This window comes from Niveispirillum sp. SYP-B3756 (genome assembly GCF_009495745.1).
Lineage (GTDB): Bacteria > Pseudomonadota > Alphaproteobacteria > Azospirillales > Azospirillaceae > Niveispirillum.
In genome coordinates this window covers 785180-841268 of the sequence record NZ_WIDQ01000001.1, presented here as the reverse complement: position 1 = coordinate 841268, position 56089 = coordinate 785180, and the positions used below count along the sequence as shown (strand labels likewise).

The window sequence follows — 56089 nt, the reverse complement described above, 5'->3', positions numbered from 1 at the left end:
GCCGATCACCGCAGCCGAACTGACGGACCATTGCCGGCAATTCCTCTCCACTATCTTCGGCCCTGATGGGGTGGCGGCCATGCTGAGCCATCCGTTCATGCGGGCGTCCATCCTGGCCGTGCGCGGGCGGGGGCCGGTGCAACCCGGCAGCCGGCTGGGAATGGGCCTGGGGCTGGGGGCAGCAGGGCTGGCCAATGCCGTCAGCCGGCAGGCACTGGGCCTGTTCTTTGAGCGCACCGTTCTGCATGACCGGCGCAGCCCGCCGCCTTTCAGCCTGACCACACCCTTCCCCACCCAGGCGGTGGCCTTGACGGCGGACAATCTGCTGCCGGGGCTGCTGGCTTCGTCCGCCGTCCCCTTTGTCTTTGACGGGGTAGCCGATCTGGCGGGGGCCAAGCCGGGGCTTTATCTGGATGGCGGCATCATCGATTACCATCTGGATATCGCCTGGACGGCGCCGGGGCTGGTGCTCTACCCGCATTTTGGGGCACGGCTGGTGCCCGGCTGGTTCGACAAGGCATTGCGCTGGCGCCGGCCGGGTGCCGCCAACCTGTCCCGCACCCTGTTGATCTGCCCATCGGATGATTTCATCGGCCGTCTGCCTTACGGCAAAATCCCCGACCGGGGCGATTTCACCCGCCTGCCCACGGCAGAGCGCCAGCGATATTGGCGCCACGTCGTAGCGGAAACCGACCGGCTGGTCGATGCCTGGGCGGACATGCTGGCCAAAGGAAATGCGGCGGACCGGCTGGAAGGGTTAAGCAAGACAGCATGAAGGCGGTGCCCGGTGCCGGGGGAACAGGCAAGTACCCGTTCATGATCCATGGCTGTCGGCAAGGGCCCCGCCCCCCACAGCATCGGCCCGCACCCGGGCCAGATCAGCCACCAGCCGGGCCAGCCAGCGGTCGCGCCGACAGTGACGTCCCGTCAACATGGCACGCCGGCGCGCCACCGCCAGACGCGCCTTGGCACATTGATCCCTCAACAGACGCTGCCGGGCATCCGCCCTGATGGTTTCCAGCAGGGCGGGCCCGCCGGCCACCATCTCCTGCCGGGCCCGCCATGGGGGGGCACCATCATAGCGACAGTGCAAATCCCCCAGCAGATCAACCATCTGCGAGCATCCAGGCGACATGGCATCCCCCATCTGTTCATGTCAGTACCGACATGAACAGGCTTACCGGGGACGAGACCGATTGTAAAGGATTTTTATCCTAGGACTTTCCGATCTGATTGCAGAATACCTACCTCTGTGTGCATTCAGCCGAACATTATTGACTAGCCCAGATGATACGGGCGATCCAGGCAACCTCACCCATGGCCAGGCTGCGGTCAGGATGCGCCTTGTTCAGGGATACCAGATCGATGCGGTTGGCGGTCTGGCGCAGCAACTGCTTCGCCATCACCTCCCCCTCCCGCGTGCGCACCACCACTCGGTCGCCGCGCCGCAGCGTTTCAGCCGGGGAGATGATGATGATATCGCCGTCCCGATAGACCGGCTCCATGCTGTCGCCGGAAATTTCCAGCGCATAGGCCCGTTCATCGGCGACATGGGGGAATTCCAGCTCGTCCCAACCATTGCCGACCGGATAGCCGGCATCATCGAAATAACCCTGGTTGCCTGCCTGGGCATAACCGATCACCGGGATGCGCCGCAGCACCGGCGCCGGCAGCGTGCCAGACGCGCCGGCATTGTCGGCCATCCCGACAAAATCGGTGAAGCTGCTGCCTGTGGCTTCCAGAACCTTGGCGATGCTTTCCGTCGACGGCCAGCGCAGCTTGCCATCCGGCGTCGTGCGCTTGGACTTGTTGAAGGTTGTCGGGTCCAGACCGCCACGCTTAGCCAGCCCGGACGCCGAAAGGCCGTGCCGTTGTGCCAACTGGTCAATGGCCTGCCATATGTCTGAATGCTTGAGCATGGGAGAAATATCCCATAATCCGCCGCCGTCGTCCCTAGGATGATCTTCATATTTTTCTTGACGACAAGATCATCCAATGAGATTAGAGGATAAAATTCCTTAAATCAGGTGACGATATGACCCTTGCCTCCTCCCCCGCCGCTCGGCATCGTCGGCTGAACGATGCTCTACCGCATATCATCCCCTTCACCGACGTGACAGAGGTCTGGTTTTGGACCATGCAGGCCCATAAGGCCCTGCTGGAGGGCGCACGGGTGCGCGCCGGCCAGGCGCTGCTGCCCCGCCCCTGTGAACCGGGGGACATCCTGAAGGTGGTGGAACGGCTCTACCGGCAGGGTCGGCTGCGGCATGAGCATGTACAGGTGCTGGCCCGCTACGGCCGGCAAATGCTGGCCCCAGAACGTGACCGGGCACAAGAGACCGCCGACTGGCTGTTGTGGCAAGAGGCGCTGGGTCGGATGGAACCGATCCTGCGCGACAAAGGCATCATCTTATGACCGCCCCACCGTTCCCACCCGCGATACCCGCCCTGGTAGTGTTCTGCGGCGACAGCGAACTGCCCTTGCTGCGCCTGTTGCGGCCGGGATTCCGGCATGTCTTCGCCCTGCTGCCCATCCCGGCTGCGGGGCCGGAACCGGGTGGCTGGATCAGCGCCGACCCGCTGATCGACCGGATGGAACTGGCCCGGCACCCGCCCTGCCCCGCGGCGGAGCTGGCCGACTGGTTCCGCCGCCAGGGGCTGATCACCCTGAATTTTTTCCCAGTACCCCTGCCGCAACGGCACGCCATCCCCTGGTTCCCGCCGCTTGCCCCCTTCACCTGTGTGGAGGTGGTGAAACGCCTGCTGGGCCTGCGCGCACCCTGGGTGCTGACCCCCTATCAGCTTTACCGCCATCTGGGCGGCTGGCTGCCGCCCCGCCCCCTGTCCCGGAGCATGGAAATGGCCCGAATCGTCTCTTCCGGCAAATCTGCCGCCACGCCTGCCCCCGTCACCCTGCCCACCAGCCCCGCCCCGCTGCAGCCCGCCGCCCCGACCCCCGCCAATCCAGGCCCCACAGGGGCGGAAGCGGGGCCGACGGCGGCAGAAACCAGCCTGCTGCGACGCAGCGCCGGGCGGGCGGGCACCATTGTCACCGGCTGGCGTGGCCTTCTGCTGCCCAGCGGCCTGGGCCCCGCCCGCAAGAACCTGCTGGGGGAATGACCCATGCACCTGGATGAAAAGGAAGCGGGTCCGGCCCTGGTGGCGCGGATCCTGCTGGACCGCCATGCCCGCGCGTTGGAACGCCGTGCGGGCTGGGAAAGCCTGTGGCGGGATTGCTATGACCATGCCCTGCCGCACAGCGCCGCCTTCAGCCAGGGGGCCAGCCCCGGCCAACGCCGGGGGGAACGGCTGTTTGATGGCACCGCCGCCGATGCGGTGGACCAGTTGGCCGCCGCCCTGCTGGGTCAATTGACGCCGCCCTGGTCCCGTTGGGCCGGTCTGGAACCCGGCCCGGCGCTGGATGCCGGCCTGCGCGACCGCATCGCCCCGCTGCTGGACCAGATGACCGCCGGCCTGCAGGGCCAGATCGACCGCTCCAACTTTGCGGTGGAGGCACATCAGGCCTTTCTGGATGTGGTGACCGGCGGCACCGGCTGCCTGTTGGTGGAAGAAGCCCCGCCGGGTACCCCCGCTGCGCTGCGCTTCACCGCCGTGCCGCTGTGCGATCTGGCGTTGGAGGAGGGGGAGGAGGGGCGGCTGGACCGGCTGTTCCGCCAGGTACCGCTGACGCTGGACGGGCTGATCAGCCGCTTCGGCCCCGATGCCCTGCCCGCATGGCTGCGGCAAGCCGGCTTGGAAAACCCGCAACGCCGTTTCACCTGCGTGGAACTGGTGGAGCCGGATGCCGCCGGCGGCTGGCGCTGGCGGGTGGTGATGGAGGGCGATGACGGGCCGCTGCTGCTGTCCGACGGCCATTTCACCGACATGCCCTTCATCGCCTTCCGTTGGCTGAAGGCACCCGGCGAAACCTATGGCCGCGGCCCGGTGATGAAGGCCCTGCCCGATATCAAGACCGCCAACAAGGTGGTGGAGCTGGTGCTGAAAAATGCCAGCATCGCCGTCACCGGCATCTGGCAGGCGGATGATGACGGGGTGTTGAATCCGGCGGCCGTGCGGCTGGTGCCCGGTGCCATCATTCCCAAGGCGGTGGGGTCGGCCGGGTTGACGCCGCTGGCCAGCCCCGGCCGGTTCGACATCAGCCAGTTGGTGCTGGATGATCTGCGCGCCCGCATCCGCCATGCCCTGTTGGCCGACCGGCTGGCCCCGCTCAACTCTCCCCGTATGACGGCGACGGAGGTGCTGGAGCGCAGTGCGGAGATGACCCGTCTGCTGGGGGCCACCTTCGGCCGGCTGCAATCGGAACTGCTGGTACCGCTGGTGCGGCGCTGTCTGGCCATTCTGCGGCGGCGCGGGCTGGTGCCCGATATTGCCGTGGATGGGCGCACTGTCTCTATCCGCATCCTCTCTCCCCTGGCCCGCGCCCAGGCCCAGCGCGACGCAGAGGTCACCCTGCGCTGGCTGGAAAGCATCAACGCCTTGGGGGCCGATGCCCTGGCCACCGCCGATCTGGCCGCCTGTGCCCGCTTTCTGGCCGATGCCGCCGGGGTGCCGCCGGGCCTGTTGCGCACAAACTCACCGCCCGAACCGGCACCAAACCCGGAGATGCATGATGCCTGAGCATGATTGGCCCTGGCCGGGGGAGAACCCGGCCCCCACCCCCATGGCCAGCCTGGAAAAAGCCTGTGCCCGGCTGTTCGCCAGCCCGGATGGCCAGTTGCTGCTGACCCATCTGCGCCGCCTGACCCAAGCCGTGGCCCTGGGGCCAGAGGCCAGTGAGGCCCGCCTGCGCCATCTGGAGGGCCAGCGCGCCCTGGTGCTGTCGCTGGAAGCGCTGGCCCGGCGCGGTGCCCGCAATCCCCTTTCCCCCTGAACCAGAGAGATTATCCCATGGAAAACACCATCGAGACCCCCGTCCTCCCGCCGCGCCCGGAACAGGTGCCGGCCAAATTCTGGGATGAGGCGACGGGTACCATCCGCGTGGATGCCTTGCTGAAATCCTATCTGGCGCTGGAAAAGCGCCTGTCCGCCGGGGTCGGCCCCGCGCCCGATCGGCCGGACACGCCGGAGGATTATTGCATCGACTGCGCCCATGGCCTGTTCCAGCCCGATCCCGCCATCAACCAACGCCTGCATGGCGCCGGTTTCAGCAAGCAGCAGGCCCAGCTGCTCTATGATCTGGCGGCGGAACGGATGCTGCCGCTGCTGGGCGACATGGTCGGGGAATTCCAGGCCGAACGGGAGATGCAGCAGCTGCTGGGCCATTTTGGCGGGGCCGAGCAATGGCAGGAACAGGCAGGCCAGATCCGCGCCTGGGCCGAACGCAACCTGCCACCCGCCCTGCTGCAGGCCCTGGCCGCCACGGCGGACGGGGTAAAGGCCCTGCACCGGATGATGCGCGATGGCGGGGCGGAACCCAAATTGCTGCGCGATGGCAGCGGCAGCGCCGGCATCGACAGCACCACCCTGAACCGCATGGTCGCCGATCCGCGTTACTGGCGCGAACGCGACCCCGCCTTCATCGCCCAGGTGACGGAAGGGTTCCGCCGGCTCTATGCGGGGTGATGCCAACCCCCAAACCACGGGTCATGTCCATGACCCGTGGAGGCCCGCGACTGCTGGCCCGCGGGCGCGTGCCCGCGTGAGCCAAGGCGGCGGATGCCGCCGCCCGGCGCCTGAGGGAGATTGGTATCAGAACCGATAAGTGGCGCTGACCGTATAGTTACGTGGCTTGCCGTAACGGTACTGCGAATAAAAACCGGTCTGGCTGTAATAGGTCTTGTCGAACAGGTTCTCCACATTGAGCTGGAGCTGCACATCCTCGGTCAGGGCATAGCGGGCCATCAGATCGACCAGCACATAGCCATCCTGCTGGAACCGGTGCGCCAGACCGGTCACCGGGTTGGTGCCATCGGAATAGACCCTGCTGCGATAATTGATGCCGCCACCCAGCGTCAGCGCCTCCAGCCCGCCCGACAGCCGGTAGGTGGTGAACAGCTTGAACAGTTTGCGCGGCTGATTGGTGATCACCGCCACCCCTTGGGCATTTTCGGCGATGAACTGGCTGTAGCCGACGCTGATATTCCAGCCCTCCAGCGGCTGGCCGGAAGCCTCCAGTTCAAACCCGCGGCCGACGGTGCCTTTGGCGGCCTTGTAGGTCTGCTGCGGCAGGCCGCCGCCCGGCGGCACCAGCATGATGTCGGGCTCGGCCAGATTATCCTGCTCGATGCGGAACAAGGCCACGGAGGTCTGCAGCGCCTCATCCAGGAAGGCGCTTTTCATGCCGATCTCATAGGATTGGCCCTGCAACGGGTCCAACTGGGCCAGGGTGCGGTCCCGTTCCGGCTGCGGCCGGAAAATCTCCGTGAAGCTGGCATAGACCCGGTGCTGCGGCGTCAGATCATAGAGGGCGCCGGCATAGGGGATGAAGACATTCTTATCGCCGTAGTCGCCTTGCACCTGATAGCTGACGCCCTTCTTCTTCCAGGTGGACAGCCGGCCGCCGCCGATCAGCTTCAGATCATCGCTGATATTCAGGCGCAGCGCCCCGTAATAGCCGGTCTGCTCCGTCTGTTCCTTTACATCCAGGTTGGCGGTATTGCTGAAACCCGGATCGGGATAGGCCGCTCCGTTCCAATGTTCAAAATCCTTGCCCGGCGGATAGCTCAGAGCCGCGAAACTATAGGTATGGCGCTTCTGCTGGCTGTGCAGCGCGCCCAGCACCAGTTCATGGTCGCGGCCAAACAGCGGCACCTGCCCCTTGAGCTGGGCGTCATAGCTGTTCTGGATGCTCTGCCCGTCATCCTTGTAGGGATAGCTGAACTGGATATCGCCCGTCGCCTTGTCGACCAGGCCGGAGAGATAGAGCAGCTTGCTCTTCTCCGCATTGCGCATCCGGTTGTAATTGGCGACCAGGCTCCAGCGGTCACTGAATTCATGTTTCAGGGAGACGAACAGATTCTCGTTCGTCGTGTCCCAATAGCTCCAGCTTGCCGAGGCGCTTTTGGAGCGTGGCCAGTCGGTCAGCGTGCCATCGGCATAGAAGGTAGGCAAAGCGCCCCAGGAGGGAGCGTTTGGCTCCCCTTTCTGGCGGCTGAACCCCACGCGCAGCAATGTTGCTTCCGTCACATCCACATCGGCCGTGCCATAAAGGGCCAGCTTGCGATTCTCATAGAGATCGACATTGCTCTCCCCTTCCTCGTACCGGACAACGCCGCGCACCCGCACGCGGCCATTTTCGCTGACGGCACCGCCAATATCGCCCGACAGGTTCCAGCTGTTCCAGCTGCCATAGCCGGCGGCGGCATAGCCCGTCCAATCCTTGCTGTCGGCATGTTTGCGCACCAGATTGACGGAGGCCGAGGGCTCCCCGGCCCCGGTCAGCAGGCCGGTGGCGCCGCGCACAATCTCCACCCGCTCATAGAGGGAGACATCGGCGATGGTCTCCCCGGCGCCGCCGCCCAGCGTCCAGGCCAGCGGCACCCCATCAACCTGATAGTTCCGGATCTCAAACCCACGGGCATAGAATTCATTGCGGACATCATCGGTTTCCAGCGCCGAGACGCCGGCGGCACGGTCGATCACATCGGCGATGCTGACCAGATTCTGGTCAAGGATGCGCTGTGCGGTGATGATGCTGACCGATTGCGGCGTCTCCCGCATGGTCAGCCCCAGGCCGGTGGCCGTGTCGATCTTGTCTGGCATTGTGTAGGTGCCGATGACGACAATCTCTTCCACCTTGTCGCCGTCGCGGGCCTGCTGCGCCCCCGCAACATTGCCATAGGCGGCAAAGGCACCGCCCAGTACCAACGCGATCTTCCACTTCATGTCCAGCCCCCACAGCGTTCAACATGCCATGGCGAGCATTGATAATTTAACTAATAATCATTATTAATGGCGCCTGTGAGAGGTCTGAAATGCACTGGCCTCTCAAGAAGGGTGCGCCGCCCCTTAGAGTCCGTCCGGAAAGTTTCACGTTATCTCAACGTCTTACACGTCTTATCTTCAAACGCTACCGTCACCCCGGCGAAGGCCGGGGTCCAGAATAATAGGCGCTTTGCTCTACGAAACTGGACCCCGGCCTTCGCCGGGGTGACGGGATTAAAACATTAACATGTTGAGAAAGAAGGAAAAATTTTCAGACAGACTCTTACAGCAGGGGCGGCGCCGAGAGATCCGAACCGTTACCGCGTCGGGCGCGGGGTGGGGCCGGAATAATCGTAGAAGCCGCGCCCGACCTTGCGGCCCAGCCAGCCAGCCTCAACATATTTCACCAGCAGCGGGCAGGGGCGATACTTGCTGTCCGCCAGGCCCTCGTACAGCACCTGCATGATGGACAGGCAGGTATCCAGACCGATGAAATCCGCCAGTTCCAGCGGCCCCATCGGGTGGTTGGCGCCCAGCTTCAAGGCCGTGTCGATGGCCTCCACCGATCCCACACCCTCATAGAGCGTATAGACGGCTTCGTTGATCATCGGCAGCAGGATGCGGTTGACGATGAAGGCGGGGAAATCCTCGGCAATGGCCGCCGTCTTGCCCAACTTCAGCGTCAGCGCCTTGATGGCCTGGAACGTATCATCATCGGTGGCAATGCCGCGGATCAGCTCCACCAGCTGCATCACCGGCACCGGGTTCATGAAATGCATCCCCATGAACTTGCCGGGCCGGTCGGTGGAAGCCGCCAGCCGGGTGATGGAGATGGAGGACGTGTTGGTGGCGATGATGGCCGAGGGCTTCAGGTTCGGCACCAGCATCTTCAGGATCTGGCGCTTCACATCCTCGCTCTCCGTCGCCGCTTCGATCACCAGATCGCTATCGGCGAAGATGGCGTGGCTGGTGCCGGTTTCGATCCGGGCCAGGGCAGCATCCTTATCCTCTGCTGACAGCTTACCCTTGGTCACCTGCCGGTCCAGATTCTTGCCGATGCCTGCCACGGCCTTGGCCAACTGATCGGCGGAGATATCGGATATCTTTACCGTCAGGCCTGCGACGGCGCAGACCTGCGCAATGCCGCTGCCCATCTGACCCGCACCGATAACGCCAATTTTCTCGATCATCACCTATTCCCCCGCGCCGGGTTGGAAACCTATGGCGGCTATTCTGCCACGGATGGGGGCGATATGGCCCCGCGACAAATGTCCAATATGTAAGTGCGCCGCTGCACCTTGCCCCTTGGGGTCGGGTGCAGCGGCCACAGCCCTTTACTTCGCCAGTGCGGCGGTCAGTTCCGGGACGATCTTGAACAGATCGCCGACGATGCCGTAATCGGCCACCTGGAACATCGGCGCCTCTTCATCCTTGTTGATGGCGACGATGACCTTGCTGTCTTTCATGCCGGCCAGATGCTGGATGGCACCGGAGATACCGACGGCGATATAGAGTTCCGGGGCCACGATCTTGCCGGTCTGGCCGACCTGATAGTCGTTGGGCACGAAACCGGCATCCACCGCCGCGCGGCTGGCGCCCACGGCCGCCCCCAGCTTGTCGGCCAGCGCGTCCAGCAGCGGGAAATTCTCGCCCGACTGCATCCCGCGACCGCCCGAGACAATCACCCGCGCCGCCGTCAGTTCCGGCCGTTCCGACTTGGTCAGTTCAGCGCCGACAAAGCTGGACAGGCCGGCATCACCCGTGGCGGCCAGGGCCTCCACCACGCCAGCGCCACCGGTCTCCGCCGCCGCCTCAAACGCCGTGCCGCGCACGGTGATCACCTTGATGGCATCGGTTGACTTCACCGTGGCGATGGCATTGCCGGCATAGATCGGGCGTTCGAACGTGTCGGGTGACACCACGCCGCTGATCTCGCTGATCTGCTGCACATCCAGCAGGGCCGCCACGCGCGGGGCCAAATTCTTGCCGAAGGTGGTGGCGGGGAACAGCACATGGCCGTAGCCACCGGCCTTCACGGCGGCCACCACCAGCGGGGCGAAGTTCTCGGCCAGCGGGTTGGCATATTCGGCGGCATCCGCCACCAGCGCCTTGGCCACACCGGCCGCCTTGGCGGCGGCCGCACCGGCATCGGCCACGCCCTGGCCGGCCACCAGCACATGCGTCTCACCACCGATTTTCGCCGCCGCCCCCAGGGCGGTCAGCGTCGGCTTTTTCACAGCGCCGGTCGTGGGTTCGGCGATTACCAGAATGCTCATGATGGGTGTCTCCTCAATCGGGGGAGCGGCTTTGCGGTGGTAGTCGTGGCCTTTTGGGCTTTCGTTCCCCCTCTCTCTCAACCGTCACCCCGGCGAAGGCCGGGGTCCAGAATCACAGGCGCATCGCTCTACGAAGCTGGACCCCGGCCTGCGCCGGGGTGACGGGAGAGATTTTGAAAACCGGGGTGGAACCCTCTACAGCCAGAAACAACCGCCCACAAAGCCGTCGGCGTTACAGCAGGCTCAGATCACGCGCGCGTCATCGCGCAGCTTGGCAACCAGCTCGTCCACGCTGGCGACCTTGATGCCGCCCTTGCGCTTGGGCGGTTCGGTCACTTTCAGCGTGGTCAGGCGCGGGGTGATGTCCACGCCGAGCGCGTCCGGCGCCAGCACCTCGATCGGCTTCTTCTTCGCCTTCATGATGTTGGGCAGGGAGGCATAGCGCGGCTCGTTCAGGCGCAGGTCGGTGGTCACCACCGCCGGCAGCTTCAGTTCCACCGTCTCCAGGCCGCCATCGATCTCACGCGTTACCGAAACCTTGCCATCGGCCGGCGCCACCTTGGATGCAAACGTCCCCTGGCCCCAGCCCAGCAGGGCCGCCAGCGCCTGACCGGTCTGGTTGGCGTCATCGTCAATGGCCTGCTTGCCCAGGATCACCAGGTCGGGCGCTTCCTTGGCCACCACCGCCTTCAGCAGCTTGGCGACGGCCAGCGGCTGCACCTCTGCGTCGGTCTGCACCAGAATGCCGCGATCGCCACCCATGGCCAGACCGGTGCGGATGGTTTCCTGCGCCGCCGTCGGCCCGATGGAGACAACCACGATCTCCGTCGCCTTGCCGGCTTCCTTCAGACGAACCGCTTCTTCAACCGCGATCTCGTCGAACGGGTTCATCGACATCTTTACATTCGCCAGCTCGACACCGCTCTCGTCGGGCTTCACGCGGACCTTCACGTTGTAATCAACAACGCGCTTTACGGCGACCAGGAGTTTCATTCGGCGATCCCCTTGCTTCATGTCTGGCCGGGAAGGACAGGCATCCCGGCCGTTTAACAGGCATTCAGCCTTATGTTCGGGGGCATAAGATTGGGCATTTGTCGCCTGCCGTCCAGCCCGTATAAACGGGCCGAAAGATAGGATTGCTGCGACGCACCTGTCAATAGAATGCGCCAATTGCTGCTAGATTGTAATTTTATATCCAATCCAGCAACAAGCATCCCGTCCAGGCCGGCAAACCCTGCCATCTTACGCACCTTCCATTCCGCCCACCATGTTGCATCGCAACATTTCAGCCGGTGCATTACGTTTACGTAATAGGAAGATATTAGCGAAAACCGTTTCAAATGCAAGGGTGCAATGCACTGCGATCGCGGCTTCACTCCCCGCGCGTCAAGCCCGGCACCCACAGCACATCGCCAGCACCCTTATCGTTCAGATAGCGGCCCAGCACGAACAGATGGTCGGAGAGGCGGTTGATATATTTCAGCGCCGGTGCCCCCACCGCTTCATGCAGCGCCAATTCGGTCATCTCCCGCTCGGCCCGGCGCACGATGGTGCGGCCGAGATGCAGGAAGGCGGCAGCCGGGCTGCCGCCGGGCAGGATGAAGCTGTTCAGCGGGGAGAGTTGTTCATTCATGCGGTCAATCTCCGCCTCCAACCGGTTGACCTGCCGGTCGATGATGCGCAGCGGCGGATAGGGCGGATTTTCCTGTTCCGGGGTACAGAGATCGGCCCCCAGATCGAACAGATCATTCTGGATACGGCCCAGCATGGCATCGGCATCGACCAGCAGCGCCTCATCGGGCCGCCCGCCAGTATGCAGCCGGGCCAGGCCCAGGGCGGCATTGGCCTCATCCACCGTGCCATAGGCCACCACGCGCAGATCATGTTTGGGCACGCGGCTGCCATCGCCCAGCGAGGTCTGGCCCTTGTCCCCGCCACGGGTATAGATGCGCGTCAGCCTGACCATGGGAAACCCCGCCGGAATGAACTGCCAATGAACTGTTACCGCAGGAGATAGAGGGCGGGGCAGCCCCGATCAAGACGCGATGAAGACCAGCGCGAACAGAACCAGCGCCAGCACCTGCAGGCGCACACGCCACCACATCAGGCGGTTGCCATATTTGGCGTTGAAATCGCCGCCCCGCGCCATGCCGAACAGGCCGACGATCAGAACGGCCAGGGTGGCGATCATGGCCAGGACCATGAGGAAGATAAGTATCGCGCTCATGCGATCTGATATAGCGCGGCGAGAGGCTGGCGCACAGGCCCAAAATCCAAAAAAGCGGTGGCTGCGGCTTGGGTCTGCCTCTGCTATCAAGGCGCACCCTCGCCCGCCTGGATTGCCCCCCCATGTCGCATAGAAAGCCTGCCCGTCAGGCCGGCATTCCCTTCATTCTGGTCACCATCTTCCTGGATGTGCTGACCTTTGGTCTGGTCATTCCCGTGGTGCCATCGCTGGTCCGGCATTTCAGTGCCGATGATGCCCATGCCGCCTGGTGGATGGGGATGATGGTGGCCAGCTTCTCCATCATGCAATTCCTCTTCGCCCCGGTGCTGGGGGCTTTGTCTGACCGGTTTGGGCGGCGGCCGGTCATCCTGGCCTCGGTCGCCGGGGCCGCCATCGACCAGCTCTTCATGGTCTTTGCCCCCGGCCTGGTTTGGCTGCTGGCGGCGCGGCTGATCGCCGGGGTGACAGCGGCCAATATCACCGCCGCCAATGCCTATATTGCCGATATCTCCACCGCCGAGAATCGGGCAAAGAATTTCGGGCTGGTCGGGGCGGCCTTCGGGCTGGGCTTCATTGCCGGGCCGGCCCTGGGCGGGTTGCTGGGGGAAATCCATCTGCGCCTGCCCTTCATGGTGGCCGCCGGGCTGGCGGGGCTGAATTTCCTCTATGGCCTGTTCGTGCTGCCCGAATCGCTGGCCCCCGCCAACCGCCGGCCCTTCAGCTGGCGCCGCGCCAACCCGGTGGGCAGCTTGGCGGCGCTGTTCAAGCACCCGGCCGTGCTGGGGCTGGCGGCCACGCGCACCTGTTCGGTGCTGGCCATGGGTATGCTGCAAACCATCTGGGTGCTGTACACCACCAAGCTGTTCAAATGGGGGGAGCTGGAAAACGGCCTGTCCCTGGCCGCCTTGGGCCTTGCCACGGCCGTGGTGCAGGGCGTTTTGATCAGCCGCATCGTTCGCCGACTGGGAGAGGCGCGCACAGTCCTGCTGGGCCTGACTGTCGAGGCCTTGGCCTATCTGGGCTATGGCATGGCGGGCAGCGGGGCGCTGTTCGTGGGGGCCATCCTCATCCATGCCCTGGCCGGCATCAGTTCGCCGGCGATTCAGAGCGTGGTGACCCGCTCGGTCGGGGCCAATGAACAAGGGGCGGTGCAGGGTGCCTTTGCCAGCGTGCAGAGCGTGACCTTCATCTTTGCCCCCCTGATCGGGGCGGAACTGTACGGCCTGTTCACAGCGGGCGAGAGCAGCCACAGCCTGAAGGCCGGCATCCCCTTCTTTTTTGGGGCGGGCTGTCTGCTGCTGGCGGGGCTGATCGCCATCTGGGCCTTGCGGCGGGCCGCCCCCTCCCCCATCATCGCCCGCACCGGCGAAACAGCCTGAGAAAAGCCAGAACCATGCCCAGCGGCTTCCTGCGCCATATCAAACGCTGCAACAGTCACGATATGGCGGGTTTTCGCCCCTTTCGGGTGGAAAGCCATCTGGTTGGGTGGATACGCCCGGCATTTCGTGATCGGTTACTGTCCTTTCCTGATGTTTTTCGACCAGAGGGGGAGGGGGTGGGCCTGTCCCCTGCGCTGGACCAGCCGGATCAGCGCAGCGAGGCTGTCGGTTCGGTGTTGAAACATCTGGTGGTGGATGGGGTCATCCCCCGCTTGCGCCGGGAAATGTATGGGGTGCAGACGGGCTGGGGGACGGCACCGCTGCTGGCCATGGACCGTGCCGCCATCCCGTTTTTCGGTGTCACCGCCTATGGCGTTCATATTAACGGCTTTGTCCGCCGGGCCGATGGCATTCACCTGTGGGTCGGCAAGCGGGCCATGGATCGCGGCGTGGCCCCGGGCCAATATGATAATCTGGTCGCCGGTGGCCAGCCGCTGGGCCTGAGCTTGCAGGAAAATCTGCTGAAGGAAGCACGGGAGGAAGCCGACCTGCCGCCAGACCTGGCCCTGCAGGCCCGGCCGGTGGGGGCCATCACCTATGTCATGGAACAGAAAAAGGGCCTGAAGCCGGATGTTCTGTTCATCTATGATCTGGAACTGCCGGCCGATTTCATCCCCCGCAATACCGATGGGGAGGTGGAGCGGTTCGAGCTATGGCCGCTGGAGAAGGTGGCTGCCAGCATCGCCCAGACGGATGACTGGAAATTCAACGTCAATCTGGTGGTGATCGACTTCCTGGTCCGCCATGGCTGGCTGGGGCCGGACCATCCGGAATATCTGGATCTATGCCGGGGTTTGCGGCGGTAAAACCAAGTTGTGATGAGTTCTGCGCATCGCAACTTGGTACGGCGGCGCCGGCCGGCGATTGAGGGCCGTGATAAGAACCGACCGGTTCTTATCACGGCAACAGCGTACAATTCCGTGACCGGTTACGGCTAATCAAGCAATGCCTTGATCCAGGCCCGACTGCCGGCCTCCACCAGATCCAGCACCTCTCCGAAATGCCGGCCCTCCCCGTAATAGGGGTCGGGGACGTCGCGGTTGGTCAGAGGTGGTGGGGCTTCGGCCATGAACAGGGCCAGCCGCGCCGTCGATCCCGGCGGCTGCTTGCGCCGCATGATCTCCAGATGCCCGCGATCCATGGCCAGCAGCAGGTCAAACCGGTCATAATCGGCTGGTACCAGCACGCGCGCCCGCAGGTCCGACAGGTCATAGCCGCGCCGGGCGGCGGCGGCGATGGAACGATGATCCGGGCTTTCCCCCACATGATAGGCATGGGTGCCGGCACTGTCGACCGACAGCCGGTCGGACAGGCCTTCCCTGTCCACCAGATGGCGGAACACGCCCTCCGCGGTGGGGGAGCGACAGATATTGCCCGTGCAAACGAACAGGATATTGATCATTTTATCGTGACCGGTGACGTTATTTCTGAGGGTTCAGGTTGATTTCCGCCGGGTTCAGCATGGCATCGATCCGTTCCAGCCCACCAACCCCCGCCCCGGTGCTGCTGGCCTCCAGCCCGCGATAAAGCGTGACCAGTTCGCGCCCCCAATCGGTCAGTGCTGTGCCGCCGCCGCCACTGCCGCCGGTCTGGCCAGCGACGGCGGGTTGGGTGAAGGCGCGGTTGATTTCATCCAGCAGCAGCCAGGCCCGGCGATAGGACATGCCCAGCGCCCGCCCGGCGGCAGAGATGGAACCATGTTCGTCAATCGCTTCCAGCAGCCGCACCTTGCCGGGGCCCAGCCGGTGACCATTGGCGAAATCCAGACGCAGGGTAAGGCGGATCGGCATGGGGAACCGGCGGTGATGGGACAAAGAAAAGGGGGCGGCCGGACGCCGCCCCCTTCACATAGCACAGGATAGGCGAAGGGTCAGTGGCCCGCCGCTCCTTCCTTGCGCCGGCGGCGCTTGGACGCTGCCAGATTGAGCATTTCCACCGCCACCGAGAAGGCGATGGCGAAGTAGAGATAGCCCTTGGGAATGTGGAAATGCAGCCCGTCGGCGATCAGCGCCACGCCGACCAGGATCAGGAAGCTGAGCGCCAGCATCTTCACCGTCGGGTGATTCTGCACGAAACGGCTGGTGGGGCCGGCGGCGAACAGCATCACGCCCACGGCAATGATGACAGCGGTGATCATCACCGGCAATTGGCTGGCCATGCCGACCGCGGTAATCACGCTGTCCAGCGAGAAGACGATATCCAGCACCATGATCTGCATGATCACGCCGCCAAAGGTGGCCGCCGCCCGCGACGGCCCACCATCTTCGGCATGGCCTTCCATCGTATGGTGGATTTCCGCCGTGCCCTTATAGAGCAGGAACAGACCGCCGAAGAGCAGGATCAGGTCGCGGACCGAAATGCCCAGATCGAACACGGTAAAGATCGGGTCGGTCAGCTTGACGATCCAGGCGATGGAGGCCAGCAGCGCCAACCGGCTGATCAGGGCCAGCGCCAGACCGAACTGGCGCGCCTTGGCCTGCTGATGTTCCGGCAGCCGGTTGGCCATGATGGAGATGAAAATAATATTGTCGATGCCCAGCACGATCTCCAACGCGGTCAGCGTCAACAGGCTGGCCCAGGCGTTGGGATCGGACAACCATTCGAACATGATATTTCCTGCCAAGGATAGGGAGGGGATTAAGCGGTTGGTTGTGCTGGAGCTTAGCATAATGCGCAATTTTGTCGCGGGCTCCGTTGTGCAATGCCGAATGCGCCCTTTCGGCAACCATATCGTTGCGCAAGACCACGGTTGCGCTTAGCGTTTCACGCAATCGCCCCCAAGAGAGAGGCCAAGATGCAGCATTCCGTTTCCCGCCGTTCCTTTCTGGCAAGCAGCGCCCTGACCCTGGCGCTGGCCGGCACCGTCCCCCCCGTTTTCGCCGCTGACGGCAAGGTGCTGCGCCGGGGCACCGGCCCCGCCCCCGATACGCTGGACCCTGGCAAGGCGGAACTGCATAATTCCTCCCTCGTCATCTACGATCTTTATGAAGGGCTGCTGACCCCCGGCCCCGATGGGGAGCCCAAGGCGGGTGCGGCGGAAAACTGGGAGGTCTCGCCCGATGGCAAGACCTATATTTTCCACTTGCGCGCCAATGGTAAATGGTCGGATGGCAGTGCTGTGACGGCGGGCGATTTCGTCTATGCCTGGCGCCGGCTGGCCGACCCGAAAACCGCCTCCCCCTATGGCTATTTCGTCTGGGTGCTGGAAAATGGTGCCGACGTGTCCGCCGGGCGCAAACCGCTGGAGGCGCTGGGCGTCACCGCGCTGGATGACCGCACCTTGAAGGTCAGTCTGAAGGAGCCGGCCGCCTATTTCCTGGGGCAATTGTCGCACCAGTCGCTGTCGCCGGTGAAGCCAGGGCCAGAGGGGGCCAAGCCCATCTCCAACGGTGCCTATCAACTGGCGGAAATGATCCCGCAGACCCATTACAAGCTGGTGCGCAATCCGCATTATTATGATGCGGCGGCGGTGAAGATCGACACCGTCTATCATTTCGTGACGGAAAATCTGGATACGGAACTGAAGCGCTTCCGCGCCGGGGAGTTGGACACCACCTATAACCTGCCCGTGACCCAGGTGAACTGGGCCCGCACGGAGGCGAAGGACGCCTATACGCCAACGCCGACCTATTCCACCTTCTATCTGGCCTTTAACCTGACGCATGAGCCCTGGAAGTCGAACCCCAAGCTACGCGCCGCCCTGTCGCTGGCCATCGACCGGGAGGTGATCACCGAGAAGGTGATGAATGGCGATCTGCTGCCGGCCTACAGCTTCACGCCCAGCGGCAAGGTGGCGGGATATGAGCCGCCGCAGCCGGAATGGCGGGCCAAAACCCAGGCCGACCGCAATGCCATGGCCAAGAAGCTGTTTGCCGAAGCTGGGTACGGCCCCGGCGGCAAGGTGCTGCCGGAGATTGAGATCCTGCATTCTACCAGCGAGAATTCCAAACGCATCATGGTGGCGGTTTCCGCCATGTGGAAGCAGGTGCTGGGCGTACAGACCCAGTTGAACAATCAGGAATTCCGGGTGGTGGCCAGCATCGGCAACCAGAAAAGCTATAAGGATGTGATCTATTATGGCTGGGTCGGCGATTTCCCCGACCCGATCAACTTCCTGAAATTGCTGCGCAGCGATGTGGAGCAGCAGAATCTCTCCGCCTACAAAAACCCGGCTTACGACCAGAAGCTGGACGAGGCCAATGCCAGCCTGGACCCCGCCCGCCGCGCCGCCCTGCTGGGCGAGGCGGAGCGGATGTATCAGGCGGATTTCCCGGTTGCCCCGATCATCCATAATAACCGCCGCCGGCTGGTATCGCCCAAGGTGAAGGGCTGGCAGCCGACCCCGTTGGACCAGAACCCGTCCCGCTGGCTGGATATCGGCTGAAGCAGCCCTTCCGACAAGATCGACCCCGGCGGCCAAGCCGGGGCCCAAGACGACAGTGGCAGTTGTCTCTCCGTCCCCAGAAAGTATCGAGCCATCCATGCCCATGAAACGGACAATCCTTGCCGCTGTCGGCCTTGCCGGCATCCTGCTGACCCAGCCGGCGGCGGCTGAGATGATCTATCGCCGTGGCACCGCCGCCGCCCCCGACACGCTGGACCCCACCAAGTCGGAGCTGCAACCCGCCGCCTTCATCATCTATGACCTGTTCGAGGGGCTGTTCTCCCTGGACGCCAAGGGCCAGCGCCGCAACGGTGTCGCCGCCAGCTATGAACTGAGCCCCGATGGCAAGGTCTATACGTTCAAGCTGCGCAGCGATGCCAAATGGTCAGACGGCAGCCCGGTGACGGCGGCAGATTTCGTCTATGCCTGGCGGCGGCTGGCCAACCCGAAGACGGCGTCGCCCTATGCCTATTTCGTCTGGCCCATGGTGAATGGGCAGGACATCACCAGCGGCAAGAAGCCGCCGGAAAGCCTGGGCGTGGAAGCGGTGGACGATCATACGCTGAAGGTGACGCTGACCAAGCCCACCGGCTATTTCCTGGCATCATTGCAGCATGTGGCCCTGTTCCCACTCAACCGGGCCAGCCTGGAAAAGTACGGGGAGAGCTTTACCGCCCCCGGCCATCTGGTCAGCAATGGCGCCTATATGCTGGCCGAGAATGTGCCGCAGAGCCATATCAAGGAAGTGAAGAACCCCTATTATTACGATGCGGCCAAGGTGAAGATCGACACCGTCTTCTCCTACCCCATCGATAACCAGGAAACGGAATTCAAGAAATTCCGCGCTGGCGAGTTGGACAGCACGGCCACCCTGCCCAATGCCCAGATCAAATGGGCGCAGGAAAACCTGAAAGATGCCTATATCGCCGGCCCGACCTATTCCACCTACTACCTCTCGTTCAACCTGACGCATGAGCCGTGGAAATCAAACCCCAAGCTGCGCGCCGCCCTGGCGCTGGCCATCGACCGGGAGGTGATTGCCCAAAAGGTGATCGGTGGCGGGGAATTGCCGGCCTGGAGCTTCACGCCCCCCGGCAATGTTGGCGGGTATGAGCCGCCGCGCCTGCCCTGGACCCGGCAGACCCAGGCCGAACGCGATGCCATGGCGAAAAAGCTGTTTGCCGAAGCCGGTTACGGCCCCGGCGGCAAAGTGCTGCCGGAAGTGGAGATATTGCATTATACCAGCGACAATACCCGCAAGGTGAATGTCGCCGTGGCCGCCATGTGGAAGCAGAAGCTGGGCGTGCAGACCAACCTGAACAACCAGGAATTCCGCGTCGTTGCCAATATCGGCAATGAGAAGGCCTATAAGGATGTGCTCTATTACGCCTGGATCGGTGACTATCCGGACGCCAATTCCTTCCTGCAATTGTTCCGCAGCGACGTGGAACAGCAGAACCTGCCCGGCTATAAAAGTGCGGATTTCGACAAGCTGCTGGATGAAGCCAATATTCAGACCGACCCGGTCAAGCGCGCCGAACTGCTGGCCAAGGCCGAAACGCTGGCCCTGGAAAGCAACAGCATCATCACCCTGCACCATAATACCCGCCGCCGGTTGGTGAGCCCCAAGCTGAAGGGCTGGGTGCCCAACCCGACGGACTTTAACCTGTCGCAATATCTGGAACTGACGCCGTAAGGGTGGGGAAAGGTTGACCATTGGGTCAAGAGTGTGGGGGCTCGCCTCCTTGCCCTTGACCCGTTCTGGCCCCATCAGCATCCACCTTCTACCACCGTCGCCCCGGCGCAGGCCGGGGTCCAGTTTCGTAGAGCAAAGCGCTCGTGGCCCCTGGACCCCGGCCTGCGCCGGGGCGACGGTGGTGAAATGGCCAATGTCGTCGGTCAACCCCAATACTTGGCGCAAAAAACGGCGGCGCCAGTGGAAACGCCCACCCCCAACTCCCCCTAAAACATTGAACCAAGCCTCAAACCCCCGTCGCCCCCAGCGCCCTGCCCAGCCGTTCCAGCGCCTCGCGCAATTCCGGGTCTTCCACCGCTGCCGTGCTGTCATGCAGCTTGGCCTCCGCCACCGGGGAAAGCCGGCGGACCGGCGCGATACTGTAGCTTTTGGTCTTGAGAACCGGGCCCCCATGCACCAGTTTCAACCGCGCCACCGCCCGCCAGCCCATGAAGGCGTTGATCTTTTCGATGATCAGCGGTTCTTCATGCTGGACCAGCAGGGCGGCGGGGCCGGTGACGCGCAGATGCAGGGTGGCATTTTCCCGCTGCGCTGCCGGGAAGACCAGTTTCATCGGTGACGTCTGGTCCGCCAGACGGGAACCGACGATGCTGGGCCAATCGGTCAGCAATGCGCCAAAGGCAAGCCCGTTTTTGCCCAGCGCCTTGCCGGCCACATCCTTCAAGGTGCGGCCCAGCCGCACCGGTGCATTGCGGTAGGTTTGATTCATGGTCGTCGCATCCAAGCCCAAGGCCACCATCAAAGCAAAGCCAGCGGCCCTTGACCAGGGGCAAGGTGGGGATGGTGCCCTGCCGCCGCCGCTGCTGGCTTGGTATGACCGGCACCGCCGTGTGTTGCCCTGGCGCTTTCTGGCGGGGGAGGTGGCGGACCCGTACCGGGTCTGGCTGTCAGAAATTATGCTGCAGCAGACGACGGTGGCCACGGTCGGCCCCTATTTCCAGGATTTCCTGACCCGCTGGCCCCGCGTCACCGATCTGGCCGCCGCCGATCTGGATGATGTGCTGCGCGCTTGGGCCGGGCTTGGCTATTATGCCCGCGCCCGCAACCTGCATAAATGCGCCCAGGTGGTGGCGACGGAGCATGGCGGGCACTTCCCGATGGCGGAGGAGGCACTATTGGCCCTGCCCGGCATCGGCGCCTATACGGCCGCCGCCATCCGCGCCATCGCCTTTGACCAGCCGGCCACCGCCATGGATGGCAATGTGGAACGGGTGATGGCGCGGTTATACGCCGTTACCGATCCGCTGCCGGGATCAAAGCCGATTCTGAAGGCCCATGCCGCCGCGCTGGTGCCCGCCCGGCGGCCCGGTGATTATACCCAAGCCCTGTTCGATCTGGGGGCCACCATCTGCACCCCGCGCAAGCCGCGCTGCATCCTCTGCCCCTGGGCGGAACCGTGCCAGGCCCGCGCCCTGGGCATTGCCGACGAACTGCCGGCCAAACAGGCCAAGGAAGCCAAACCGGTGCGCCGGGCCGTGGCCTTTGTCCTGAGCGACGCGCAAGGCCATATCGCCCTGCGCCGGCGGGAGGAACGCGGGCTGCTGGGCGGCATGATGGAGGTGCCATCGACCCCGTGGGAGGCTGCCCCCATGCCGGGAAATACCCAGGCCCTGCCCCATGCTCCGGTGGCGGGGGTGGCATGGCAGCCGCTGCCCGGTCTGGTGCGTCATACTTTTACCCATTTCGAGTTCGAGATTGCCGTCATGGCCGGCCGCATCAAGACCAGCCCGCCCGCAACGGATTTGCGCTGGGTCGCGCCCGATGCGCTGGGGGAAGAGGCATTACCGACCGTGATGCGGAAAATTCTGCGCCACGCCCTGGCCAAGGGCGGCGCCTGACCCCAGGGGAAGCCATCTTGGCCCCGACAAGACGCGCGTTTTTGACCTCCCTGGCGCTTGCCCCGGCGGCTCTGTCGCTGGCAGTGCCGGCCCGTGCCCAGGATCGCAGCCTGGGAAGGGTGGATGTGGCGCTGATGCTGGCGGTCGATGCCTCCGCCAGCATTGATCCGCGCCTGCTGGATTTCCAGTTGCGCGGCCATGCCACCGCCTTTCGTGACCCGGCTGTGGCCGGTGCCGTGGGCGATGGGCGCAACCACGCCATCGGGGTGATGCTGGCCCAGTTCGCCGGGCCGGAGACGCTGACCACCCTGGTGCCCTGGCGTCGGCTGCACAGCCCGCAGGATTGCAGCGATTTTGCCGCCGCCATTGATGCCGTGCCCGGTGTCGCCATGGGCGGCTCCACAGCATTGGGCGATGCGGTGGTGCAGGCCGTGGCCCTGCTGGACAAGGCTCCGTTTGAAACGGACAAGCGCACGCTGGATGTCGTTTCCAACGGTTTCAGCAATGCCGGCATCGATCCGCGTTCGGCCCGCGGCTATGCGGCGGCGGCCAATGTCGGCGTCAATGCGCTGGCCATTCTCAATGAATATGACTGGCTGGAGGATTATTATACCGACCAGCTCATTACCGGTCACGGTGCCTTTGTGCGCAGCGCCGATAGGCTGGAATCCTTCGCCGCCTCTTTCCTGGGCAAGCTGGTGACGGAGATCGCCTGAGAGTTCGTCTATGAGTTTCTTACAATTTTACAGTCATTTAACCGTCATTCCCGCGAAGGCGGGAATCCATACGACAGCGCGGATTTTGGATTCCCGCCTTCGCGGGAATGACGGTGTGAGGTCGCAAGGCATCGGAAAACACAGTCGTTTTCCGAGCAAACACTGAAACCGGGCCTCACCCCTTGGCATCCCCCAGCAACCCGCGCAGCCGGTAAAGTTCCTCCAGCGCCTGACGCGGTGTCAGTTCATCCGGGTTCACGGCGCGCAGGGCCTCTTCCACCCTTGATGGTTCGGCCGCAGTGATCACCGGGGCCGGTGCGGGGCGCATGTTGAGGGCGGCAAACAATGGCAGATCATCAGCCAGCCGGGCCGCCGCACTGGCCTGATCCCCCTTCTCCAGGATTTTCAGCACCTGTTCAGCCCGCTGGATCACCGCCGGGGGCAGGCCGGCCAGCCGGGCGACATGGATGCCATAGGAACGGTCGGCGGCACCGGCCGCCACCTCATGCAGGAACACCACCTCGCCGCGCCATTCCTTGATCCGCATCGTGTGGCAGGAAAGCTCGGCCAGCTTGGCGGCCAGCGCCGTCAATTCGTGATAATGGGTGGCGAACAGGCCCCGGCAGCGCGCCACCTCATGCAGATGTTCCACACAGGCCCAGGCGATGGAAAGCCCGTCAAAGGTGGCCGTGCCGCGCCCGATCTCATCCAAAATCACCAGCGATCGGCGGGTCGCCTGGTTCAGGATGGTGGCCGTCTCCACCATTTCCACCATGAAGGTGGAGCGGCCGCGCGCCAGATCGTCCGCCGCCCCCACACGGCTGAACAGCTTGTCCACCACGCCGATATGGGCGCTGGCAGCGGGCACATAGGCCCCCATCTGCGCCAGCACGGCGATCAGCGCATTCTGGCGCAGGAAGGTGGATTTACCGGCCATATTGGGACCGGTCAGCAGCCATAGGCGCTGGCCGGGCGACAGGCCGCAATCATTGGCGACAAAGGCCCCGCCGCCCTGTTCGGCCAGCGCCTCTTCCACCACTGGATGCCGGCCGCCGCTGATCTCAAAGGTCAGGTCATCGGTCAGGTGCGGGCGACACCAGTTTCGGTCCACCGCCAGCTCGGCCAGGGCTGCCGTCACATCCAGCGTGGCGAGCGCGCGGGCGGTGGCGGCGATGAAATCGGCCTTGGCCACCACCTCGGCCACCAGCTTGGCGAACAGCTCCAGTTCCAGCGCCAGCGCCCGATCACCGGCCTCCGCCACCTTGCGTTCCAGTTCCGACAGGGCCACGGTGGTGAAGCGTACCGCCCCCGCCATGGTCTGGCGGTGGATGAAATCGGCCCGGTGCTTTTCCGACATCAGCTTGTCGGCATGGGTGGCCGTGACCTCGATATAATAGCCCAGCACGTTATTGTGCCGAATCTTCAGGGACTGGATGCCCGTCTGGTCGGCATATTGCGCCTGCAGCCCGGCAATATGCCGGCGGCTGTCGTCGCGCAGCCCCTTCAATTCATCCAGCGGGGCGGAATATCCCGCCGCGATGAAACCGCCGTCGCGGGCCAGCAGTGGCAGTTCCGGCCCCAATGCCTGGGACAGCAGGTCGATCAGCGCTTCATGATCGGCCCCGGTTCCCCCCAACAGCCCATCGGCGACGCGGGCCAGACCTTCCGGCAGCGGCCCGGCATCGCCATAGGCCAGCCGCCCCCGGATGGCCACGGCGCGGGCCAGACCGTCACGGATATTGGCCAGATCGCGCGGGCTGCCACGATCCAGCGTCAGGCGTGACAGGGCACGCTCCATATCGGGTGTCTGGCCCAGTTCGGCGCGGATATCCAGGCGAAGATGCGATTGTTCGACCAGCAGCGTCACCATGTCCAACCGGCGGGCGATGCGTGCCGGATCTGTCAACGGCGCTGAAAGCCGGGCAGAAAGCAGGCGTGCACCGGAACCGGTCACGGTTCGGTCGATGGCAGCCAGCAGGCTGCCGCGCCGATCGCCGGTCATGGTGCGGGTCAGTTCCAGGTTGCGGCGGGTGGCGGGATCGATTTCCAGCACCTGGCCCGCCCCCTGGCGACGCGGCGTGTCAAAGCGCGGCAGCCGGCCCTTCTGGGTCAGTTCGACATAATCGACCAGGGCGCCGGCGGCGGCCACCTCCGCCCGGCTGAAGGCGCCAAACGCATCCAGCGTGCCGACGCCATAGAGCGACAGCAGGCGCTGGCGGCCATTCTCACTGTCGAACCGTGCATTGGGCTGGATGGTCAGCCGGTTGCGCCATTCCGCCCAGACGGGTTCCAGTTCGTCCGCCTGGAACAGCCGTTCGGGCAGCAGCACCTCCCCCGGTGCCAGCCTTGCCAGGGCGGCCCCCAGCCCGGCGCGTTCCACCGGGGCCAGGGTCAGTTCCCCTGTGGACAGGTCCAGCCAGGCCAGCCCGGCTTCGCCACCGGCCTCGGCCAGGGCGGCCAGATAATTGTTGGACCGGGCATCCAGCAAGCCATCCTCGGTGATGGTGCCGGGGGTGACGACGCGCACCACCTCCCGCCGGACGACGGATTTGGAGCCGCGCTTCTTCGCCTCTGCCGGGTCTTCCGTCTGTTCACAGATGGCGACGCGGAAACCCTGGCGGATCAGCCGCAGCAGATATTGTTCATGGGAATGCACTGGCACGCCGCACATGGGGATTTCCTCCCCCTGATGTTGGCCGCGCTTGGTGAGCGTGATGTCGAGCGCCGCCGATGCCTGCACGGCATCGTCAAAGAACAGTTCGTAAAAATCGCCCATGCGATAGAAGAGCAGCGAACCCGGATGCTGCCCCTTGATGTCCAGATACTGGACCATCATCGGGGAAACGGGGCTGGCGGCGGGGGCGGCTTGGCTGGTCTGTCGCACTTGGGGTCTGGGTCCGTCGGATGCCGGGGCGGAAAGGCGCCAACCTAGCACCGCAGACGGGCCCGCTTCAAACCTCCAGGCGGTGGGCGCTGAATTCCACCAGGGTAGGCGGCGCCATGCCCACCCGCCGCCCCGCACCGGGAAGCGGCAGACCGCCCAAGGCGACGCAACCGCAGATGAGCTTGTCGATATGGTCGCCATCGCCAGACAAGGGCAGCATCACGCCCTGCAGCACCAACCGGGTGCGCGGGCCAGCCAGCGTGGCCTGCACCAGCATCGGCGCCCGCTGGTCGCATGACTGGCGTAGCCAGGAAAACAGGGTCAGTTCCAGCGGATGGGCGGATTCATGGTCCAGCACAAGGCCGGTGAGGGTGCGGCCACAGATACCCTCCAGCCCGGTTCCGGCTAATCTTGTATGGAATCCGTGATCGGTTACATCAAAAATTGCCAACCATGGCAAAAGGTCCGGAATATCCACCGGGTCCAACGCAGCGCGCGGCGGGGCCATACGCTCGCCCCGCCGCGCGCGCCAATAATCCACGAGCTGGCGCAGCCGGCTGTCCGGCAGGTCGGCCAAGGCCGTATCCGTTCTCTGCACCATTGCCGCCAAACCCAAGATGAAACCCCGCGCCATCGCCGCCCCGCGGCCTTCCTGGGGACAGTCTGGAACGGCATCCGTAAAGAATTGCTTAGCCGAACCTAACCTTTTGCATAAGGCAGCCCGAATAGGGGGCGCAGCACAGGCACATGGCGGATGATTTCATAGCCACCCAGGCAGGCGGCCAGGGTCAGCGCCACCAGGGCCGCGAATTCCCAACCCGCCGGAAGCCCCAGCTTTTTCAGGCCGTGGCCGGCACAGACGATCACCGTCTGGTGCAGGATGTAAAAGGGGAAGACCCCGCGTGATAAATAAGGGAGAATCGGTGGCCGGTGGTTCAGGTGCCGCCGGGCAAAGCCCAGGATGGCCAGGATGAAGCCCCATTGCTGGGCGGCATAGGTGCAGCGCATGGCGATGCGCAGCGCTTCCGGTGGCTCGCTGTCGGCATAGGCCGTGTAATAGAGCTGCAACCCGGCATAGGCGGCCAAACCAAGAACCAGGGCGGCCCAGCGCAGCCGTTCAGCATTCGCCCAGACCTTCATCCGACGGGCGAGGACAAAGCCAAACATAAAGGCCGAGAATGACAGGGCATGGTTGTACCAATCATCAATCAGCGCATGGGTGACCGGGAAATGGGGTGCCAGCCCCACACGCAGCCCCGCCAGCACCAGCCAGGGCAGAACCAACAGCCCCGCCCCATTCATCCAGCGGAACAGCGATATTGAACGTGACCAGTCACGGTTAATCATTAATGACATGCTGAGGATCAGCGTATAGACCAGCAGATAGGCCACGAACCAGAGATGGTTCCAGGTGGGTAGGGTCAGGCAATCGCCATCCCGGCAGAAGCCCTGATAGAAACTCAAATATTGTCCCCAGAACTGCCAATAGCTGCCGGGATAGGCGATCTTCTCCACCACCTCGACATAGGATTGCGGTGGCACCACCACGGCCATCCCGAACAGCAGCGGGATACCCAGCCGTATCAAACGTGACCGGGCCAGAATTCCAGGCGGCAGTCGGTCGGCCATGAAGCGGGTGGCGATGCCGGAGACCAGAAACAGCAGGGTCAGGCGCCAGGGGCTGGACAGCATCATCAGCGGCTCGGCCCAGGGGCTGGCATGGTCGCTTTTGGCGTGCCAGTCCCAGCTCACATAGAACATGCCGATATGGTAGAAGATCAACAGACCGAAGGCCCCCACCCGGACCCAATCCAGGAAATCCAGCCGGGTGGGGGTGCCATCAGGAACGGGGGCGGGTGAAGGTGCGGTTGCCATGGTCATCGCAGAGATCAGGTTTGGTTGCCGATGGCCCTGACTGGCGCGGCAACGCCCCCGCCGGCAAGGCTGACGGGATGGCGGGCACTGCGGCGGTGATGGCGGGGACAGGCGGCACCCGCTGGGGGACGGGCGGCAACCCGTTCCGCCCCCGCCCCTATCTGCTGCTGGCCCTTCTGGTCCTGCTCTCCAACAGCTTCAACGTGATGACGGCGGTGCAGGAAGGGGAATGGGCCGGCAAGCCGCTTTCCTGGTGGTTCATCGCCATGCTGGAAGGCAGCAGCGGCATCATGATTCTGGCCACCAGCATCCTGCCGGCCCTGGCACTGGCGCGGGCACCGCTGTCAGCGCCCTGGGGCCGGCAGGCGCTGGCCCATCTGCCGGCCTTGCTGCTGTTCTCCACCCTGCATGTGGTGGGAATGGCGGGTTTGCGGGAACTTTGTTCCTGGCTGTTCGACCTGAATTACCATTTCCGCCTGTCGCCTGACGTGATGCTCTATGAATTCCGCAAGGATGCCATCACCTATATCGTCCTCGCGGCGATCTTCGTGGCGACAGGTTTGGGACGTGTCAGGCCAGAAAATGATACGGGAATGCCGTCACCGGTCACGACAAACATGCCCACTCCTATAGCACCAGCTCAATTTGACATCCGTGACGGGGCGCGGTTGTGGCGGGTGTCGGTGGCCGATATTCTGGCCGTGCGGTCGGCCGGCAATTATGCAGAATTTCTGCTGGCCGATGGCCGCGCCCTGCTGATGCGGGCCACCCTGACCCAGCTTCTGGCCGATCTGTCGCCCCATGGCCTGGTACGGCCGCACCGGTCCTGGCTGGTGAACCCGGCCCATGTACGGGCGCTGCTGCCGGATGGTTCCGGCGACTACAGCCTCACCCTCTCCGACAGCCGCACCATTCCCGCCTCCCGCCGCTACCCCACAGCACTCGCAACGCTGCGGGGAGGATGAAAAACGGCGCCGGCTGTGCAGGCCGGCGCCATCTCATTTCAGGCAATCATCCCTTGCCCAGCAATCAGCCCAGGCCGCGCTCAACAAAGCTGGCCATGCGGCGGGCAAACGCCACCGGGTCGGGCAAGGTTTCGCCCTCCACGATGCGGGCCTGATCCATCAACAGATAGGCTGCATCTTCCAGCGCGTCGGCGGCACCCTCCTGCCCGGCCTTTTCCGCCAGACGGCGGATCAGCGGGTGGCTGGGGTTCAGCTCCAGCACGCGCTTGGCGTCGGCATCCGCCCCCAACTGGCCATGTTGCTTCAACAGGCGCTGCAGGTGGATATCCATATCGCCATCATCGGCCACCAGACAGACGGCACTGTCGGTCAGCCGTTCCGACCGGCGGACATCCTTCACCGCGTCACCCAGCGTCAGTTTCAGCAGGGCGATCAGGGAAGAAAGATCACCTTCCGCCGGCTTCTCGGCCTCGTCCTTCCTTTCCTCGCCGTCCGTGCCTTTGATCTTGGACAGGTCGGCCCCGCCACGGGTGACGGACTTGAAGCTCTTGCCCTGGGCCTCCCGCACGGAGCCCAGCCAGAATTCATCCACCGGGTCGGTCAGCAGCATCACCTCTACGCCCTTGGCGCGGAAGCCTTCGATCTGCGGGCTCTTGGCGAGGGCGGCGGCATCCTCACCGGTAATGTAGTAGATCGTGTCCTGGCCTTCCTTCATCCGCCCGATATAGGTTTCCAGGCTCACCAGCTCGCCATTGCTGGCGGTGGTGCGGAAGCGCAGCAGCTTCAGCAGATCGTCGCGGTGGGTGAAGTCCTCATACAGGCCTTCCTTCAGCACCGGGCCGAAGGCATCCCAGAAACGGGCATAATCGGCGGCCTGGTCGGGATCGGCGGCCTTCTTGTTCAGGTCGCCCAGCACGCGCTTGACGATGCCGGCCTTCAGCTTGGCCAGCACCGGGTTGTGCTGCAGCATCTCGCGGCTGACATTCAGCGGCAGGTCTTCGCTGTCCACCACGCCGCGCAGGAAGCGCAGATAGGGGGGCACCAGCCCTTCCGCTTCGTCGGTGATGAAGACGCGGCGGACATAGAGCTTCACATGATGGGCGCGGCGCGGGTCGAACAGGTCGAACGGGCGCTGCTGCGGCACGAACAGCAGGCCGGTATATTCGATCACCCCTTCGGCGCGCCAATGCAGGGTCAGCCACGGATCATCGAAGCTGTGCCCGACATGGTGATAGAATTCCTTGTACTGTTCCTCGCTGATCTCCGACTTCGACCGGGTCCAGAGCGCGCTGGCGGCATTGACCGATTCCGTCTCCTCCCCCAGCAGGATGGGCACGGCGATATGGTCGGAATATTTCTTCACCACCGACCGCAGCCGGAGTTCGTCCAGGAAATCCTTCTCGTCCGCCTTCACATGCAGCACGATGCGGGTGCCACGGGCCGGCGCATCGGCGCTCTCGGCCACGGTGAAGCTGCCCTTGCCGTCGCTGCTCCACAGCCAGCCATGCTTTTCACCGGCGCGGGTGGAATAGACATCCACCTTGTCGGCGATCATGAAGGCAGAATAGAAGCCGACGCCGAACTGGCCGATCAGGCTGACATCCTTCTTGTCATCACCCGACAGGTTCTTGACGAAGGCGGACGTGCCGGACCGGGCAATGGTGCCCAGATTATCCACCAGATCCTGCCGGTTCATGCCGATGCCGTTATCGGTCACGGTCAGCGTGCCGGCATCCTTGTCAATCACCAGCCGGATCTTGAAATCCGGGTCGCCTTCCATCAGCACCGCATCGGTCTGTGCCGCATAGCGCAGCTTGTCGCAGGCGTCCGATGCGTTGGAGATCAATTCCCGCAGGAAGACTTCCTTGTCCGAGTAGAGGCTGTGGGCCACCATGTCCAGCAGGCGGCTGACCTCGGCCTGGAAACTAAGCCGTTCCTCGCTCATCGCTTCTCGTCTCTCATCATGTGGTCATGCAACAGGCGGCCGGAATGGGCCGCAGCCGGCTGTCGATATGGGACAGAAGGGGGTGCGGCGCAAGGGGGGAAGCGCAACCGTTGGGGCTATTTAGCGCGGGAAACCTTGATCAGCGCCTTGATGCCTTCGACCCGCAGGTTATAGCTGCCCAGGATGGCTTTCTCGACCGTCACCTTGCGGCCGGGCTTCACACCGTAGAGGGTCTGCGTCACCACCTGCTGCCAGACTTGGCCATTATCCAGGGTGAAGACCCAGCGGCCGGGACTGCGTTCATAGGCATCCTTCAGGGTGGCGGTGATGGTCTCCACATCCTCCGCCATGGCGGCCGGCTTGTCTGCCTTGTTCAGCCGTTCAGCGCCGAAACGCTGTTCGGGCGGCACGGGCGGGGCAGGGGGCTTCGGGGCCTGGACGGCCGAGGACAGCGCCGGCGGCAGGGCACGCAAGGCGGGAACGGTGCGGTCATAACAGGCCAGCCGGGCTGCATCTTCCTTCACCTCCGTGCATTTCAGCACATCGGCAGGCGTGGCATGGGCAAGGCTGCCCAGCAGCAGCGTGGCAAGCGACAGCGGAGCAATGACGGCAGCGCGCATGAAACCCCATCCTTGTAATGGCAGGCCGGCACCCCGGCATCGGCCCTTTAACCATCGTCTCTACGCTGAAGCGGCCGCTTTCTCAATCTCATCGACACTGAAATGGAAAAGGCGCGTCCAGCCGGTGCCAGACGCGCCCCTTATCACGTGCTTCCCGCCGACCAGGGCCGGCTTGGGAAATCAGCCCACCAGCTCGACCGAATAATTCTCGATCACGGTGTTGGCCAGCAGCTTGCGGCACATTTCCTCAATCTGGGCCTTGGCCTTGGCCGGGTCGGTCTCGGCCACTTCCAGTTCGATCAGCTTGCCCTGGCGAACCTCGCCCACGCCCTCGAAACCCAGATTGGTCAGCGCATGGCCAATGGCCTTGCCCTGGGGGTCCAGCACGCCGTTCTTCAGGGTGACGATGACTTTGGCCTTCATGGGGGCACCCGCTGTCTTGAGGCAGAAATCGATGGCGGTGGGATAGCAAAAACCAGTCAGCTTGGCGACCTGGAAAGATAGCGCCGCAACGCAGGGAAGCCTTGCCCCAGATGGAGAAGGGCCAGTGCCGTGCCGGCGGCATAGATCACCGGGCAGGCGATTTTCACACCCTCCCCCCAGGGGACGGACAGGCGGATGGCGGCAAAAAAGCCGATGATGGCCAAAGCATAGAGCGCCAGAGCCCGCAGGTGCCGCGCCAGATGCCCCTTGGCCCCCGCCGCCGGCCATATCGCCATGGCCAGCCAGCAAAAGGGCGGAGGCACCAGCAGCCAGGCCCGCCCATCGGTCAGGATATTCAGCGTCCAGTCGGTGGCCGGCAAATGCAAAAGGGCCGGAACGGCAAAAGCCAGTTCCAGCCCCAGCATCAACACAAAATCAGCGTAAGCCAGCAACAAAGGCAGGGGCCGCAACCGGTCCATGCCCTGTCGCCTGTCCCTTACTGCACCAGCTTGGGTGCGGTATGGTCGCCGGGGCCGGCTTCCGGCAGAATGCCCAGACGGCGGGCCACTTCCTGATAGGCCTCGGCAACATTGCCCAGATCCTGGCGGAAGCGGTCCTTGTCCAACTTCTCGTTGGTCTTGGCGTCCCACAGACGGCAATTATCCGGGCTGATCTCGTCCGCCAGGATGATGCGCATCTCTTCATTCTCAAACAGGCGGCCGAATTCCACCTTGAAATCAACCAGCTTCAGGCCGATGCCCAGGAACAGACCGTTGAGATAATCATTGATGCGCAGCGCCAGCGACAGCATGTCGTCCAGATCCTGCGGGGCGGCCCAGCCGAAGGCAGTGATATGCTCTTCGGAGACCATCGGGTCGCCCAGCTCGTCGTTCTTGAAGTAATATTCGACGATGGAACGGGGCAGCGGCGTGCCTTCCGGGATGCCGAACCGCTTGGTCAGGCTGCCGGCGGCGATATTGCGGACCACCACCTCGATCGGGATGATCTCCACTTCGCGCACCAGCTGCTCACGCATGTTCAGGCGGCGCACGAAATGGTTGGGGATGCCGATTTCGCCCAACTTCTGCATCAGATATTCGCTGATGCGGTTGTTCAGCACGCCCTTCCCGGTGATCGTGCCCTTTTTCTGGGCATTGAACGCCGTGGCGTCGTCCTTGAAGTACTGGACCAGGGTACCCGGCTCGGGGCCCTCATACAGAATCTTCGCCTTGCCTTCGTAGATGCGCCGGCGTCGGGTCATGGGTTGGTGTCCAGCAATCGTTCCAGCAAAAAGGGGAACGGACCCGTCAGGCGGGTGCCACCGGGTCCGATGTCATTCCCTATAGCAAGCCGGGGGCTTTTATACAATGCACCCAGCGATGCGGGCGGGTCAGTGCAGGGTATCGTCCCCTATAGGGTCAGCGGCGCGAAGGGCGTGCGGTCGGGCCGACCGGGGGCAAAACGGAAGATGGGTGGCACGCCCGAACGGCCCATGGCGGGCAGAGCGATGCTGGCCGAGCTGCCGGTTTCGAACCCGATGGGGGTGACGACGCACATGGCCCCGCGCGGGCCGATATCACCATCCCAGATGCGGCTGCCCAGCAACTCCTCCCAGGCTTTCCAGTCGTCTTTATCCGGGTCTGGGACCGCAGCCGCCTGGAACAGCGGGCGATAGAATTTCTGCCGGGCGGAACTGTCATCATTCAGGTCGGATGCTGTCAGCATGGACAGGCCGACCGGAATCGGTTTCACCCGCACCCGCCCGCCATCCGCCGGCAGCGACAGCCAGAAGGCATCGCGGTTATCGGCAATCACCAGATTGAAGGGGCGATAGGCGCGGCCATCCAGATCGGCCAGCGCCTCGGCGGCGTCCTTGGCGTCGGCATGGTCCAGCGCATCCAGCACCAACTCCCCCCGCGACCTTTTGCCCGGGGCTGGCCCCAGCGTGTCCTTGCGGTTCAAAATCACGGCGACGACGCCATGATCATTCAGCCCCAGCCAGGAACCGCCCGCCGTCTCGTCCAGCCCGGCCACCACTTCGGGCCGGTCGGGCCAATGGCGGGCCGGCGGCTTCCAGGGGCGGTTCACCATCTCATCCCGGTTGCCGGCCAGGATCAGCGGCCAATCATGGCCGGGGCGGCGCAAAAGGATGATGCTGCACATGATCTCTCCCGAGAAAACGTTCCGGTTGCCAAACAAATTTTCCAGCCGCTGTGATGCAGGTCAATGCCTGACCAACGGGTCATGCCGCAAGCATGGCGCATGGCACAGGTCCGGTATATAAGCGGATTATCCCAGAGGGGCGTTTACGCCCGGCTTACAGAGGAAGTGGATATGACCACGTTCGATGATCGCGAGCAGGCATTCGAAAACAAGTTCAAGCACGATCAGGAACTGCAGTTCCGCGTCTATGCCCGCCGCGCCAAGCTGATCGGGCTGTGGGCCGCCGAGCAGATGGGCATCACCGGCGAGGATGCCGAAGCCTATGGCAAGCTGATGGTGAATGTGGATTTCGAGGAGCCGGGCCACAAGGATATCGTTCGCAAGCTGCTGGCCGATTTCCAGGCCAAGGGCGTCGATATCTCCGAACACCGGATCGAAAAGGAAATGGATGTGCTGCTGGAAAAGGCCAGGCAGCAGCTGCAGGCTGAGTAATGCCACTCTGCTAGAAGGTCTCCTTCAGGCGGAGTGGAGGCCGGCGACTGCCGGCCCGCACCTCGTGGCGCGTAAGCCAAGGCGGCGGATGCCGCCGCCCGGCGCATGAGGGAACACGAAATCTTCCTTGATCGATTACGATCAAGGAAGATTGGGGTAAGATAAAGGGGCCGTCCGTCTGATGTCGGGCGGCCCTTTCTCTTCACCTTTTACTTCTTCAGCCCGATTTCGCGCAGGCGCTGGTCCAGGAATTCGCCCGCCGTCAGTTCCGCCGACAGGCGGACATTGGCGCGCGGATGCAGGAACATCGGCATCGAATAGCGCGAGACATTATGTTCGGGCGGCGGGTTCACCACCCGGTGCGGCGTGGCCGGGATGTAATTGCCCGAAGCCAGCTTCAACATGTCGCCACCATTGACGGCAATCATCCCGGCATCGCACGGCACATCATGCCAGTTGCCGGCCGTATCCTGTGCCTGCAGGCCGGGTTCCGACCCGGTGACCAGCAGGGTGATCAGGTTGATATCCTCATGCGCGGCCGCGCGCACGGCGCCGGGCTCATAGCCTTCCCCGATGGGCGGGTAATGCAGGATGCGGAACAGCGAGCGGTCTGACCCTTCCATCATATGGGGCAGCGGCTCGAAAAAGCTGTCGCGCACGGCGGCCGGCACTTGATCCTGAATCCAGCCCAGCAGCCGGTCGCCCAGGCCCCGCAGATCGTCGTACATGCGGTGCGTGGCATCCTCCACCCCCGGCGGCAGCCGGCGGGCGGGATAGACATGGTAGAATTCCTTCAAATCCTTGACCGCGCTGTCCTTGGCATTTTCCGACTTGAAGGGGAAATAGCCATCCTGGAACTGCGGGTCGAACGTGTATTCATGCTTGCCATCCCAAGCGAAGAAATCGGCCCAGACCTTGTACAGGTCGCCGATCAGGCCGGTATCGATGGGGTGGTTGCGCAGCACGGCAAAGCCGGTTTCATGCATGGAACGCACGAACTGTTCGGCGGCATCGGGCGCCTGAAAATCCACGGTGGCGATGTTGAACATGGGGGTCCGCCCTCGGTGTCCATATTGTCGGGGAAGGTTGGGCGCACTATCACCATGGGGCGGCGGGTGGCGTCAATAGGCGCGGCCCGACCCATTGAGAGCGGCAGAAAGGTCGAAATGGCGATGGCCGGAAATGGCACCCATCTCGGGCTTTCCGGAACCAGCGGCTGAGAACAAAAGGGGGGTGGTGCGAACGGCGGGACTCGAACCCGCACTCCCATACAGGAAGCAGATTTTCATACCACTTCGACTTTCGCCGCCGCCAGATGGCGTTCGTGGTCTGGACTATCCCTTCACCATGGCCTTTCGGCGTTAGGTGCCCCCCGTCTAGTCTCTACACCTTCCAGCCCGGAGGCTGGCTTGGCTCGGGATTGGCTTAGGCGGTGAGGCCGTTAGCGTTCCCCGAATTTGGGCGGTTCTACTCCCCGCGTTTCCACGGGGGCACTCCAATTAAAGTCTGCGGCGTCTACCGATTCCGCCACGTTCGCGCCTTTAACTGCGGCTTTCGAATAGCCCATCTCGCGCAGAAAGGGAATAGCTGGATTATGCCTCATTCCGAAAAGCTTGTCCTTCGGTCTTCTCCCTTGTTTTTCCATCGCATCCACCATCCCAGCAGAGTAGATGAAGCATCGGCCTGTAACCGGGGAGTCCGAACACCATGTTGATCCGTGATGCCACCCCGGCGGATGCCGGGGCGATTGCCGCCATCTATAATGATGCCGTGGCCCATACCACCGCCATCTGGAATGAAACATTGGTGGATGCGGCCAATCGCGTGGCCTGGATGGCAGACCGGCGGCGGCTGGGCTATCCGGTGCTGGTGGCGGTGGATGACACGGATGGCGTCGTTCTGGGCTATGCCTCCTTCGGGGATTGGCGGGCCTTTGATGGCTATCGCCACACGGTGGAACATTCTGTCTATGTGCGCGGCGACCGGCGGCGTGGCGGCATCGGCCGGGCCCTGATGCTGGCCCTGATCGGGCGGGCGCGGGATCTGGGCAAACATGTGATGGTGGCGGGGATTGAGGCGGGCAATGCCGCCTCCATCCGCCTGCATGTGGAATTGGGCTTCCGCCAGGTGGGGCTGATGCCGCAGGTAGGGGCCAAGTTCGGCCGCTGGCTGGACCTGGCCTTCCTGCAATTGCTGCTGGATGAGAATCCGCAGCCGCCGTTGCGGGAACAGCTCAGCTGAGGGCGACCGTTTCAGCCCCACTGGTCTTGGCAGGGCCGATGGCGGCCAGGCCCAGCTCGGCCTTGCGGAAAATGGCATCGGCTGCCTGCTGAATCTCTTCCTTGTTCTGCGTCGCCATGTCGTCGTCCGGCTTGCCCAGGGCCTTGCCTTTCCGGCGCGTCTGCTCCTTGGCCTCTGCCTGTTCGGTCTGATTTTCCTCTTTGGCGGCGGCGGTGACGCCGCTGGCGCGCTTACGGTTGGTCAGGCGCAGGGTTTCACGCCACATCTTCTCATCATCCGACGGCGGGGCGGCGTCGGCCTGCATCAGCTTGGCCCCCATGCCCTCCACATCCAGGCTCAAGCCCTCATCGCCGAGCGTGAAGCCCTTGGCGGCGTCAATCTGATTGGCTGCCGCGATCAGATTCTTGTTGGCCTGTTCGCCCGAGGTGCCGGCATTTACTTGGCTGTACCAGCCCTGCACAGCGTAGCCATGTTCCATCAACTGGGCGTCGGAAACCAGCTTGTTCAGCCGCTGTTTCAGCTCCGGCTGATTGTCCAGCGCCTTGCGGATGTCGCCGGCGCGCGGGTCGCTGTCAGAGACGGTGACATTGCCGCTCGGGTCGGTCGAAAATTCAATGGGCGGGGTGGTCTTGATGCCGGCAATGGCCAGCGTCATGCTCAACTCATCCCCCAGCTGCTTTTTATCGGCGGCGACACTGTCGGCGGAGGGCATGGCCAGGGTCGTCAAGGGCCCCAGCGTACTGCCACCGGTGCCGGTCAGGCCCCCCTTCTGGCCCGTCTTGCTGGTGTCGCCGCTCACACTGCTGGTGCTGCTGGCGCCCGTACTGGCGTCGGTATCCGCCACCCCCTGGCTGGCCTTGGTGGCGGCGGTTTCCGTTGCGGGTTGCCAGCGCGTGCGGCTGGCGAGCAAGGACCGGATATCCATGGTCACTTCCTGCTGCTGCCGGGCAAAATTTGCCCATCACCAGGGGGCAGGCTTTGCCGACCTCACTCTGGCAGGGAAGGGGGAGAATTCAGCTGATCCGGCGGCTTCCCCCATAAAGACCTTGTCCCGGACCCCCGTTCTGACGGGGAGGATATCCGGATCTAAGCAACTCTTATGCCGTAGAATGACGAGGAACAGGGGGCAGCCCGTCTTGATGTGGGGCAGGGGGCACCCCACATCGGCGGTCATGACAGAAAATCAGCTGCTCGCCCTTGTCTCTTCCGTGATGGTGCTGGCCTTCCTGCTGTTCAGGAACGGACGCAGCTTCCCGCGTGAGGGATTATTGTGGAAGATCGCCCTCTGGCTGGCGATCTTCCTGGGCGTCGGCCTGTTCTATCAGCTGTTCGGGCCGTTTTAGAGCCGGGTGCGTTTAAACGGAAACGCACCCGGCTCTAAGTCCTTGTTCTGCGAGCGGATTCACGCTCCAAAGCGATTCCGCTTTTCCGCGATCCGCTCTAAGGTATCAGCCCTCCGCCACCGGGGCCGGCTTGGCACCGGGGCGACGGCGGCGGTTGCGCCAGCGCTTCAGCAATTCCTCAAACGGTTCCAGCAGGCGGGCCTGCAAACCGGGATCGCCTTCCAGCTTGCCGAAGACAAAGGCCCCGGCCTCCAGGGTGGAGACGCTTTCGCGGCGCGGCTCCTTGCGCACGGTGCCATAGGCGGAACGGAAATCCGGGTGGATGACGATGCGCCGCAGCTTCAGCAGCCAGGCATTGCGCCACCACAGGGTTTTGGCCTGGCTCCAGGTACCGTCAATCAGCACAATGCCTTCCAGATCAGCCAGGATCAGGTCGCTGTCCGGCGACACGTCCTTGCGACCAAACACGGCGACGCCGCCGCGTGCCACCTTGGCCACCTCTTCCTTGCTGCCCATATGCAGCACGCCCCAGCGTTTGGGCTCCACCTGCCGGCCCAGCACCTTGGACAGGGAGGGCCAGGAGAGGCCGACCTTCACCACCGAGCCTTCAATCTGCCCGGACAGCAGGCGGGCCGTACCCAGCTCCACATCCTGTTCCTGCGGGTGTTGCAGGATCAGAAGCTGCAGGCGGGTCTTCTCCGGCTCCAGCTCGGCGCACAGGCAAAGATCTTCCGGCTTGCCGCAGATGCGGCAGGGTTCCGGCGGGGGGGGCGGGGGCGGCAGGATCAGGTCGTCGGTCATGATGGGGCAAACCATAGCGCAGGTGCCGGCCGGTTTCATTGAAAATGGTCCTGCCTTGGCTGCTGCCCGGCCCTGCGCCCGACCGCATGGCGCCTCCCGCCCTGGCGGGGGTTGGACGCGGTGGCGTGGGGCGTGTAAGGTCAAGGCCAGAGAGGGTCCGACCGCAGCGGACCGGTTTCAGGTAAAGCAGAGAGCAAGCAGACGTGATGACCGACAGCGATATCGCCGACGATTATGAAGAGCGGCGCCCCATCAAGATCCACAAGCCGGAGGATTTCGAAGGGATGCGCCGCGCCGGCCGTCTGGCGGCGGCGACGTTGGATTACATCACCCCCTTCGTCGTGCCCGGTGCGGTGACGGAGGAGCTGGACGACCGTATCCTGCAATATGTCATCGATAATGGCGGCACGTCCGCCACCGTCGGCTATAAGGGCTATACCAAGGCCTCCTGCATCTCCATCAACCATGTCGTCTGCCACGGCATTCCAGGGCCCAAGCGGCTGGTCACTGGCGATATCACCAATATCGACGTCACCGTCATCGTGGATGGCTGGTTCGGCGATACCAGCCGCATGTATCTGGTGGGCGATGTGGCGCTGAAGGCGCGCCGGCTGGTTGATGTCACCTATGATGCCATGATGCGCGGCATTTCCGTGGTGAAGCCGGGGGCCACGCTGGGCGATATCGGTTTCGCCATCCAATCCTATGCCGAGAGCTTCCGGTATTCGGTGGTGCGGGATTTCTGCGGCCATGGGCTGGGCCGCGTCTTCCATGATGCGCCGTCGGTGCTGCATTACGGCCAGAAGGGCCGGGGGGCAGTGCTGGAAGAAGGCATGTTCTTCACCATCGAGCCGATGATCAATGCTGGCGGCTATGCCGTGAAGGTGCTGTCGGACGGCTGGACGGCCGTGACGCGGGACAAGAGCCTGTCGGCCCAGTTCGAACATTCCATCGGCGTCACCAAGGACGGGTTTGAGATTTTCACCCTGTCGCCCGCCGGTTACACCAAGCCGCCCTACACCAATCAGCCTTGATCGGGGTCTCTCCATAGATTTCTCAGGCTTTTCGAGTTGTTAGCCGTCATTCCCGCGCAGGCGGGAATCCATACAACAGCGCGGATTTTGGATTCCCGCCTGCGCGGGAATGACGGTAGTGAGAAGCTGAGGTTTCAGAAGAACGACAACGGCTCGAACAGGCCTCAAGGCTGATTGATCCTGCCCACTCAGACACCCTTGCTGATCAGGCACTACACCTCCGCCGGGTAACCGGCGCAGTTTTTACACCTGCCCCCTTGCCCGCCTTCGCCGACACTTGTAATCAAGTATGCAGCGGGGCGGGCAAGCTGGGGTTTTGCGCATGACGGGCAAACAGGGTGCGCTGGGCGAGGCGATGGCCGCGTCGGTGGAAGCAGACGATGATCTGCTGGCCCGCATGTTGGCCGGCGGCGGCGATGCCCCCGCCCGCCGCAAGGCCAAACCCACCAAACCCGCCCCCGCCACCGAAGCGACAGCAGAACCGGCAAGCGAAGCGGAAAAGCCGCATTATCACGGCCACCGCGACCGGCTGCGGGAACGGTTCCTGTCTGCCGGGCCGGATGCGCTGCAGGATTATGAATTGCTGGAACTGCTGCTGTTCCAGGCCATTCCCCGCCGCGATGTGAAGCCGCTGGCCAAGGAACTGCTGGCGGCGTTCGGCAGCCTGTGGGCCGTCACCCAGGCCAGCCCGGAACAGTTGAAGGCCCGCTTCGGCTTTTCCGATGGCATCATCGCCGCCTTGCGGGTGGTGGGGGCCATCGGGTTGCGCATGGCGCGCCAACAGGTGATCGGCCAGCCCATCCTGTCATCCTGGCAGAAGCTGCTGGATTACTGCGCCGGGGCCATGGCGCATGAACCGGTGGAACAGTTCCGCCTGCTGTTCCTGGACCGCAAGAACACCCTGATCGCGGACGAGGTGCAGCAGCGCGGCACGGTGGACCATACGCCGGTATATCCGCGAGAGGTGGTGCGCCGGGCGCTGGAACTCAGCGCCTCTGCGGTGATTCTGGTGCATAACCACCCCAGCGGCGACCCCACGCCCAGCCGGGCGGATATTGAGATGACCAAACAGATCATGGCCGCCGCCACCGCCCTGGGCGTGGTGGTGCATGACCATGTGATCATCGGCAAGGGTGGCCGCTATGTCAGCTTCAAAAGCGCCGGCCTGATGTAACGCCGGGGCCGCCGCTGCGGCAGGGAAGGGTGATTTTTTGACAGTTTCACCCTTTCGTCCCCCGCCGAATGACGCTATATCGTCCCCCGTGGTTTGCGTCCGTAGCTCATCAGGATAGAGCGCCGGTTTCCTAAACTGGAGGCAGCAGGTTCGAGTCCTGCCGGGCGCACCACGATTTTTCCGGTGATGGCTGGTTGGATGCGGGCGTTTTTTTGCCTGACGGATGGGAGTGTCCATGCTGAAAGGAATAGGGATCGCCGCGCCGTTCGGACCTCTAGATTAGTTTCATCACCCCTAAAAGCAGATATCAGCAGGATCGAACTGATTGTCACTTTCAAGATTCATTTTCTGCATAATGTGAAATAAAAACTTTACGATTCTCTGTTTGTTTGACGTAATTTAATATTTATATTATATAGATTGAGTTAAAAATCGAAAATTAATTAGAAATATTTTTGATTTATTTGATTTGATTTATTTTAATTGTGTTTGGTATATTTTTTATTGTTGATCGAGGTCAGAGAACTCATATTCATCATCCACTATGATTGTGCGCCATAGATGACCTTCATGTTCAAGTTGCTCATTAATCCACGCAATGGGCACCACTTCGCGATCCCACCACACTTTGTCCAACGGAAAACCTTTATGGGTAAAGTATTTTTTCTTAATCTGCTCGACGATTAGCCGCCGGGCCTTGTATTGCGGGGTATCGGGAGCATCGCCACCCCGTCCCGGTTCAGTTATAGGCTCGTAATAAGGCCAACGCATATGACTTTTTTGTTCAATACCGAAGCGTTTCGCGAACTCATCAGACATGAATGCCCGCCCACCTCGACCACCACGGCCATCAGGCTGCATTGCTTCACCACCTTGGCCGCCGGCCGAGAATGAATCATTGCCAACGACGTACCCGTCCCCACCTCGACCACCTTCCTCTCCATTCTGGCCACCTCGCGCTAACGCGATAATTTTGCCATTGATGGTTATGTATGTGTCATTTGGTCTAACTACCAAGTGGCCGGGTTCATCTTCGCTAAAGCAATCTTCTAACAAGGTCCCATCGGGAAAGACATGTGCGTCACCACCCTTTCCGCCTGGACCAATGCCTCCGCGTCCGCCTTTCCCCCCAATAGCATGACTTCTATCTGCTGCCGCTGTAGCGTTCCCGCCATCACCACCATTGCCTATAACGGCGTTTCCCCCTGAGCCGCCTTCTGCAATACTGTCTTCTCCATATGCATTGGCGTTACCGCCATGCCCACCACTGCCCTTTCGTGTCATTTACTCCCCCCTTACTGTCGAAAGTCGTTCCTATGGATGAGAATCAGGTTGTCAATGGCCTGTCGCTTAAACTGTGGCAAGCGATTTTTAGGCCCGGTATGCCGGAGTTCGCAGCGACAACATTTTACTTTACGCCGGAGTCCAAGGACTTTGTTCGAATCGCGTTTGGAAATAGCGGACCTGCGGTTAGCCCCGATGGGCGGCGAGACCCCGTATTTACTCATGCTGTAACGCTCACACCTGAACTTGCAGTGGATTTGGCTGGTCTATTGCTCAAATTTTATGGGCAGCCAGAGGGTAGACGCAGTTCTTCCAGCGCAGATCTCTAACCTTTGCCACCGTTTCCACCTTTAGCGAGGGATCGTTTTCCCTCTGCTTTTGCCGCCCCACCGCTGCCACCGCCCCCCAATCCTGCATCGCCGCCTTGTCCGCCTATTGCCTCGCTTTCCTCACCGAGGGCAGAGGCGGAGCCGCCTGCCCCTCCGGGGAGCCGCTCTGGTTGGTTCTTTTGATAAGCGAGGCGAACAGCCCAGGCTACGAGCGCCATCGCAATTAAAGTTCCAACGCCCGAAGCCCATTTGGGGAGTTCTTCCCAGTATTTTGCGAGCGTGATCCCCATCAATACGCTAGCTAAACCGAGAATAAGCGGTATCCAGATAGTTGCGTTTCTATTTGAGTTCATTTATATTTCTCCTGTATTTAAAAATACATCGACTGCACACAGTTCATTTATTGGAGTGTATTGCAGAACTGCTATGTTCAGGTGCTTAGGATTAACCTCCGCCCACTACATTCCCCCCCTCACCCCCCATTAAACCGGTTCAGCAACCGGTCAATATAATCCCGCTCCTGCTTCGGCCGGTTCTGTTCCCCCGCCCGCCGACGCAGTTCTTCCAGGATTTCGCGGGCGCGCTGTACATCGCCCTGGGTGGGGATTTTCACGTCTTCGCCGCCCATATTGCCATTGCCGGGCAGCGGGCGGCCCAGCGGGTCGCGGCCTTGCTGGCGGCCGGTCTGGGTGCGCTGGCCGCCGGATTGGCCCTGCTGGTTGGCCATCTGCTGCTGCATGGCTTGCAGGGTTTCCTGCAATTGCTGCAGGGCCTGATTCTGTGACGGGATGGCCTGGGCGGCATTGCCCTGGCCCAAGGCCTGCTGGGCGTCGCGCATCGCGCGTTCGGCATCGCCCAGCGATTGGGGGATCTGGCCGTTGCCCATCTCCCCCAACTGGCGCATCACCTCGCCCAGTTGCTGGCGCAGGGCCTGCTGCCGGGCGGCGGCATCGCCGGTTCCCTGGCCCTGGCCTTGCGCCCCCTGGCCGGGTGGCTGGCCACCGGGCTGGCCCTGCTCCCCCTGCTGCGGGCTGGGGCGGCGGCCCTGGCGGTTGGGCAGGCCGAAGCCCGGCATCTGCATATTCTGTTCTGGCGGGGCGGCTTCCTGCGCCTGCCGGAATGTCTCATCCAGCAATTCGCGCTGCTGGCGCTGGACGTCCTGCAGCTTCTGCGACAATTGTTGCATGGCCTGCTGGCGGGCCGCATCTTCCGCCGTCTGCGGCGGGGGCGGGGCACCGTTTTGCAGGTTTTCCATCATCTGCTGCAATTGCGACAGCATTTCCCGCGCCGCATCGCGCCCGCCGGCGCGTGCCATGTCGCGCATCTGCTGCACCATCCGTTCCACATCCTCCCGGCTCATCACCTGGGTGTTGGGATCGGCGGGGGCCTGGGCTTGCGGCGGGGGCTGGCCGTTGCGGGCCTGTTCCAGCGCCTGGCGTTCCAGCGCATCCATGAATTGCTGCATCGCCTGTTCCAGGCGCTGCATGGCCTGTTCCACCTCTGCGTCAGAGGCGTTGCGGTCCAGTGCCTCCATCAATTCCTGCTGGGCGCTGCGCAGGTCGCGCTCACTGAGCGCCACGCCGCCATCTTCAATCCTGAGCGCCACATCCCACAGCAGGGCCACCGTGCTGGGCAGCGCGCCGGGCGACTGGTTCAGCATCAGCCGGGCAATGGCGGCGCGCAGCCCCATGAAGGCGACCGGATCGCCATTATAGGCACCGGGGCGGGCAGAAATCTCGTTCAGCTCCCGCGCTGCCATGGGGCGGGCGGCGTCGCCGGCCTGGATCAGCGCCTTGCGCTGGTCAATGATGGCGCGGGCCACCGGGTGGTTGAACACCCGTTCCGGCAGCACCAGCTTGCGCTCACTGCTCTGCCCCGTCTGCCCGGCGCCATCCTGGGCGCGCAGGCGGATTTGCACCGGCAGCCCGGCCCAGGGATGGCCGGTCAAATCCTCATACCCCACGCCGGTCACTTCCCGCTTGTTGCGGGCCGGCACGGGCAGGGGGATGTCAATCGGCGTGCGGTCGATGGTGGGGGCGATATCGTCGCTGTCCAGCGTCACCGTGGCGGTAACGCTGGTGATGCCGTAATCATCCGCCCCGGTATAATCCAGCCGCACGGCCTGGCGTTCCGTCACTGTCGGTGCGGTGCGGAAGGCGATGCCGGGGCCCGTATCGGGCACCACCTGGATATCCCAGGCCGCCACTTCCCGCCCGGCCTGGCGGATGGCGATGCTGTCGCCTTCACGGATGGCCAGTTCCACCTGCCAGCCGCCACCGGCCACCGGCTGGAACGGCACCTCTTCCCCGTTGGCCTTCAGCTTGGGCGTGCCGTAACCACCGGTCAGCCGGGCGGTGAAGGTGCTGCCCTGCGGCAGCGCCACCGGCCCCGCCTCCGCCCCATCCGCCGGTTTCTGCCTTGTCAGGAACAGTGGCGGCTGGCCGGTATAATCGGGCGGTTTTACCCAGGCATCCAGCGTGGTGGGCGCGCCGATCTGCGACAGGCCGATGGAGGGCAGCAGCGCAGAGGTGAAACGGCTGCCCAGTTCCCCCCAGCCCAGCGTGGCACCGACGGCCAACAGCAGCACGGGGATGGCGCGCAGGCCCCAGGGGTCGCGCGCTGTCACCACCGGGCGGGGGGCACCCAATGTCGTATGGGCCGCCTGCTTGCGGGCACGTTCCTGTGCCGCCCGCCACAGGGCATGGGCCAGCGGATCGCCGGCCCCGCCGGCAATCCCGTCATTCAACTGGGTCAAGGGCCGGTGCGGCAGGGCGCTGTCCTGCTCCACCCGGCGGCGCGCCTCCTCCACCGTCGCACGGCGGAACCCTCGCAGGTCACGCCAGCCCAGCCAGCCGATGCCGCCCAGCGTGCCCAGCAGCATCAGGACATGCAGCCAGGCCGGCATGGCGATGAACAGCCCCATCCAGGCCAAAGCCAGGAACAGGCCGCCCCCCGTCAGGGGCCGCCACAGGCCGCGCCACAGCGCCTCCGCATCCAGCACCAGCCGGGCCAGACGCAGGCGGCGGGCGGCGGGATCGCGCGGGGCCTTTGCTGGCGTGCGCGTGACGCTGGTTGCCTTCTGGTCTTCGGGGCGACGGTCCATCTCGATCCGGCTGTCATGGGCTGCCGGTTCGCACCGACAGCCCCTTGTCACTTACCGCAACAGACTACCGCGCTTTTCAGCCACGCGGCGAGAGCCATTCCGGCATTTTTTCCAGCGACAGGCTTTCTTGGAAGCTGGGGCGGCGGCGAACGACCGCATATTCCGCCCCGGATACCAGCACCTCTGCCACCAATGGACGGGAATTATATGTCGAAGACATGGCAGCGCCATAGGCCCCGGCGGTCAAAAAGGCCAGCAGGTCGCCCGGCACCACCGGCGGCATGGGCCGCTGGCGGGCAAAGGTGTCCCCCGTCTCGCAGATCGGGCCGACAATATCCGCCGGTTCCAGGGCGGCATCGGCGGCGGGCTGGGCCACCGGTACAACCGTATGCCATGCCTCATACATGGCGGGGCGGATCAGGTCGTTCATGGCCCCATCCACCACCAGGAAGCGGCGATGCAGCCCATCCTTCACATGAATGGTGCGGACCAGCAGCAGACCGGCAGCGGCCACCAGCGACCGGCCCGGCTCCAGCGTCACCCGGCAGCCCAGATCGCCCACCGTGTCGGTGATGGCCTGGGCATAGGCCGGATAATCCGGGCTGGCATCGTCAGGCTTGTAGGGCACGCCCAGACCGCCGCCGAGATCGATACGGGACAGCGGCACGCCCTGGGCCTGCAGCTCCCGCACCAGCCCGGCCAGCTTGCCAAAGGCCTGACGGAACGGCGTCGTCTTCAGCAATTGGGAACCGATATGCACGGCGATGCCCACCGGGTTCAGCCCCGGCAGGGCCATGGCCTTGGCATAGGCGGCAGAGGCATGGCCGTAATCGATGCCGAACTTGTCTTCCTTGCGGCCCGTGGCGATCTTGCCATGGGTTTCGGCATCCACATCCGGGTTGATGCGGATGGCGATGGGGGCCTCAACACCCAGTTCCACCGCCACGGATGAGAGCATGTCCAGTTCGGGCAGGCTTTCCACATTGATCTGGTGGATGCCGGCGCGCAGCGCCTCGGCCAACTCCTCCCGCGTCTTGCCGACGCCGGAAAAGACGATCTTGTCCGCCGGGATGCCGGCGGCCAGCGCCCGGTGCATTTCGCCCGACGACACCACATCGCCGCCGGCCCCCAACTGGGCCAGGGTGCGCACGACGGCCAGATTGGAATTGGCTTTCAGCGCGTAGCAGATATCCACATCCCGGCCGGCAAAGGCATTGGCATAGGCGCGCCACGCCGCTTTCAACCCTTCGGTCGTATAGACATAGGTGGGCGTGCCGATCTCCGCCGCGATGCGGGAAAGCGCCACGCCCTCGGCATGAAGGGTGCCGTCGACATAATGGAAGCCGGGGGTGGGGAAACAGGTCATTGCGGCAGTACCTCAGTCGGCTTGGGACGGGTTGGTCGGGCTCTTGGCCGGCTTGGGATCGGTGGCCGGATCGGGATAGGTGCGCGGCGGCGGGCTGCCCGGCGGCGCCTTGGGGAAGTTCGGTTTCATGCCGCAACCGGCCAGCGCCAGCAGGGCGAGGAGGATAAGGGTGGTGCGCATGGGCGGGGCATCCTGGTTGGGGGGAAGGGATAGCGATCAGGCTGGCTGACTTCATCATCACCGTCACCCCGGCGAAGGCCGGGGTCCAGTTCGTAGAGCACAGCGCTTGTGACTCTGGACCCCGGCCTTCGCCGGGGTGACGGTGGTTAATTACTCAACCCTTGTCCCGAACGCCTAGGGAGCAAACCCTCACAAAAACCGCGCCTTTGCCATCGCCACGGCGGCCTTCACCCGTTCCGGTGCCGTACCGCCAAAGCTGGTGCGGCTGTTGACCGAGGCTTCCAGGGTCAGCACGGCGTAGACGCCTTCATTGATGCCGGGATGCACCGCCTGCATCTGGTCAAGCGGCAGATCGGCCAGACCGCAGCCCGCCTGTTCCGCCAGCTTCACGATGCGGCCGGTAATGTGGTGGGCGTCGCGGAAGGGAATGCCCAGGCTGCGCACCAGCCAGTCGGCCAGATCGGTGGCGGTCGGGAAGCCTGCTTCCACCGCGCGGCGCATGGATGCCGGATCGGCCACCATGTCGCGGATCATGCCGGTGGTGGCGGCCAGGCACAAAGCCAGGGTCTCATCGGCCATGAAGACCGGTTCCTTGTCTTCCTGCATATCCTTGGAATAGGCCAGCGGCAGGCCCTTCATCACGATCAGCAGGCCATTTAGCGCGCCAATGACACGGCCCACCTTGGCGCGTACCAGTTCGGCGGCATCCGGGTTGCGCTTCTGCGGCATGATGGAACTGCCGGTGGTGAAGGCATCCGACAGGCGGATGAAGCGGAACTGCGTCGTGCACCAGATCACAATCTCTTCCGCCAGCCGCGACAGGTGCGTGCCGGCGATGGAGGCGACCGCCAGATATTCCAGGGCGAAATCGCGGTCGGACACGGCATCCAGCGAATTGGCGGTGGGGCCGTTGAAGCCCAGCAGGCCCGCCGTCATTTCGCGGTCAATCGGATAGGGCGTGCCGGCCAGGGCCGCACTGCCCAGCGGGCATTCGTTCAGGCGGGCGCGGGCATCGCGGGCGCGGGAACGGTCGCGGCCCAGCATTTCCACATAGGCCAGCAGATGGTGCCCGAAGGTCACCGGCTGGGCCGTCTGCAAATGGGTGAAGCCGGGCATGATGGTGTCGAAATATTCTTCCGCCCGGTCGATCAGGGCTTCCTGCAAGGCCTTCAGGTCGCCATCCAGCCGGTCCAGCGCATCGCGCACCCACAGCTTGAAATCGGTCGCCACCTGATCATTGCGTGAACGCGCCGTGTGCAGCCGGCCCGCTGGTTCGCCGATAATCTCCTTCAGGCGGGATTCCACATTCATGTGGATATCCTCATTTTCCACCGTGAAGGTGAACTGGCCGGCGGCAATCTCACCGGCCACCTGATCCAGCCCGGCCAGGATGGCATCGCGGTCGGCGCCGCTGATGATCCCGCGTGAGGCCAGCATGGTGGCATGGGCCTTGGACCCGGCAATATCCTGCGCCCACAGCTTCTGGTCAAAGCCGATGGAGGCGTTGATCTGCTGCATGATGGCGGCGGGACCGCTGGCGAATCGCCCACCCCACAGCGCATTGGCATCGGCTGCATTGGCGGCGGTCGGGGCGGCTTTGCTCTGGTCAGACATCGGGATCGGTCGCTTCCGGGGTTGACGTCGGGGGACGATGACACGAACTCTGTCACGCGGGGCAGGCCAAATGGTTCGGCCCCCCGCACAACGGTTTCAAGAGGGCAGAATGGCGATTTTCCGACGCATCGCAACAATCGTGGCTGCGGGTACAGCAATTCTCTTAGCGGGGGGCTCTGCCCTGGCGGCGGAAAATTCCACATCCGCTGGCCCGTTGCCGGCCTTTCAAGGGGAATCAAGACCCTTCGTGCCCAGCCCCGACCGGCCCGCCCTGCCGGTGCTGACGGTCAATGATGCCGATGGCAAGCCGGTGGCCTGGGATGGTCTGAAGGGCAAGGTGCTGCTGGTCAATCTCTGGGCGACATGGTGCGCCCCCTGTATCAAGGAAATGCCGTCGCTGGATAAGTTGCAGGGCGAACTGGGTGGTGATCGGTTCCAGGTGGTGGCCATTTCCGTGGATCGGGCCGGCATCAATGTGGTGAAGCCCTTCTTTGAAAAGGCCGGCATTCAGCATCTGCCGGTTTATCTGGACCAGAAAATGACCAGCATGAAGGCATTCCCGATCAAGGAAGGCTTGCCGCTGACCATTCTGGTGGATGCCAAGGGGAACGAGGTCGGCCGTCTGGCCGGCGGTGCCCATTGGGACAGTGAGGAGGCCAAGGCCCTGATCCGCAAGGTGATGGAGCAGGGGTGAGCTTTACGGGGGCCGGTAAAATTTGAGTGCAGCTTTTTTAAACCGTCATTCCCGCGAAGGCGGGAATGACGGTTAAATACTTGAAAAAATGGAGAAATTTTCCAGAGCCTTATCACCCCAGATGCAGCCGTTCCACCGCTGCCCGCACCAGGGCAATTTCCTCCTGCTGGCGGGTTAACATCTGCTCCACCTGATCGGTACGCATCCGGTCCAGCTTTTCATGCAGGGCCATGATTTCCAGCTCGGCCTTCAGGTTGATCTCGTAATCCATATTGGCCTGTGCCCGGTCCTTCGCGGCTTGGCGGTTCTGCGACATCATGATGATGGGGGCCTGCAGGGCCGCCAGGGTAGAAAGCATCAGGTTCAGCAGGATATAGGGATAGGGATCCCAGTCGAAACCCAACCAAGCCGCGTTCAGCGCTATCCAGGCCAGCATGAAGATGCCGAAGCCGATAACGAAAGCCCAGGAACCGCCGATGCGGGCTACCTGATCGGCCATCCGGTCGCCCAACGGCATGGCGGCTTCAAACTCGCCGCGGGCATTGCGGCTGATGGCGCGGCGATGGGCGATGCGGGCCAGCACGCGCCGCTCCTTGTCGGACAGTCCCGATTCACCGTTTTCCAGAAGCTGTTCGGCCAATTGCCGGATTTCGCCATTCATCATTACACCGGGGGGCAGGTTGCTGTGGTGGCAGTATAACGTTGTTGCCACGGCGAAAGCTGTGCTCATGCACGCATAAAAACGCCGCCGACGGTGGGGCCGGCGGCGGCGTCCTGTTTCAGGCGCAGATAGCTTAGACCGGCTTGACCGGGATGGTCAGGAAGGCGCTGGCATCACCCCGACGAACCTGGACCAGGGCGTTCTTGCGACCGGCCTTGGCCGCAGCGCTCACCTGGGCCGACACGTCGGCGGGCTTGGCGACCGGCGTGTTATTGACGGACTGAATCACGTCACCGGCGCGCAGACCTTCCACATCGCCCGGCACATCCAGCACCACAACGCCGGTCACGTCGTCATCCAGTTGCAGGCGCTGACGCCATTGGTCGTTCAGGCTGGACAGTTTCAGCCCTGCAACCTCGGTCCCGTCATCCTTGGAGGTACCGCCACGGGCGATGCGCTGGTCGGGGCTGGTGGGGGCCTGGGCGACGGTGATCTTCATGTCGCGCTCCTTGCCATCGCGCCAGACACTCAGATCCACCTTGGCGCCGGGATTGACCATGCCGACATGGCGGGCCAGGTCGCGGGTATCCTTCATCGGCTTGCCATCGGCGGACAGCACCACGTCACCGGCCTTCAACCCGCCCTTTTCCGCCGGGCTCTTGGGTTCCACGCCGGCAATCAGGGCACCTTCGGCCTTGGGCAGGCCCAGGCTGTCGGCCAGTTCCTTGGTCATGGGCTGCAGGCTGACGCCCAGCCAGCCGCGATCAATCTTGCCGTTCTGTTTCAGCGTCTCCAGCACCGGCTTGGCCATGTTGGATGGGATGGCAAAACCGATACCGACCGAGCCGCCATTGGGGGAAAAGATGGCCGTGTTGATGCCGATGACATCGCCGGCCATGTTGAAGGTCGGCCCGCCGCTATTGCCCCGGTTGATGGAGGCATCAAGCTGCAGGTAATCATCATAGGGGCCGGAGCCGATGGCGCGGCTGCGGGCCGACACGATGCCGGCGGTCACCGTGCCGCCCAGGCCGAACGGGTTACCCACGGCAATCGCCACATCGCCCACGCGCACCTTGTCGCTGTCGGCAAATTTCAGGGCGGCCAGCGGCTTGTCGGCCTTCACCTTCAGTACGGCCAGATCGGTGCGCTCATCCTCACCGACAATCTCGGCGGCGCGTTCGGTGCCATCCTGGAAGGTGACCGTCACCTCATCGGCATCGGCGATGACATGGCGGTTGGTGGCAACATAGCCCGACGTATCAAAGACAAAGCCGGAACCCAACGCGCGGGCCTGCGGGGCGCGGCCACCGCCGCCATTGCCGCCGCCCTGGCCATCCGGCAATCCTGGCACGCCGAAGCGGCGCAGGAATTCTTCAAAGCCCGGTGGCATGTCGCGCATCACCGGGCGGTCGGGGGCGTTCTTGGCGGCGGTGATGGTGACGACGGCGGGCGACACACGCTCCACCAGATCGGCGACACCGCCCTTTTCCATCACTTCCGACGGGGCGGCGAAGGCATGGGGGGCGAAGGCTGGCACAAAGCCGCCCAGCAGGGCGGTGCCGGCCAACAGGGCAGCACCCATATGGCGGCGCAGGGCCCCGGTCTTACGGACGGTCATCTGTCTGCTCCATTCTTGTTACGCCACCATTGGGGCCGGCGCTGGCCGGCGGCGGTGGCTATTTCGATGAACGCATCCTGACAGAAGGTGGCCAACGCCGATCTGTCAGGCCGATGAAAATTCTGTCATCCGGGCAGTGGCTGCCCCAGGTTTTGTTCTGCCCGTTTTCAAGGCCCGATTGGATGAAACTTTGTTCATCTTCGTGAAAGGGGGCTGTCACGGGGGCGGGGTTAGGTTGGTCTCATGGATCGGCGGGCAACACCCCACAGTCCCCCACTTCCCCCCGCCCCCGATCCTGGCGCCGCCGGAAACACACCCCACCCCGACGTTTCCGGCGGCCCATCCCTGTCTCTCTATTCCCATTACCCCTGCCTGGCGGCCGGGCGGTTCCCCAACCGCCCGGCCCTTTTCTTTTATCAAGGGGCCTTGTTCAGACCCCTTGATAAAGGAGTTTATATGTTCCCTCAGATGCCGGGCGCCGCCTCCGGCGGCTTGGCTAACGCGGCACGTGCCGCGCGGCGGCGGTCGCCGCCGTATGCCAAGGGGCATGGGAATGCCCTTGGCATTCTCGGGGGGCTTGCTGTTTCGCCCGCGAGCAGATCACGTTGGCGTCATGCGACAGAGAGGCTAGACTGGTCCGATCATGAAGATCCTTGTCATCGAAGACGACCGCGCCACCGCCGATTACCTGACCAAGGGCCTGAAAGAGGCCGGGCATGTGGTGGACCATGCCGATAATGGCCGCGACGGGCTGTTCCTGGCCGCCTCAGAACCCTATGACGCGCTGGTGGTGGACAGGATGCTGCCGGGCCGTGACGGGCTGTCCCTGCTGGAGGTGCTGCGCGCCACCGGTAATGACACCCCGGCCCTGGTGCTGTCGGCGCTGGGCTCCGTCGATGACCGGGTGAAAGGCTTGCGCGCCGGGGCCGATGATTACCTGACCAAGCCCTTTGCCTTTGCCGAGCTGCTGGCCCGGCTGGAGGTGATGCAGCGCCGCACCAAGGGGGCCGGCAGCGGCGGCCCCGTCACCAAATTGCAGATCGCCGATCTGGAGATGGATTTGCTGGCCCGCACGGTGAAGCGCGCGGGTAAACCGGTGGACCTGTTGCCGCGCGAATTCCAGTTGCTGGAATATTTGCTGCGCAATGCCGGCAATGTGGTGACGCGCACCATGCTGCTGGAAAATGTCTGGGATTATCATTTCGACCCCCAGACCAATGTGATCGACGTGCATATCGCCCGGCTGCGCCAGAAGATCGACAAGGATCACGAGGTGCCGCTGATCCATACCGTCCGTGGTGCGGGATATTCGTTGCGTGAGCCGGTTTAGCTTTCTGCGCACCACCACCTTCCGGTTGGCCGCCTTCCATCTGGGGCTGTTCACCCTGTCGGTGGTGGTGGTGCTGGCCGTGGTCTATTGGTTCACGGCCGGCTTCATCAACCGCCACACGGAAGAAACCGTGCTGCGGGAGGTGCAGGAACTGTCCAACGCGATGAATGATCGCGGGCGGATCGGCCTGCTGCGCTTGATCTCTGAACGGGCAGGGGACCACCGTACCGACATGATCTATGCCGTCGCCAGCCCGACGGGGGAGATCATCGCCGGCAATCTGGCCAACTGGCCCTTGCCTAATACGGCCGCCGGCTGGATCGAATTCGACATCAAGAATCGGGGGGAGCCAGGGCGCAAACGCTCTGCCGTCGCCATCATCCTGCCGGTGCATGATCTGGGCTGGCTGCTGGTCGGGCATGACATGACCGACCGTTACCTGCTGCGCGGGCAAATCCTGCTGGGCATGATCTGGGCCGTCTCCCTGGCCCTGGTCATTGGCACCATCGGGGCTGTCTATATGAGCCGGCGGGTGGCGGAGCGGGTGGAGAAGATCAACCGCACCATCGACCGCATCACCGCCGGTTCCTTCGCCGACCGGCTGGAGGTGACGGGATCGGGCGATGAGATCGACCGGCTGGTCACCAAGCTGAACCGCATGTTGGATGAGATCGGGCGCCTGATGCTGGGGATGCGGCAGGTGACGGACAATGTGGCGCATGATCTGCGCACGCCCTTGTCCCGCCTGCGCGCCCGGCTGGAACTGGCGCAACTGGAACCCGACCTGCCGGATGCCCAGGCCGCCACGCTGGAACAGGCAATTGCGGAGATCGACCGGCTGCTGGGCGTGTTCAACGCCATCCTGACCATTGCGGCGGCGGAAACCGGCCGGGCGCGGGCGGATTTCGAGCCGGTGGACCTGTCCGCCCTGGTGGCGGAGGTGGCGGAGCTTTATGAACCGCTGGCAGAAGAAAAGGGCCTGACCCTGGAACTGGTCAATGCCGATCCGGTCAGTGTCAGTGGCAGCCGGCAATTGCTGGCCCAACTGGCCAGCAATCTGGTGGAAAACGCCGTGAAGTACGCCAGCCCCGGCGGGCATGTACAGGTGGCGGCGGGCCATGATCTGGCCAGCGGGCGGCCCCTGTTGAGCGTGGCCGATGATGGCCCCGGCATCCCCGCTGACCAGCGGGACAAGGTGCTGGAACGTTTTGTCCGGCTGGAGGCGCATCGCGGTACGCCGGGCCATGGGCTGGGCCTGTCCCTGGTGGCCGCTGTTGCCCGGCTGCATGATGCCGACCTGCTGCTGGATGATCACCGCCCCGGCATGGAACCCCCCGGTCTGCGCGTCAGCCTGCGCTTTCCGGGGTGACGTAAGAGAGCAGGGTGTTTCCCCCATAACGGGAAACCCAGTTGGCGTTCTCTTTTATGTCATGCAGAAATGAAAACGGCGGACCGGAATGGGCCGGTCCGCCGTACTCGGAGGTGACGACATGCAGAAAATGTCGTGGCTCCTGGTGCTCCGTATCCCCGTCTGGCGGCGGCGTGTGTTGCACGTCGTCATCAGCGTGGGTCGGGCCTAGGAGTGGGTGGGACGGTATTACGAGTACCGTTCCACCTGCTTCCGACGATAACCGAATCGGCGGCTTGAGTCCACAGTCAGCCAGTTCCACCCAGCACTCCCCTTCAACGGGAAACCCTGTTGGCTTTCTCTTTTATGTCATGCAGAAATGAAAACGGCGGACCGGAATAGGCCGGCCCGCCGTACTCGGAGGTGACGACATGAGTAAAATGTCGTGGCTCCTGGTGCTCCGTATCCCCGTCTGGCGGCGGCGTGTGTTGCACGTCATCATCAGCGTGGGTCGGTCCTAGGAGTGGGTGGAATGGTATCGCAAGTACCGTTCCACCTGCTTCCGACTATAACCGAATCGGCCGCTTGAGTCCACAGCCGGCCCCGTCACCGGGTCAGCTCAGGCCCTTCTGGCCCATATCCAGGAATTTCTGGCGGCGGTTATGGCGCAGCGTACCGCCATCCACCCCGCGCAGCCCTTCCAGCGCGTCCTCAATGGCATTGCCCAGCGCGTGGATGGTCTCTTCCCGGCGGCGATGGGCGCCGCCGATGGGTTCCTGCACCACGCGGTCAATGACGGCCAGATCCTTCAGATCCTGTGCGGTCAGGCGCAGGGCCTGGGCGGCATCAGCGGCATTGGCCGCAGACCGCCACAGGATACCGGCGCAGCCCTCGGGCGAGATCACCGAATAGATCGAATGTTCCAGCATCAGCACGCGGTCGGCGGCGGCAATGGCAATGGCCCCGCCGGACCCGCCCTCACCGATGATGGTGGAAACCATTGGCACCTTCAGGCGCAGACAGGTTTCAATCGATTTGGCGATGGCTTCGGCCTGCCCGCGTTCTTCCGCCGAAACGCCGGGGAAGGCACCGGCCGTATCAACCAGGGAGATCACCGGCAGATGGAACCGGTCGGCCATCTGCATCAGGCGCTGGGCCTTGCGATACCCTTCGGGCTTGGCCATGCCGAAATTGTGCCGCACGCGGCTTTCCGTGTCGTTGCCCTTTTCCTGGCCGATCACGACCACGGAACGGCCCCGGAAACGGCCCAGCCCGCCGACAATGGCGCGATCTTCGCCGAACAGCCGGTCACCGGCCAGGGGCGTGAAATCGCTGATCAGCGCGTTGATGTAATCCAGACAGTGCGGCCGGTTCGGGTGGCGGGCCACCTGCACCTTTTGCGCCGGGGTCAGCTTGGCGTAGGTGGAGCGCAGCAGCTTGTCCACCTTGTCCTGCAGCTTCTTGACCTCGTCGGCGATGTTCAGGTCGCCGCCATCGGCCAGATGGCGCAGTTCCTCGATCTTGGATTCCAGTTCCGCGATCGGCTTTTCAAATTCAAGGAAGTGCATCGGGGTGATGGATTCTGCCCTTTGACGAAGCCGGCTGATTAACACAGCTATCGGCGGGGGGCCACCCTGTTCATGCGCAGGGCTGCGGTGTAACGCCAAAGAGAGGGGGAAACATACCCCCGGCGGGGACAATCCAGCGCCGGGGGCCTTGTCGTCAGGCCGCGAACAGGCTTTCCGCCACGTCGAACTCGGCTTCCGTCTTGCTCTTGATTTCCTCCAGCGTCACGCCGGGGGCCAGTTCGATCAGGGTCGGCTTGCCATGGCCATGCTTGTCGATGCTGAACACGCCCAGGTCAGTCACCACCAGATCAACCACACGCGTACCGGTCAGCGGCAGGTTGCATTCCTTCAGCAGCTTGGGTTCCAAGGCGCCCGTCTTCTTATCGACGGCGCAATGTTCCATCACCACCACCACCTTCTTGACGCCGGCCACCAGATCCATGGCACCGCCCATGCCCTTGACCATCTTGCCGGGGATCATCCAATTGGCCAGATCGCCATTGGCGGCCACCTG

The 56089-nt window shown here is 63.6% G+C and carries 54 protein-coding genes and 1 tRNA gene (2 of these 55 cut by a window edge); 22 read left to right on the top strand and 33 right to left on the bottom strand.

Features of this window, described 5'->3' with window-relative positions:
* Nucleotides 1–775 carry the 3' portion of a patatin-like phospholipase family protein gene (locus GE253_RS03985; RefSeq protein WP_153202777.1) on the top strand. It extends 299 nt beyond the left edge of the window, so 775 of the gene's 1074 nt are visible here — the last part of the coding sequence; its start codon lies beyond the left edge, outside the window; the stop codon is at nucleotides 773–775.
* Between the two features lie 39 nt (nucleotides 776–814).
* Here the strand turns inward: GE253_RS03985 and GE253_RS03980 are convergent, their stop codons facing one another.
* Together GE253_RS03980 and GE253_RS03975 are read right to left on the bottom strand one after the other, a co-directional pair.
* On the bottom strand, nucleotides 815–1114 hold the full coding sequence (locus GE253_RS03980; RefSeq protein ID WP_153202776.1) for a hypothetical protein: 300 nt from the start codon (nucleotides 1112–1114) through the stop codon (nucleotides 815–817).
* A 157-nt stretch (nucleotides 1115–1271) separates the two neighbouring features.
* Nucleotides 1272–1919: a helix-turn-helix transcriptional regulator gene (locus GE253_RS03975; RefSeq protein ID WP_153202775.1), complete on the bottom strand. Its 648-nt coding sequence runs from the start codon at nucleotides 1917–1919 to the stop codon at nucleotides 1272–1274.
* 116 nt (nucleotides 1920–2035) lie between these two features.
* On the opposite strand from GE253_RS03975, the gene GE253_RS03970 reads away from it, so the two are divergent.
* From GE253_RS03970 to GE253_RS03950, 5 genes are read left to right on the top strand one after another with little or no spacing between them, the layout of a single operon-like run.
* The gene (locus GE253_RS03970) at nucleotides 2036–2416 is read left to right on the top strand and encodes a hypothetical protein (protein WP_153202774.1); all 381 of its coding nucleotides are present in this window, start codon (nucleotides 2036–2038) and stop codon (nucleotides 2414–2416) included.
* The gene (locus GE253_RS26015) at nucleotides 2413–3120 is read left to right on the top strand and encodes a hypothetical protein (RefSeq protein WP_211101329.1); all 708 of its coding nucleotides are present in this window, start codon (nucleotides 2413–2415) and stop codon (nucleotides 3118–3120) included. The genes GE253_RS03970 and GE253_RS26015 overlap by 4 nt, the downstream gene beginning before the upstream one ends.
* Before the next feature lie 3 nt (nucleotides 3121–3123).
* The gene (locus tag GE253_RS03960) at nucleotides 3124–4638 is read left to right on the top strand and encodes a portal protein (protein ID WP_153202773.1); all 1515 of its coding nucleotides are present in this window, start codon (nucleotides 3124–3126) and stop codon (nucleotides 4636–4638) included.
* Entirely contained in the window at nucleotides 4628–4891 is a 264-nt protein-coding gene (locus tag GE253_RS03955) for a hypothetical protein (protein WP_153202772.1), read from the top strand. The genes GE253_RS03960 and GE253_RS03955 overlap by 11 nt, the downstream gene beginning before the upstream one ends.
* A gap of 17 nt (nucleotides 4892–4908) precedes the next feature.
* Nucleotides 4909–5583 (top strand): hypothetical protein, encoded by a 675-nt coding sequence (locus tag GE253_RS03950; protein WP_153202771.1) that lies wholly within the window; start codon nucleotides 4909–4911, stop codon nucleotides 5581–5583.
* 126 nt (nucleotides 5584–5709) lie between these two features.
* Here GE253_RS03950 and GE253_RS03945 read toward each other — a convergent pair whose 3' ends face one another.
* From GE253_RS03945 to GE253_RS03920, 6 genes are all read right to left on the bottom strand, one after another.
* Nucleotides 5710–7845 carry a TonB-dependent siderophore receptor gene (locus tag GE253_RS03945; protein ID WP_153202770.1) on the bottom strand — a complete coding sequence of 712 codons (2136 nt, stop codon included), beginning with the start codon at nucleotides 7843–7845 and terminating at the stop codon, nucleotides 5710–5712.
* Between the two features lie 356 nt (nucleotides 7846–8201).
* On the bottom strand, nucleotides 8202–9074 hold the full coding sequence (locus GE253_RS03940) for a 3-hydroxybutyryl-CoA dehydrogenase (RefSeq protein ID WP_153202769.1): 873 nt from the start codon (nucleotides 9072–9074) through the stop codon (nucleotides 8202–8204).
* 144 nt (nucleotides 9075–9218) lie between these two features.
* Nucleotides 9219–10160: an FAD-binding protein gene (locus tag GE253_RS03935; protein ID WP_153202768.1), complete on the bottom strand. Its 942-nt coding sequence runs from the start codon at nucleotides 10158–10160 to the stop codon at nucleotides 9219–9221.
* 243 nt (nucleotides 10161–10403) lie between these two features.
* Complete coding sequence (locus GE253_RS03930; RefSeq protein WP_153202767.1) at nucleotides 10404–11153, bottom strand: electron transfer flavoprotein subunit beta/FixA family protein; 750 nt, start codon at nucleotides 11151–11153, stop codon at nucleotides 10404–10406.
* A gap of 379 nt (nucleotides 11154–11532) precedes the next feature.
* The gene (locus tag GE253_RS03925; protein ID WP_153202766.1) at nucleotides 11533–12126 is read right to left on the bottom strand and encodes a cob(I)yrinic acid a,c-diamide adenosyltransferase; all 594 of its coding nucleotides are present in this window, start codon (nucleotides 12124–12126) and stop codon (nucleotides 11533–11535) included.
* A gap of 69 nt (nucleotides 12127–12195) precedes the next feature.
* On the bottom strand, nucleotides 12196–12387 hold the full coding sequence (locus tag GE253_RS03920) for a twin transmembrane helix small protein (RefSeq protein ID WP_089285956.1): 192 nt from the start codon (nucleotides 12385–12387) through the stop codon (nucleotides 12196–12198).
* 122 nt (nucleotides 12388–12509) lie between these two features.
* Here GE253_RS03920 and GE253_RS03915 point away from each other — a divergent pair, with 122 nt between their 5' ends.
* Nucleotides 12510–13766 carry a TCR/Tet family MFS transporter gene (locus tag GE253_RS03915; protein ID WP_153202765.1) on the top strand — a complete coding sequence of 419 codons (1257 nt, stop codon included), beginning with the start codon at nucleotides 12510–12512 and terminating at the stop codon, nucleotides 13764–13766.
* A 14-nt stretch (nucleotides 13767–13780) separates the two neighbouring features.
* Entirely contained in the window at nucleotides 13781–14632 is an 852-nt protein-coding gene (locus GE253_RS03910; RefSeq protein WP_153202764.1) for a DUF4743 domain-containing protein, read from the top strand.
* A 128-nt stretch (nucleotides 14633–14760) separates the two neighbouring features.
* Here GE253_RS03910 and GE253_RS03905 read toward each other — a convergent pair whose 3' ends face one another.
* The 3 genes from GE253_RS03905 to GE253_RS03895 all read right to left on the bottom strand — a co-directional run bounded on the left by GE253_RS03905 (nucleotide 14761) and on the right by GE253_RS03895 (nucleotide 16434).
* Nucleotides 14761–15228 carry a low molecular weight protein-tyrosine-phosphatase gene (locus tag GE253_RS03905; RefSeq protein WP_153202763.1) on the bottom strand — a complete coding sequence of 156 codons (468 nt, stop codon included), beginning with the start codon at nucleotides 15226–15228 and terminating at the stop codon, nucleotides 14761–14763.
* Between the two features lie 19 nt (nucleotides 15229–15247).
* The gene (locus GE253_RS03900; protein WP_153202762.1) at nucleotides 15248–15616 is read right to left on the bottom strand and encodes a LysR family transcriptional regulator; all 369 of its coding nucleotides are present in this window, start codon (nucleotides 15614–15616) and stop codon (nucleotides 15248–15250) included.
* A gap of 80 nt (nucleotides 15617–15696) precedes the next feature.
* Nucleotides 15697–16434 (bottom strand): TerC family protein, encoded by a 738-nt coding sequence (locus tag GE253_RS03895; protein WP_153202761.1) that lies wholly within the window; start codon nucleotides 16432–16434, stop codon nucleotides 15697–15699.
* Between the two features lie 186 nt (nucleotides 16435–16620).
* Here GE253_RS03895 and GE253_RS03890 point away from each other — a divergent pair, with 186 nt between their 5' ends.
* Complete coding sequence (locus GE253_RS03890) at nucleotides 16621–18210, top strand: peptide ABC transporter substrate-binding protein (protein ID WP_173012473.1); 1590 nt, start codon at nucleotides 16621–16623, stop codon at nucleotides 18208–18210.
* Between the two features lie 103 nt (nucleotides 18211–18313).
* Nucleotides 18314–19906 (top strand): peptide ABC transporter substrate-binding protein, encoded by a 1593-nt coding sequence (locus tag GE253_RS03885; protein WP_247878449.1) that lies wholly within the window; start codon nucleotides 18314–18316, stop codon nucleotides 19904–19906.
* A 286-nt stretch (nucleotides 19907–20192) separates the two neighbouring features.
* On the opposite strand, the gene GE253_RS03880 is transcribed toward GE253_RS03885, so the two are convergent.
* On the bottom strand, nucleotides 20193–20675 hold the full coding sequence (locus GE253_RS03880) for a DciA family protein (RefSeq protein WP_153202758.1): 483 nt from the start codon (nucleotides 20673–20675) through the stop codon (nucleotides 20193–20195).
* Between GE253_RS03880 and mutY the strand changes: the two genes are divergently transcribed.
* Both mutY and GE253_RS03870 read left to right on the top strand, forming a co-directional pair.
* The gene (gene mutY, locus GE253_RS03875) at nucleotides 20674–21804 is read left to right on the top strand and encodes an A/G-specific adenine glycosylase (protein ID WP_153202757.1); all 1131 of its coding nucleotides are present in this window, start codon (nucleotides 20674–20676) and stop codon (nucleotides 21802–21804) included. The genes GE253_RS03880 and mutY overlap by 2 nt on opposite strands.
* A 17-nt stretch (nucleotides 21805–21821) precedes the next feature.
* A complete protein-coding gene (locus tag GE253_RS03870) occupies nucleotides 21822–22520 on the top strand; it encodes a DUF1194 domain-containing protein (RefSeq protein WP_153202756.1) in 699 nt (232 codons plus the stop codon).
* A 175-nt stretch (nucleotides 22521–22695) separates the two neighbouring features.
* On the opposite strand, the gene mutS is transcribed toward GE253_RS03870, so the two are convergent.
* The 3 genes from mutS to GE253_RS03855 form a co-directional block, all read right to left on the bottom strand.
* Nucleotides 22696–25356 (bottom strand): DNA mismatch repair protein MutS, encoded by a 2661-nt coding sequence (gene mutS / locus GE253_RS03865; RefSeq protein WP_153202868.1) that lies wholly within the window; start codon nucleotides 25354–25356, stop codon nucleotides 22696–22698.
* 115 nt (nucleotides 25357–25471) lie between these two features.
* Nucleotides 25472–26005: a PAS domain-containing protein gene (locus GE253_RS03860; RefSeq protein ID WP_173012472.1), complete on the bottom strand. Its 534-nt coding sequence runs from the start codon at nucleotides 26003–26005 to the stop codon at nucleotides 25472–25474.
* A 98-nt stretch (nucleotides 26006–26103) separates the two neighbouring features.
* Nucleotides 26104–27285, bottom strand: a complete 1182-nt coding sequence (locus GE253_RS03855; RefSeq protein WP_211101328.1) for an acyltransferase — start codon at nucleotides 27283–27285, stop codon at nucleotides 26104–26106.
* A gap of 14 nt (nucleotides 27286–27299) precedes the next feature.
* Here GE253_RS03855 and GE253_RS03850 point away from each other — a divergent pair, with 14 nt between their 5' ends.
* A complete protein-coding gene (locus GE253_RS03850) occupies nucleotides 27300–28244 on the top strand; it encodes a LytTR family DNA-binding domain-containing protein (RefSeq protein ID WP_153202754.1) in 945 nt (314 codons plus the stop codon).
* 64 nt (nucleotides 28245–28308) lie between these two features.
* On the opposite strand, the gene htpG is transcribed toward GE253_RS03850, so the two are convergent.
* The 6 genes from htpG to GE253_RS03820 form a co-directional block, all read right to left on the bottom strand.
* Entirely contained in the window at nucleotides 28309–30189 is a 1881-nt protein-coding gene (htpG, locus tag GE253_RS03845; RefSeq protein WP_153202753.1) for a molecular chaperone HtpG, read from the bottom strand.
* Between the two features lie 116 nt (nucleotides 30190–30305).
* Nucleotides 30306–30809 (bottom strand): hypothetical protein, encoded by a 504-nt coding sequence (locus GE253_RS03840; protein WP_153202752.1) that lies wholly within the window; start codon nucleotides 30807–30809, stop codon nucleotides 30306–30308.
* A gap of 180 nt (nucleotides 30810–30989) precedes the next feature.
* On the bottom strand, nucleotides 30990–31232 hold the full coding sequence (gene purS, locus GE253_RS03835; protein WP_153202751.1) for a phosphoribosylformylglycinamidine synthase subunit PurS: 243 nt from the start codon (nucleotides 31230–31232) through the stop codon (nucleotides 30990–30992).
* A 56-nt stretch (nucleotides 31233–31288) separates the two neighbouring features.
* Nucleotides 31289–31711 carry a hypothetical protein gene (locus GE253_RS03830; protein WP_153202750.1) on the bottom strand — a complete coding sequence of 141 codons (423 nt, stop codon included), beginning with the start codon at nucleotides 31709–31711 and terminating at the stop codon, nucleotides 31289–31291.
* Nucleotides 31712–31728: 17 nt separating this feature from the next.
* Nucleotides 31729–32493 (bottom strand): phosphoribosylaminoimidazolesuccinocarboxamide synthase, encoded by a 765-nt coding sequence (gene purC / locus GE253_RS03825; RefSeq protein WP_089285938.1) that lies wholly within the window; start codon nucleotides 32491–32493, stop codon nucleotides 31729–31731.
* Nucleotides 32494–32642: 149 nt separating this feature from the next.
* Entirely contained in the window at nucleotides 32643–33395 is a 753-nt protein-coding gene (locus tag GE253_RS03820) for an NRDE family protein (RefSeq protein WP_153202749.1), read from the bottom strand.
* Nucleotides 33396–33566: 171 nt separating this feature from the next.
* Between GE253_RS03820 and GE253_RS03815 the strand changes: the two genes are divergently transcribed.
* On the top strand, nucleotides 33567–33887 hold the full coding sequence (locus GE253_RS03815) for a DUF1476 domain-containing protein (protein ID WP_153202748.1): 321 nt from the start codon (nucleotides 33567–33569) through the stop codon (nucleotides 33885–33887).
* A gap of 209 nt (nucleotides 33888–34096) precedes the next feature.
* Here the strand turns inward: GE253_RS03815 and GE253_RS03810 are convergent, their stop codons facing one another.
* Nucleotides 34097–34936 carry a 2OG-Fe(II) oxygenase family protein gene (locus GE253_RS03810; RefSeq protein ID WP_153202747.1) on the bottom strand — a complete coding sequence of 280 codons (840 nt, stop codon included), beginning with the start codon at nucleotides 34934–34936 and terminating at the stop codon, nucleotides 34097–34099.
* A 658-nt stretch (nucleotides 34937–35594) separates the two neighbouring features.
* Here GE253_RS03810 and GE253_RS03805 point away from each other — a divergent pair.
* The gene (locus tag GE253_RS03805; protein ID WP_153202746.1) at nucleotides 35595–36128 is read left to right on the top strand and encodes a GNAT family N-acetyltransferase; all 534 of its coding nucleotides are present in this window, start codon (nucleotides 35595–35597) and stop codon (nucleotides 36126–36128) included.
* Here GE253_RS03805 and GE253_RS03800 read toward each other — a convergent pair.
* Nucleotides 36121–37053 (bottom strand): hypothetical protein, encoded by a 933-nt coding sequence (locus tag GE253_RS03800; RefSeq protein WP_153202745.1) that lies wholly within the window; start codon nucleotides 37051–37053, stop codon nucleotides 36121–36123. The two genes, GE253_RS03805 and GE253_RS03800, sit on opposite strands and share 8 nt — an antisense overlap.
* Nucleotides 37054–37300: 247 nt before the next feature.
* Here GE253_RS03800 and GE253_RS03795 point away from each other — a divergent pair, with 247 nt between their 5' ends.
* The gene (locus tag GE253_RS03795; protein WP_153202744.1) at nucleotides 37301–37471 is read left to right on the top strand and encodes a hypothetical protein; all 171 of its coding nucleotides are present in this window, start codon (nucleotides 37301–37303) and stop codon (nucleotides 37469–37471) included.
* Between the two features lie 105 nt (nucleotides 37472–37576).
* Here the strand turns inward: GE253_RS03795 and GE253_RS03790 are convergent, their stop codons facing one another.
* Nucleotides 37577–38272: a tRNA-uridine aminocarboxypropyltransferase gene (locus tag GE253_RS03790; protein WP_153202743.1), complete on the bottom strand. Its 696-nt coding sequence runs from the start codon at nucleotides 38270–38272 to the stop codon at nucleotides 37577–37579.
* A gap of 206 nt (nucleotides 38273–38478) precedes the next feature.
* Here GE253_RS03790 and map point away from each other — a divergent pair, with 206 nt between their 5' ends.
* From map to GE253_RS03775, 3 genes are all read left to right on the top strand, one after another.
* Nucleotides 38479–39306 (top strand): type I methionyl aminopeptidase, encoded by an 828-nt coding sequence (gene map / locus GE253_RS03785; protein ID WP_153202742.1) that lies wholly within the window; start codon nucleotides 38479–38481, stop codon nucleotides 39304–39306.
* Nucleotides 39307–39628: 322 nt separating this feature from the next.
* Nucleotides 39629–40480 (top strand): DNA repair protein RadC, encoded by an 852-nt coding sequence (gene radC, locus GE253_RS03780; protein WP_247878448.1) that lies wholly within the window; start codon nucleotides 39629–39631, stop codon nucleotides 40478–40480.
* Between the two features lie 95 nt (nucleotides 40481–40575).
* Nucleotides 40576–40652: transfer RNA gene (locus GE253_RS03775), tRNA-Arg, on the top strand.
* A gap of 329 nt (nucleotides 40653–40981) precedes the next feature.
* Here the strand turns inward: GE253_RS03775 and GE253_RS03770 are convergent.
* The 5 genes from GE253_RS03770 to argH form a co-directional block, all read right to left on the bottom strand.
* On the bottom strand, nucleotides 40982–41764 hold the full coding sequence (locus GE253_RS03770; protein WP_153202741.1) for a hypothetical protein: 783 nt from the start codon (nucleotides 41762–41764) through the stop codon (nucleotides 40982–40984).
* An 801-nt stretch (nucleotides 41765–42565) separates the two neighbouring features.
* Nucleotides 42566–45196: a TIGR02302 family protein gene (locus GE253_RS03765; RefSeq protein WP_153202740.1), complete on the bottom strand. Its 2631-nt coding sequence runs from the start codon at nucleotides 45194–45196 to the stop codon at nucleotides 42566–42568.
* A 76-nt stretch (nucleotides 45197–45272) separates the two neighbouring features.
* A complete protein-coding gene (gene lysA, locus GE253_RS03760) occupies nucleotides 45273–46562 on the bottom strand; it encodes a diaminopimelate decarboxylase (protein ID WP_153202739.1) in 1290 nt (429 codons plus the stop codon).
* Between the two features lie 12 nt (nucleotides 46563–46574).
* Nucleotides 46575–46742, bottom strand: a complete 168-nt coding sequence (locus tag GE253_RS25770) for a hypothetical protein (protein ID WP_173012471.1) — start codon at nucleotides 46740–46742, stop codon at nucleotides 46575–46577.
* Nucleotides 46743–46931: 189 nt separating this feature from the next.
* Nucleotides 46932–48356 carry an argininosuccinate lyase gene (argH, locus tag GE253_RS03755; protein ID WP_153202738.1) on the bottom strand — a complete coding sequence of 475 codons (1425 nt, stop codon included), beginning with the start codon at nucleotides 48354–48356 and terminating at the stop codon, nucleotides 46932–46934.
* 247 nt (nucleotides 48357–48603) lie between these two features.
* Between argH and GE253_RS03750 the strand changes: the two genes are divergently transcribed.
* Complete coding sequence (locus tag GE253_RS03750; protein WP_348770771.1) at nucleotides 48604–49050, top strand: TlpA disulfide reductase family protein; 447 nt, start codon at nucleotides 48604–48606, stop codon at nucleotides 49048–49050.
* A 112-nt stretch (nucleotides 49051–49162) separates the two neighbouring features.
* Here the strand turns inward: GE253_RS03750 and GE253_RS03745 are convergent, their stop codons facing one another.
* Together GE253_RS03745 and GE253_RS03740 are read right to left on the bottom strand one after the other, a co-directional pair.
* Nucleotides 49163–49780 carry a DUF1003 domain-containing protein gene (locus GE253_RS03745; protein ID WP_211101327.1) on the bottom strand — a complete coding sequence of 206 codons (618 nt, stop codon included), beginning with the start codon at nucleotides 49778–49780 and terminating at the stop codon, nucleotides 49163–49165.
* Between the two features lie 64 nt (nucleotides 49781–49844).
* Entirely contained in the window at nucleotides 49845–51329 is a 1485-nt protein-coding gene (locus GE253_RS03740; protein ID WP_153202736.1) for a DegQ family serine endoprotease, read from the bottom strand.
* Between the two features lie 643 nt (nucleotides 51330–51972).
* On the opposite strand from GE253_RS03740, the gene GE253_RS03735 reads away from it, so the two are divergent.
* Together GE253_RS03735 and GE253_RS03730 are read left to right on the top strand one after the other, a co-directional pair.
* Nucleotides 51973–52659: a response regulator transcription factor gene (locus tag GE253_RS03735; RefSeq protein ID WP_153202735.1), complete on the top strand. Its 687-nt coding sequence runs from the start codon at nucleotides 51973–51975 to the stop codon at nucleotides 52657–52659.
* A complete protein-coding gene (locus GE253_RS03730) occupies nucleotides 52646–54028 on the top strand; it encodes a HAMP domain-containing sensor histidine kinase (RefSeq protein WP_348770770.1) in 1383 nt (460 codons plus the stop codon). The genes GE253_RS03735 and GE253_RS03730 overlap by 14 nt, the downstream gene beginning before the upstream one ends.
* Before the next feature lie 593 nt (nucleotides 54029–54621).
* On the opposite strand, the gene GE253_RS03725 is transcribed toward GE253_RS03730, so the two are convergent.
* Nucleotides 54622–55575 carry an acetyl-CoA carboxylase carboxyltransferase subunit alpha gene (locus GE253_RS03725; RefSeq protein WP_089290239.1) on the bottom strand — a complete coding sequence of 318 codons (954 nt, stop codon included), beginning with the start codon at nucleotides 55573–55575 and terminating at the stop codon, nucleotides 54622–54624.
* 154 nt (nucleotides 55576–55729) lie between these two features.
* A protein-coding gene (locus tag GE253_RS03720) for a CoA transferase subunit B (protein WP_153202734.1) crosses the window boundary here: on the bottom strand, nucleotides 55730–56089 show its 3' portion. Its footprint extends 315 nt past the window's final position; the window shows 360 of its 675 coding nt (coding positions 316–675); its start codon lies beyond the right edge, outside the window; its stop codon occupies nucleotides 55730–55732.

Coding starts and splice junctions, on each gene's coding strand:
- GE253_RS03980 (WP_153202776.1), bottom strand. CDS start 1,114: ATGGTTGATCTGCTGGGGGATTTGCACTGTCGCTATGATGGTGCCCCC.
- GE253_RS03975 (WP_153202775.1), bottom strand. CDS start 1,919: ATGCTCAAGCATTCAGACATATGGCAGGCCATTGACCAGTTGGCACAA.
- GE253_RS03970 (WP_153202774.1), top strand. CDS start 2,036: ATGACCCTTGCCTCCTCCCCCGCCGCTCGGCATCGTCGGCTGAACGAT.
- GE253_RS26015 (WP_211101329.1), top strand. CDS start 2,413: ATGACCGCCCCACCGTTCCCACCCGCGATACCCGCCCTGGTAGTGTTC.
- GE253_RS03960 (WP_153202773.1), top strand. CDS start 3,124: ATGCACCTGGATGAAAAGGAAGCGGGTCCGGCCCTGGTGGCGCGGATC.
- GE253_RS03955 (WP_153202772.1), top strand. CDS start 4,628: ATGATGCCTGAGCATGATTGGCCCTGGCCGGGGGAGAACCCGGCCCCC.
- GE253_RS03950 (WP_153202771.1), top strand. CDS start 4,909: ATGGAAAACACCATCGAGACCCCCGTCCTCCCGCCGCGCCCGGAACAG.
- GE253_RS03945 (WP_153202770.1), bottom strand. CDS start 7,845: ATGAAGTGGAAGATCGCGTTGGTACTGGGCGGTGCCTTTGCCGCCTAT.
- GE253_RS03940 (WP_153202769.1), bottom strand. CDS start 9,074: ATGATCGAGAAAATTGGCGTTATCGGTGCGGGTCAGATGGGCAGCGGC.
- GE253_RS03935 (WP_153202768.1), bottom strand. CDS start 10,160: ATGAGCATTCTGGTAATCGCCGAACCCACGACCGGCGCTGTGAAAAAG.
- GE253_RS03930 (WP_153202767.1), bottom strand. CDS start 11,153: ATGAAACTCCTGGTCGCCGTAAAGCGCGTTGTTGATTACAACGTGAAG.
- GE253_RS03925 (WP_153202766.1), bottom strand. CDS start 12,126: ATGGTCAGGCTGACGCGCATCTATACCCGTGGCGGGGACAAGGGCCAG.
- GE253_RS03920 (WP_089285956.1), bottom strand. CDS start 12,387: ATGAGCGCGATACTTATCTTCCTCATGGTCCTGGCCATGATCGCCACC.
- GE253_RS03915 (WP_153202765.1), top strand. CDS start 12,510: ATGTCGCATAGAAAGCCTGCCCGTCAGGCCGGCATTCCCTTCATTCTG.
- GE253_RS03910 (WP_153202764.1), top strand. CDS start 13,781: ATGCCCAGCGGCTTCCTGCGCCATATCAAACGCTGCAACAGTCACGAT.
- GE253_RS03905 (WP_153202763.1), bottom strand. CDS start 15,228: ATGATCAATATCCTGTTCGTTTGCACGGGCAATATCTGTCGCTCCCCC.
- GE253_RS03900 (WP_153202762.1), bottom strand. CDS start 15,616: ATGCCGATCCGCCTTACCCTGCGTCTGGATTTCGCCAATGGTCACCGG.
- GE253_RS03895 (WP_153202761.1), bottom strand. CDS start 16,434: ATGTTCGAATGGTTGTCCGATCCCAACGCCTGGGCCAGCCTGTTGACG.
- GE253_RS03890 (WP_173012473.1), top strand. CDS start 16,621: ATGCAGCATTCCGTTTCCCGCCGTTCCTTTCTGGCAAGCAGCGCCCTG.
- GE253_RS03885 (WP_247878449.1), top strand. CDS start 18,314: ATGAAACGGACAATCCTTGCCGCTGTCGGCCTTGCCGGCATCCTGCTG.
- mutY (WP_153202757.1), top strand. CDS start 20,674: ATGGTCGTCGCATCCAAGCCCAAGGCCACCATCAAAGCAAAGCCAGCG.
- GE253_RS03880 (WP_153202758.1), bottom strand. CDS start 20,675: ATGAATCAAACCTACCGCAATGCACCGGTGCGGCTGGGCCGCACCTTG.
- mutS (WP_153202868.1), bottom strand. CDS start 25,356: ATGATGGTCCAGTATCTGGACATCAAGGGGCAGCATCCGGGTTCGCTG.
- GE253_RS03860 (WP_173012472.1), bottom strand. CDS start 26,005: ATGGTGCAGAGAACGGATACGGCCTTGGCCGACCTGCCGGACAGCCGG.
- GE253_RS03855 (WP_211101328.1), bottom strand. CDS start 27,285: ATGACCATGGCAACCGCACCTTCACCCGCCCCCGTTCCTGATGGCACC.
- htpG (WP_153202753.1), bottom strand. CDS start 30,189: ATGAGCGAGGAACGGCTTAGTTTCCAGGCCGAGGTCAGCCGCCTGCTG.
- GE253_RS03840 (WP_153202752.1), bottom strand. CDS start 30,809: ATGCGCGCTGCCGTCATTGCTCCGCTGTCGCTTGCCACGCTGCTGCTG.
- purS (WP_153202751.1), bottom strand. CDS start 31,232: ATGAAGGCCAAAGTCATCGTCACCCTGAAGAACGGCGTGCTGGACCCC.
- GE253_RS03830 (WP_153202750.1), bottom strand. CDS start 31,711: ATGGACCGGTTGCGGCCCCTGCCTTTGTTGCTGGCTTACGCTGATTTT.
- purC (WP_089285938.1), bottom strand. CDS start 32,493: ATGACCCGACGCCGGCGCATCTACGAAGGCAAGGCGAAGATTCTGTAT.
- GE253_RS03820 (WP_153202749.1), bottom strand. CDS start 33,395: ATGTGCAGCATCATCCTTTTGCGCCGCCCCGGCCATGATTGGCCGCTG.
- GE253_RS03815 (WP_153202748.1), top strand. CDS start 33,567: ATGACCACGTTCGATGATCGCGAGCAGGCATTCGAAAACAAGTTCAAG.
- GE253_RS03810 (WP_153202747.1), bottom strand. CDS start 34,936: ATGTTCAACATCGCCACCGTGGATTTTCAGGCGCCCGATGCCGCCGAA.
- GE253_RS03805 (WP_153202746.1), top strand. CDS start 35,595: ATGTTGATCCGTGATGCCACCCCGGCGGATGCCGGGGCGATTGCCGCC.
- GE253_RS03800 (WP_153202745.1), bottom strand. CDS start 37,053: ATGGATATCCGGTCCTTGCTCGCCAGCCGCACGCGCTGGCAACCCGCA.
- GE253_RS03795 (WP_153202744.1), top strand. CDS start 37,301: ATGACAGAAAATCAGCTGCTCGCCCTTGTCTCTTCCGTGATGGTGCTG.
- GE253_RS03790 (WP_153202743.1), bottom strand. CDS start 38,272: ATGACCGACGACCTGATCCTGCCGCCCCCGCCCCCCCCGCCGGAACCC.
- map (WP_153202742.1), top strand. CDS start 38,479: ATGACCGACAGCGATATCGCCGACGATTATGAAGAGCGGCGCCCCATC.
- radC (WP_247878448.1), top strand. CDS start 39,629: ATGACGGGCAAACAGGGTGCGCTGGGCGAGGCGATGGCCGCGTCGGTG.
- GE253_RS03770 (WP_153202741.1), bottom strand. CDS start 41,764: ATGACACGAAAGGGCAGTGGTGGGCATGGCGGTAACGCCAATGCATAT.
- GE253_RS03765 (WP_153202740.1), bottom strand. CDS start 45,196: ATGGACCGTCGCCCCGAAGACCAGAAGGCAACCAGCGTCACGCGCACG.
- lysA (WP_153202739.1), bottom strand. CDS start 46,562: ATGACCTGTTTCCCCACCCCCGGCTTCCATTATGTCGACGGCACCCTT.
- GE253_RS25770 (WP_173012471.1), bottom strand. CDS start 46,742: ATGCGCACCACCCTTATCCTCCTCGCCCTGCTGGCGCTGGCCGGTTGC.
- argH (WP_153202738.1), bottom strand. CDS start 48,356: ATGTCTGACCAGAGCAAAGCCGCCCCGACCGCCGCCAATGCAGCCGAT.
- GE253_RS03745 (WP_211101327.1), bottom strand. CDS start 49,780: ATGAGCACAGCTTTCGCCGTGGCAACAACGTTATACTGCCACCACAGC.
- GE253_RS03740 (WP_153202736.1), bottom strand. CDS start 51,329: ATGACCGTCCGTAAGACCGGGGCCCTGCGCCGCCATATGGGTGCTGCC.
- GE253_RS03735 (WP_153202735.1), top strand. CDS start 51,973: ATGAAGATCCTTGTCATCGAAGACGACCGCGCCACCGCCGATTACCTG.
- GE253_RS03725 (WP_089290239.1), bottom strand. CDS start 55,575: ATGCACTTCCTTGAATTTGAAAAGCCGATCGCGGAACTGGAATCCAAG.